Below are 50,593 nucleotides of genomic sequence, written 5' to 3'. Positions count from 1 at the left end.
GCCCGCAGTTCATCAGCAATCTGCTTGAGCTGCTCGACTGAGAGGTTCCGCATGTCAGACGGATAGGTCACCCGATCCAGAGCAGGAAAACGGCCCAGAGTGGGGATCTGTGTCTGGGCAGCTTTTGGCTCGGTATCTGAAGAGCCGTGCGCGGGGGTCTGGTCCAACATTCTTCTCAGTTCCTGCGTTCGATAACGTAATAGGCCAGATCTCGCAGGCGGTCTGCCTGCTCTCCAAACGGAGCAAGATCATCAATGGCATTTTTGGCCATGCGCTCCGCTTCAGCGCGCGCGCCGTCAATGCCCAGAAGGGCCACATAGGTGGATTTGCCGGAGGCTTCGTCCTTGCCGGCTGTCTTGCCCAGTTCTTCAGCCGTGGCTGTGGCGTCCAGCACGTCATCGGCAATCTGGAAAGCCGCGCCGATATTGGCGCCGTAGGAGCGCAGGCGCTGCTGAAGCTCGGGCTCTGCCTGCCCGAGAATGGCCCCGGCTTCCGCTGAATAGCGAATGAGGCAGCCGGTTTTCAGGGCATGCAGATGGCGGACTTCTTCCAGCGGCAGGGCGCGGCCTTCGCCTTCCATGTCAATCATCTGGCCGCCCACCATGCCCGCAGCGCCAGAGGCCTGTGCGAAAGCGGTAATTACGGCAATCCGCACGGCTGCACTTTCGTGCGTTGCGGCATCGGCCAGAATTTCAAAGCCTTTGGTCTGAAGGGCATCACCGGCCAGAATGGCGGTGGCTTCATCAAACTTGCGATGGGTGGAGGGCTGGCCGCGGCGGAGATCATCATCATCCATGGCGGGCAGATCATCATGCACCAGTGAATAGGCGTGCAGCATCTCGACCGAGGCCGCAACGCGGGCGGACTGGCTCTCCGGCACACCGAAGAGGCTGGCGGTTTCCATGACCAGATAGCCGCGCAGGCGCTTGCCGCCGCCCAGTGTGGCATAGCGCATGGCCTCAACCAGACGGGCATCTCCACCGCGTGTGGGCGGCAGAAGCGCATCAATGGTCGATTCAATCACTTTGGCACGGGAGGACATGGCGTGCTTGAGCAGCGGTCCATTGGCCGAGGTGTGCGTCTGGGAGGGGGCGATGGTTGTCGGGTCAGTCATCGACATCTCAATCCATGGGTTTCATGTCCAACGATCCGTCAGACCGTTGCACGATCGCCTGAACGCGGGCCTCGGCCTCGCTCAGCTTGGTTTCACAATGCTGGCGTAAGGCGGCCCCGCGCTCGTAGGATGCAATCGCCTCTTCCAGCTTCAGCTGGCCGCCTTCCAGGCCGCGCACAATTTTCTCCAGTTCGGAGAGCGCTTCCTCAAAGGACAGAGACTTGATGTTATCCGTCATAGCGCAGGCCTTCCTATCCGTCATGAGGCGCAGGCATTACTCCGATAAGCGTGCCTCTGCCAACCCTTGCGGGGCATAATGGTACATAAAACATGCCGCCCTCACGCCGACGGTATATCCGTACGGCGCCGGATGGTGAAGGAAAGAGAGCCGTTTTCATCGGCAAACGCGACCAGTGCGTGGCCGGTTTCCCGGCAAAAAACCTGAAAATCCATAATGGAAGCCCTGTCTGTTGCCAGAACACGGAGCTTTTCACCCGGCTGCATGCCGCGCAGAAGGCGGTTGGCTTTGAGAACGGGAAGGGGGCAGCCAAGCCCCCGCGCATCAAGAACAGCCTCATTCATGACACAGAGCCTTGTATAGAGAGAGAAATATGTGTGATTGCATGTTTCACGGTTTTAGCCCATGCCGCACGGCACATGATTTACTTTCCGGAAGAAGACGCAGGTCGCTGTATGTCAGATTATCGCCTTGGAATCGATGTTGGTGGTACCAAACTCGAAATAGCAGCCCTTGATTCAAAAGGAGAGATCCTCCTGCGGCACCGGGTTGCAAATCCCGGGAATTACGATGATCTACTTCTGGCACTGCGTGACCTGGTGCAGCAGGGGCGTGCGCACACGGCGCCGGACGCCACTGTGGGGCTGGGTATTCCCGGCGCGATTGATTCCCGCACGCTGCGGGTCAAGAATGCAAACGCCACATGGCTGAATGGCCAGACCTTCGGCAAGGATCTGGAGCAGGTTCTCGGATGTCCCGTAAAGGTGGAGAACGACGCCAACTGTTTTGCGCTCTCTGAAGCGGTGGATGGTGCGGCGGCCGGGCGCAACGTTGTGTTCGGTGTTATTCTCGGCTCGGGCGTGGGGGGCGGCTTTGTGATCAACGGGCAACCGCTGACCGGCCTGCACCACATTGCCGGGGAGTGGGGGCATATCCCGCTTCCGTGGGTACGTGAGGATGAATTCCCCATGCCTGCCTGCTTCTGCGGCAATTCCGGCTGCCTTGAGCGCTTCCTGTGCGGGCCTGCGCTGGCCGAAGCCTGGAAAGGCCCGGGCACGCGCAGTGCTGATGGGATTGAGGAAGCCGCTGCTGCGGGGGATGAAACCGCCCGCCGTGCGCTTGATACCTATGTTGACCGGCTGGGCCGCGCCTGCGCGCTGGTGATCAACATGGTGGACCCGGACGCCATCGTGCTGGGCGGGGGCGTGTCCAATCTGGAAACACTTTATGAGCGTGTTCCGGCGGTGATGAAGAAATACGCCATTACCCCGGACTGCCGCACGGAACTGCTGAAAAACCGGCACGGTGACAGTTCCGGCGTGCGGGGGGCTGCGTGGCTCTGGGGGAAATAATCCCCCAGCGCTCTAGCTGTTTTCCTGATGCTGCTTGAGGCGATCAGGCCGGAACCCTGTTGCGACGACATACAGTTCGCTTGAGTCTTTCCGGCTTGCCGGGGGTTTGGCGTGCCGCACCAGCGTGAAGGCATGCTTCATGGTTTCAAGCATGGCCTTTTCTGAGCCCCCCTGAAAAACCTTGGCAACAAAGCCGCCGCCTTCCGCGAGAATTTCAAACGCGAAATAGAGGGCTTCCTCAGCCAGGCCGATAATCCGTACATGGTCTGTGGCGGCATGGCCGGTTGTATTCGGGGCCATGTCCGAAAGAACCAGATCCGCCTTGCCATCCAGCAGGGAGACCAGCCTTTCCGGCATCTCCGGGTCTGTGAAGTCTCCTTCAATAATATCGGCACCGGCCACCGGGTCCACCGGAAGCAGATCCACCCCCACAACGCGATTCGCACCACGTTTGACAGCTACCTGCGTCCAGCCGCCCGGTGCGGCCCCCAGATCCACCACGCGCATGCCCGGCTTGATGAGGTGGAATTTGTCATCCAGCTCAATCAGTTTGAAGGCCGCGCGGGAGCGCCAGCCCTGCTTGTGGGCGGCCTGCACATAGGGGTCGTTCAACTGCCGTGCCAGCCAGCGCTGCTGTGCGGTTGTCCGCCCGCGCGCCGTGCGCAGGCTGACAGATTTGGTGCGCATGGTGCGCGGGGCGGATGAATCATCCAGTGCAAGGGTGGCACCGGGTGTCGCACTGCTGGTGCGCGCACGTCCGGGGACGCGCAGGGAAGGTGTTTTCCGGGGTGTCCCGGATTTTTTATCGCTCATGAGCCTGTTGCTTGAATAGGGTGCAGGAAAGGGATGGGGCCGTTGGACGTGGGCGTTCTGGGGAATTTCCGTGAGGAAAAGCCGGTCTTGTTGATCATCCGCAGAACCATGCCATCCCGCAGCCCGCGGTCTGCCACAATAATATCTTCCACCGGCCAGGTTTCGTGAATGGCTTCGAAAATGGCGCACCCGGGCAAAACAAAGGGGGCACGATCCGGGCCGATGCACGGATGCTGTTCTATGCCTGCCTGACCCATATCCTGCAATGTCCGCACGGCGCGACGGGCACTGATGGCCGGAAGCTGTGAGCCATCAACCGCCGCGCGAACATAACGCGGCAGGTTCAGCACAAGGCTGGCAAGCGTGGTAACGGTGCCGCTGGTGCCGATAAAGCGGGTTTGCTGGCGTCGGATTTCCGGCCCGATACGATGCACGCTTTCAAAATCCTGCAGGGCAGCTTTTGTATACGCGACCATCTGTTTGTAACGGGACGGAACATCCTCCCCTGTCGCGCCAAACTGCTCGGAGAGCGTGATAACGCCCACGGGCAGGCTGAGATAACCGATCAGCTCATGCGTCTGGCGTGGGGCGTCTACACGCACCCAGGCAATTTCGGTGGAGCCACCGCCAATATCAAACAGCAGCGCACGGTTGCGCACCGGCCCGAAGCGGGGGTTGTGCACGAGGTTGGCGCAGCTTTCCACCGCCAGAGAGGCTTCCTCTCGTGCGGAGATGATATTGATATTAAAGCCTGTTTCCGAGCGGACACGGTTGAGAAAATCCGAGCCGTTTTCAGCCCGGCGGCAGGCTTCCGTGGCAACGGCACGGATATTTTTCACAGGCCGCCGCCCGACACGCTCCGCGCAGGCGCGCAGGGCGTCAAGCGTGCGCTCCATGGCGGGTTCGCCCAGCCGGCCGGTATGGTGCAGGCCTTCGCCCAGCCTGACCATGCGGCTGTAACTGTCAATAACACGAAAGCCGCCAGCAGTTTGCGCTGCGACCATCAAACGGCAGTTGTTTGTTCCAAGGTCGAGCGCTGCGAACAGCTCATCTTCAGAGGTTCCGGGGAAAGGAGAAGGATAAGCTGGTCTGTCCGGGCGGCCGGCCCAGGGGGGGATACGATCCATCTGTCCGGTCCTTTGAATAAGAGGTTGAGTTCTGTTGCGCCCATTTTTGGGGAGGGAGGCCAAAGGAGCAAGACAATTATGTGACAAAGACACATTTCTTTTCGTTTAGGCACTTGCATGCCCTAAATCACGGTGCTAGGAAGGCGTCACCGCAGCGAAGGCCGCAGTTTGCAGCCATCTGATGCTCCTTGCTGGGAGATAGTTTAGCGGTAGAACTACCGGCTCTGACCCGGTCAGCCCTGGTTCGAATCCAGGTCTCCCAGCCAATATTTCCAAAACAAAAAGCTAACACGTCAAACGCTTATTATAAAGCGTTATTCCGTCTTGCGCGGATTTGCGTTCAACGCTTCCGTGCGGCGTGTTCCATAGGTCCGGCCCTGCCGTTCAATGCCCCCGGCGGGCGCATCAAAAAGCAGGGTGTGACCAGACTTCAGAAGGTTGCGGTCAGGCTGAGGTTAAAAGATCGCCCCAGACCCGGGAGGGGGCCGAGAACCCCTGTGGCGCGATAATCGCCCAGAGAGAGGCCTCCCAGTGGCAGGTAATAGGACTGGTTCAAAAGATTTTCGATGCTGGCGTCCAGCGTGAGAACCCGCCAGTGATAGCTTCCCCCCACGCCGAGCAGGGCGTAGCCGGGGGTGCGGGGCTCATTGCGGAGCCAGTCCACAGTGCTTTTGCTTTTCACCAAGGTGACGCTCACCCGGCCTGTCCAGTTTTCATAGGTTTCATGCAGGCTGATGGAGCCGTTGGCGGGCATCTGATGATACAGGCCGGAATGCGTGACCAGATCCTGCCCGCGCACCCAGTTCAGGTTGGCGCGGAGCTCCCCCTTGCCGTAAGCTGGCGTGTTCCAGAGCCTGACAAAGCCGGAACTGTTGATGCCGTAGCTCTGCGCGTTGTGGTTAACGAACTGAAGCTTTGACAGGCCATTGGACAGCGCGCCAATCCGCATCACATTTATATAGTGGTGCGTATAGGTATAATAAGGCTGGATCTTGAGTTCCCACGCCTGCGCCACCGGGTCATGCCAGGTGAGGGTGGCGCTGGCCGTATTGGCAATCTCAGGTGTCAGATTCAGGTTGCCCACATACCCGTTGCCATCCCCAAACCACCCGATCATGGTTGAGCTCATGGCCCCTTCTCCCCACGCGTAGCGCTCATACAGGCCGGGGGAGCGGGTTTTGCGGGCATAGCCGCCTTCCAGAGTCAGGCTGTCCAGCATGTCCCAGCGGGCCAGTGCCGTGACATCAAAATTGGTATCTGTCCGCCCGCGTGAGGCCGCATTGAAGCGCTTGGCCGCCATGGCGTCCGCCATATTCATCATGCCTGTCCAGGAATAGGGGGCGACGGGTCCGGTGTTCATCATCACCAGATCATTCCGCAGGCCGAGTTCCGTGGAAAAACGTGGCAACCATCGGGCCTTCCATTCAATATAATGCCCCAGACGGTCCCGGTGCCCCTGATTGATGTTGTGGAACGTGCCCGGTCCCATCATCATGCTGCCAACCAAAGGCGGCCACCAGTCATTCAGGCCGTTATGATCAAAGGAACTGCCCAGCCCCAGCGTGTGGTTGCGCCCGAGGGGGATGGTCGCCTTGATGGAATATCCTGCGGCGCGGGTGTCCGTATTCATCGGCATGTCTTTGGTCGGGCTGTGGCCGCCTTTGTCGGACAGCATGTTCATAACGTGGTTGACACGCTGCCAGAACCCGCGGGCTTCCAGAGTGCCCCAGTCAAAATCCCCCTTGTATTTGCCGTTTACAAAAGTGGAGCGGTTGTTGGTCATGTCCATGTACTGGTTGGGGAAACCTTCATACGGAATATCCTGCTGCCCTGCCGTGATGGCGAGCAGATGATTTTCCTTTTTGACCCCGAGAGTTACGGCATGATTGAAGCTGAGATAATCAGTGGAGAGAACGCGCCGCCCTTTGCCGCCTGTATGATAGTCACTGGCGTGGCTGTAGGAGCCGGTATAGCGCAGGCTCAGCCAGTCATTGGCGGTTGTGAGGGAGCCGGATGCGCCTGAGCCGCCGCCATTACTGCGGTAATCCCCGCGCACGTGGCCGGTGACAAGCAGTTTTGAGGTATCTGAAAAAATCGGGTCTTTCCGGTTGACCTCAAGCGTTCCGCCCGTGCTGTCTCCCCCCTGACTGACGGAGGTGATCCCGGCAATGGCTGTCGCGGAGGCAACGGCGTCCGGGTCGATGTAGGACATTGCCGGGTTCATGTGATTGGGGCACGCGGAGGGGATGCGCATGCCATCAACAAACGTTGCCACCCGTTCATCCGCCATGCCGTTCAGCACCGGAAGGGCTGAGACACCCCCGGCGGAATAGGCGCTGTAGCCAAGACTGTGCTGGAACAGGCTGGCGGTGTCCGGGCTGGCCGAGGAGCGATGGCGCGTTCCATTAACCGTGATATTTTCTAAGGATGTGCTGTCTGTTTCTTCAGCGGCCTGTCCGGGGGCGAGAACGGCGGACAGGTTTGCAGGGGCCGGCGTGGCGGGGAGAGCGTTCGGGGCGTCTGCCGCGGAGGCAGAACCCCAGTTCATGAGCAGCGCACAGCCGCCGGCGGCAAGCCCGGTGCGCAGGGCATGCCGGACAAAGGGACGGGACATGGTCTTGAAACCCTTCATTGAAACACAAACAACCGACGATGCGTGCGTTCAGGATATCTGAAGGCACAGGCAAGGCGTCAGCGCGAGGGAGCTTCAGATGAAGGCCGGAGGTCCTGTAGAGGGCGGGCGGAAGGCCGGTCTGCGCGGTGGGGGGGCGCAGGGAAGGCGGGCGCTGTAAGGCGAGCGGCCCCATGCCATCAGGATCAGTGCGGCCATGAACGCCGCGCTGAAAATCACCGCAGGAAGATGCAGAAGCGGGCAGAGCGGACATGAACCATCATGATGATGGTCGGGGTGCCCCGGTGCCGGGATATGGGGCATCATGTGCCCAACCATCGGCATATCCATGGACATGCCCTGCATGTTGTCCTGCATGCTGGCTGGCGGGAGTTCCGCCGGACCGATATGCAGGCCGGTCAGGCGTTCAAAAGTCACGCGGGGGGCTTCGTCCGGCAGAGCGTTACTCTGAAGCAGAAGCTGCCCGCCCAGCCCGATCAGAACACAGAACACCACCAGCCAGCGGCAAAACGCCGCCAGGAAGGGTGATGATGTGTGTAGGCTGCGCATGGAGTGAAAGCTCTCATCCGTTCCGGCGAATGGCCCCTAAAGAAAGCACCGGGAGGGCATTGTAAAGCCTTTAATCATCAGCCTGCACGATGCAGAACCCCTTGGGGGTATTGCTCGGGCGTGAGGAGGCAGAGGCTGTCCGGAAAGTCTGTCAGGCCGGGATGGACGTGCGGAAATTTCTTGTGTTCCTGATTTGTTCTCATTATAAAAGAGGGCAGGAGGATGCACTCATGGCGCCATCACATTCAGATACACTTGATCTGCTGCGGGAGCGTATCGCCCGGATGAACACGGCCCCCAGCGGGTCCATGACGCACCGGCTTTCAACTGGTGTGGCGGATATCGACGCACGCCTTGGGGGCGGGTTGGAGAAAGGCACGGTTCACGAATTTTTCGGCGCGGGGAGTGACCGGCAGGTGGCGGCCAAACCTTCGCGCTTTGTTGCGGCCATGCTGGCCCGCACGACGGGTGCGGTCATCTGGGTTGGTGAAGACTATCTTGATCTGTGCGTGGCAGGCGTTGAGCAGGCTGGCCTGAACCCTGGGCGTCTGATCTGCGTGACAGCCACGCAGGCATCCTTTGTGGATTTGTGTGAGGCCGTGTTGCGTGAGCCGGGTGTTGGCGCTGTGGTGGTCGATAGCCGCGCCGCGCCGGATCTTGCCGCAACGCGCCGCCTGCAGCGGGCCGCGCATGAGCGCGGGGCAACCGGCTTTCTGCTGTATCGGTCAACATTCCTGGCCAGCGGGCCTGCACCGTGCCTGAGTGCGACCCGCTGGAAGATCGGGCCGAGCACATCCTTCACCATCCGGGATAATCCTGTTGGCGGCGGATATGGCGCTGAAGAACAGTGGGCGATTGACCTGCTCAGTCATCATCATGGCGGATCAGCCGGGTGGGTGGTTGATCCTGCCCGCTTTGTAACGCATCCCTTCTCGGCCGCCCCGGGTGCGGTGTCACGCACAGGCCGTATGCAGGAGGAGAGCAGGCGTTCCTGGTGGCGGAGTGCGCTGCGCGCCTGAGTCCTGCCCTAAAGGGGCCTGTTCTTTCTTCTTCTCTTTTCTGTGGGTGTCCGTGGTAAAGGTCTGCAGAGCATCCGGAAGATCGGAAACAGGAGAAAGAAAGCATGCGTCTGGACGATGAGCGGGAAAGTTCAAATATTGATGATGAACGGGGGGCAGGCGGCAGTGGCGGAGGGCGTGCGCCCATCCGGATTGGGATTGGCGGTCTGCTTCTGGCCCTTGGGGCCCTGTATTTCGGGGTAGACCCCAAAATTGTTTTCAGCCTGCTTGAGGGCAGCGCCTCCGGTGGGAACCAGAGCGCTGTGGTGCAGCAGCAGTCTGCACAGGGGCCGGACCCGCAAAAGCAGTTTATTTCCCGCGTGCTCGCATCCACGGAAGATGTCTGGACGTCTTATTTCCAGCAACTGGGCCGGACCTACCATGAACCGCGACTGGTTCTGTTTACCGGAGCAGTGCAGTCCGCCTGCGGGTATGCGCAGGCTTCCATGGGGCCGTTTTACTGCCCGGCAGACCAGAAAGTGTATCTGGATCTCGCGTTTTTCCAGGAATTGAAGAACCGCCTCGGCGCGGGCGGTGATTTTGCTCAGGCGTATGTTGTGGCGCACGAAATCGGGCATCATGTCCAGAATGAACTGGGGATCATGGAAAAGGTGAATGGCCGGAATGGCGGTCTTACAGAGCGTGGCGCCACCAGCGCCTCTGTCCGGACCGAATTACAGGCAGACTGCTTCGCTGGCGTGTGGGCCAAGAGGGCGGACGATGCACGCAAAATCCTGCAGTCCGGTGATATTCAGGAAGGGTTGAACGCTGCGGCCGCTGTGGGGGATGACAGGCTGGAGCGGGCCGGGCAGGGCTATGTCGTGCCAGACAGCTTTACGCACGGAACATCCGCCCAGCGTGCCAACTGGTTCAATCGTGGGTTGCAGAGCGGTGACATCCGGCAGTGCGATACCTTCAGCGCGCCCTCTCTATGAGGGGCGTTGGCCTGACAAGCCGGAATGCGGAATTTCTGAAGTGATGCTTTTCAGGCACACGATGACGATTTTTTAACGATAAGATCGAAAACGACTTTCATGTCATTCAAGACACATTATAACAAAGAGGTAACGTTTTAAATAAACCTGATTATCGAGACGTCTAATGCAGTCATTTCGCACCGTTTCCTGTCGGCTGTTTTTTATGAGTTGTGTCTTTGCCTGCTATGAGCATCAGGCGCGCGCAGCAGAAATTCCGCTTGATATTATTACGGAATCTGACAACGGCTATTCTGCCAGCCGTCTCGGGATCAAGGCCGGGGTGAATAATGCCCAGCCCGAGGAATATCTGTTTGATACCGGTTCAGACTCTTTCAATATCGCGGTAGGCATGAATGGCGGGCCAAATGGTCCCGCATGGTTCCCCACACAGGCCGGAACAGCAGTCAGTGCACCGTACGGCTATATGTACGGTGATGGCACCTACGGATATCTCCAGTCCGATACAACAGTTTCAAGCGTGCAGTTCTATAACAGCACGACGGGAAAAAATGTTGCGAGCTATGATACATCCGGCGGAATGGGGGTTGCGCTCATTCAGGCCTCTATCGCCACGCTTGACAGCCTGAACGGTGAACCCGGGCAGATTATTCCGGCGAATACGCCCAATCTGGACCCCTCTCAGACCTATTATCAGAATCTGACATGGCAGCAGATGCTTGATCAGGGGCAAGCCCCGGAGGAAGGCCATTTTTATGGCACTATGGGGGCAGGTGACTTTATCTATCCGGGTGATAACGGTGGTGTGCCGGGGCAGCTGAGCCAGACCGGCTATATTGTTGAAGCCAATGGCACGCCAACCACACCAGGTGACTGTGGTCAGGCCTGCCTGATTATGGACCTGACGCCTGCACTGCGGGCCCAGTTTTTCACGCAGGTGCCCTGGCGTGGTGTGCTTGGAACTTTCCCTTTGTCCGGCGCAAATTCCGGACATCAGTTTGATGTGCTCTTCAACTACACGCTCAATCACAGCCTGAGCACCGGCCCGATGCCAACGCTGCTGGATTCCGGCACGCCGAACATTATCATTGGCAGCCCGACCCTGCAGCAGCAGGCAAGCGCTGCGGGCCTTACCGGGAGCGATGGGTATGATACGGATGTAAATCCCGGCCAGACCCTGACAATGACCGGGCAAGTCGCAGGGGGACAGTCTGTCAGTATTTCCACGGCTGACGGGCTTGGGGGAGATCAGACCAATCAGGTGAGTGTAGGGAGCAATCCGTACACGAATGATGGCTATGCGCTGTATGGCATTTCGTTCTTTCTGCACAATGCGGTCATGTATGACCTGCAGCGTGCCATCACCGGCTATACTCCGTTTTTTGTGACCGACACCAATTTCACCAATGGGCTGACGGTAACGCAGGATATGGGGCCGCTGGGGCTGGCAGGTGTTATTTCCGGCACAAACGGCCTTACAATTTCTTCTGGCTCCGTAGCGTATGTAACCGGCACGAACACCTATACCGGGGCGACCACTATCAGCCAGAACGGCTGGCTGGGCCTTGGTGGTCCGGGCAGTATTGCGCAGTCTTCCGTTGTGCGGGTGAATGGCACACTGGACATCACACGGTCTGACGGCGGGCAGAGCCTGCGCTCCCTGAGTGGTAACGGGCAGGTTGTGCTGGGGGATAACACACTGGTTCTCTCCGGCGCATCGGGCACGTTTGCGGGTTCTCTGCGGAATGATTATGCCGCAGGTACCACCCGCCCGGATGTTGTGCCCGCTCCGGTTCTGACCGGCGGCGCGAACCAGACCCATGGCGGGTTGATTATTGCCGCCGGGCAGGAAATTCTGACCGGAACCAGTGTCTACACAGGCAAGACCGGCATTGGTCAGGCAGGTGAGCTGATCCTGACAGGACGCCTTGAAAACACACAGGTTGAAAATGCAGGGCATTTTGAAAACAATGGTGTGACGACAGGTCTTGTTGAATCCACCGGCTTCATAACCGGCACTGGAGAGTATGCTGGCGGTCTTTCTGTTAACAGCGGATATGTCTCACCCGGTCTGGCCAACAGCGTAACTCCCAGTGTCATGCGTGTGGACCAGACTCTTACTCTAGGTGCGGCCTCTACCTATCTGGTGCATCTGAATAATCCGTATACGGGTAAGGCAACCGGCGCTACGGGGCCTGCTTATAGCCTATGGTCGTCGTCTCCGCTGGCCAGCGTGATAACGGTAAACGGGCGCGCCGTCCTGCAGGGAGGTACCGTGATGGCCCTTGCCTCCGCGACTATGCCTGCGCCCTCTCTGGGGCAAAGCTATACCATTCTGACAGCTACCGGCGGTGTTCAGGGGACTTTTGGCAAGGTTGTCAGTAACCTCAGTGGGGATGCGGCTCTTTACCCGTTCCTGACTACAGGCGTGTCCTACCAGCCGAATCTGGTCGCGCTGGAAATCTCTCGCAGCAAGACAACATTTGCCGACGCGGCGCAGACCCGGAATGAACAGGGTGTTGCCACGGCACTTGATGGCATTGCTCCGACGTCCGATGTCAGCCGTCCTGTGACTTCCCTTGATTTTGCTCATGCACGCGGTGCCTTTAATGCGCTGTCCGGTGAAATTCATGCCTCAGCCCGCACGGCGCTGATTCAGGACGCCTATGAAATCCGCGATGTGGCGATTGACCGCATGCGGGCTGCGGACTGCCAGCTTGGCGCGCAGAGTGGCACGGCAAAAACAGCCGTGCATGGGCATGTGCAGGAAGGCACGCAGTGCCATCAGAACGCCGGGCAAACCTTGTGGATGCAGGCCTACGGAAGCTGGAGCCGAAACGGCCACACGGAAAATGCGGCCGGCATGAGTAATTCTACCGGCGGGTTTGTGCTGGGGGCCGATACTTCGGCCATTCAGGGCTGGCATGTTGGCGGGCTGGTGGGATACGGCCATTCCAGCTTCTCTACCTCAGCCCGTGCGGCTTCCGGGCGGAGTGATAACGTGACACTGGGTGGATATGCCAGCACGCACTGGAAGCGTCTGGGGCTGCGGATGGGTGCCACCTATACGTGGAACATGCTTTCCACCCGCCGCACGGTGGCGTTCCCCGGTTTTTATGACCGGCAGAACAGCAGCTACAATGGCGGCACGGCGCAGGCTTTTGCGGACCTTGGATATCGGTTTGATCTGGGCCGTGTGATGGTGGAGCCGTTTGGTGATGTGGCTTACATCAACCAGCAGACCAAATCCTTCCGGGAACATGGTGGTGTATCCAGCTTGTATGGCCGTGGTCAGGATACGGGCGTGACATATGCCACCTTCGGCACGCGTCTGGCATCCAGCGTCAAAGTCGGCAAGGCAGTTCTTATCCCCGGTATGACCCTCGGCTATCGTCATGCCTTTGGGGCGCTCACGCCCACCACGCGTGAGGCGCTGATTTCCGGCAGCTCCGATTTTGAAGTGGGCGGTGTGCCACTGGTGCAGGATGCGGCTCTGGTGAAAGTGGGTGTGCAGACGCAGGTTACAAAACGTATTCGTATTGGCGTTTCCTATACCGGCCAGTACGGTGCGCGCTATTCTGAAAGCGGCCTGAAGGGCTCTGTGTCCTGGATTTTCTAAAATTCACTCTGTGTTTACAGAATGTGTGAAAAATGCCTCCGGAGAGTTCCGGGGGTATTTTTTTGAAGTTCATGCGCTGGTTTTCCGGTTCAATCGACTTTCACGCTAACTAAATCATGGTGTCTGAGAGATGAACGAAGTCTGTGAAATGGATGGCTCTGCGATCGTAACCTATTATGAAAGGACAAAATATCTGGGTCGATTGAAACATTGCTCGATACGGTTGCGGAATCTGTAAAGAACCTGATTGTGCGTGATGATCGTTTTGCGGTTCCGTTTTGACGGAGAGACAGCCTTCGCTTCCGTAATCGCATTTTTCGTATCATGTGGAGCGTGACGTTTCAAAATATACAGATTATAACATGAGGAAATCATCAATTTTGTTTTTCTAACAGAAACGGGAAGATGGGCGGCTATTTATGGTAAGTATTTTCAAAGGCTTATTTTTAATATTCATTCTTTTTTGTCCCACAGTTTCTTTCGCTAATACAGAGCAGCAGGTTGCGGCTATTGCGCACGCCGTTGCAGCGGCTGTAAACGCAAGTGGCCAACTTCCGTTGCATGTTCAACCCGGCCTCATGGTCACTGAGTATGAAAGTTCAGGGATATATCTTATTCTAAATGTCGAGATGACAAAGAACGGTTTAGCCGGGTTGGGCGGATCCCCGCAGATGAGTGAGGCGCTTCGGAAAATTGCGGTGCAAAGACTCTGTTCAAACCCCGACATGGTGTCACTTTTGAAAACGGGCCTTATCTTAAGAGGAAACTACCGGATGGAAGGATCAAAAGATGTCATCATGACGTATGATGTTTCTCAAAAATCCTACGAAACAGAAAATAATCCCAAAGACGCCGAGAAAATGATCCACGACTATCTTGTGGCAAATCTGAATATGGAAAAACAGCACATGCCCGCGCTTGGCGCGTTGGGAAAGATAGTCGGAGCAGATGTGGTTGGTAACGCCATCGTGTATAAGGTTGTTGTCAAAGACACGACAATGATTGAGAAATTTCGGGATCAGTCTCAAGTTGATAGATTTCAGGCGATATTGTGTAAATTGATGCACGATACACCAATTTTTTCTCTAGGAGGGGAAGTTTCCTGGAACTTTTACAGCGATCCCACCACAAAGCTGCGTGAGATTATACTCAACGGCACCACGTGCAGAGTAGCACCATAAATATAGAGTAGCACCATAAATATACAGAGGCACATGCTCTTTCTGGGCTATAAATGATGAGCCACGACTGCGATATGCGTTGCGAAAAAGAACGAGAGGTATGGGGGCAACAACGATACGTTGCAGCAAGCGTTATGCGGGAAAAACTGCAACGAAATATGGTATTTCTAAATTTTTTGGACAAGCTGAGCGTTCAGAAAATAATGCCCGAACGGACTCCTATGATATTGCCACTGTTGTTGCCAATATAGTTTCCGGATTTGTTGGTGACTTGCGCATGTGTGTAATTCAGTGTGATGCGGGCAAAGCTCAACAGGTACCAGTTTAAACCGATGGTGGCTGTCCACGCCCGTGCGCCTGAGAGAACATGAGACGAATCAGCCCAGTCCCATCTACCGGAGAGTTCCCATGCTCCCCATCCACCATCGATGACGGGATGCAACAGCCGTGGTGAGGACCACATGCCTGTGCGGGCAAAATAATTTGGTGTTTCCCCGCTCAGGAATATGCCCGCCTGAGCACTCAGAGCCTGTGTCGTGCCTGATTTTCCAAGATACGATGCGTATTGCGTGTCAGTGGGGAGTGTGTCGCGGAACTGCAGATGCCGTGCTCCATATTCAAACAGTGCCCAGCTTGATTTCCAGATTCCAAGAAGCTCGACGCCACCAGCCAGAGAGTTGGAAAGCGGAACTGTGGGTCCGAGCTGCATGGCGAAGGGATCATTCGTTCTGGCCAGCAGGCGTACGCTCTGAGAGAAACTGGTGGAGGGTTTAACATCTTCGTAAAAACCCCAGACGCCCAGATGGATAAGAGCCTTGTTACTGCGCCATGGAATGTAGTGCGCACGTGCCATATAAGTCATGTTGTCCCGCACATTCGCGGAGGCACTTGCTGAGTTGACATTATCACCCGCAATCTGAATCGCGACGTGCCAGTTCTTGCCGATGGCCTTGAACATTCCGCCCATTCCATACCAACCTCTGGCTGGTAGAATGGTGTTGGCAACGAGATCCCGGTCCAGAAAGACAGTTTGTGCAGAGCCTGTGCTGCCGTCAAATCCACGCTCGTTGAAAATATTTCCAAGTGCGAAATCTAAAGTTTTTTTCTGGACTTTTTGACTCCACATCATGAATGCACTCATGACTTCAGGCTTGTTATCCCCAAACTCGGCTTCAAAAACCCAGGAAAGCTGGCGGGCGTTCCCTTCTACTCCCAGACGGGCTGCGCGCATGACTGTGCGGGAAATATTGAGGTCACGATAACGGCTTCCAAAAGTGGCGCCATAATCAGCCAATACCCTGCCACGTACCTTGAAGGAGAAGGAGCCGTCAGGAGTGGTAAAAACAGGTAATCCTTTTCCCCATTTCAAAACCAGCCCTCCTATAGAGGTTGTCGTGGAATTAGAGGGAATCTGGGACGTAACACCCATCACAGGGGACGCGTTGACGGGAATATCAGAAACAGCGGCGTAGGTGCCAGGCGGAGCAGGAGTGAGCGGGTATTTTACAGTCTTCTGAGAAGCGGTTTCATCCCCAGCGAATTTTACAGGCTCGACAGGGCCGGATTGTAGTATGCGAGGCGGAGGATGTGGTGGAGTATTGCCCGTGACAGTCACATTTTTTTTACTATGGCTGGGGCCTGCGTGTTTTTCTACCTTGGACAGACGGGTTTGCAGCTCGTGAATTTGCTGTGACTGTAGTTTTACCAAGCGCATCAGTTCCTGCACATCAGGATTGTCTGATGCGGCCAGAGCATGGTGCGGCTGGACCAGAATTCCGACTATACCCAGCCCTGCAATCATCTTGGTGCATCGACAGGAATACTGTGAAATAGCCTTTGTGATGGATCGAGAGCTGTTCATAGCCAGAAACCTGGTGCTGTTCGGATCAGGCAGGTTGCGAGTCATACGGGCGGGCAAGGAGAGTGGCGACGAGCCCGCAGACTGCTGCAACAGCCAGCCAGGCTCCTGGCATGGCGCTGTTTCCTGTTTTCTGAATAAGCGTTGTGCAGATAAGCGGTGTGAAACCGCCAACGCATGTTGCCAGACTGTAGGCCAGAGAAAATCCGGTTGTGCGGATGCGGGGCGGGACAATTTCAGTCAGGTAGACAACTGCTGCACCATTATAAAGGCTATAGAGCGTGGCTAGCCATAATTCGACACCCAGCAATTTGAGAAAAGAAGGGGCTGCAATCAGCCAGGACATGGCAGGATAGGCCGTGAGAATTGCAAGTATGGTGGCTGTCAGCAAAAGCTTTTTGCGGCCCACTCGGTCAGACAGAGCGCCAAAAACAGGAAGCAGCAGCAAGTTTGTGATGCCCACGCACAAAGTCACTACAAGACTGTCATGTGCGGAAAGATGTAGAACCGCAGTGCCGAATGATGGTGTGTAAGCTGTAATGACGTAGAAGGATGTTGTTGTCATCAGCACCATCAGAACCCCCACAACAATGCTGCGCCATTCGCGATAGATGGTTTGCAGGGTTTCTGAAAAGCGGGGGTGGGAATGAACTGAAGTAAAGACTTCAGTTTCTTCTAGATTGCGCCGAAGAAAAAAGAGGATCGGGATGATAAGGCATCCCAACAGAAAAGGGATACGCCAACCCCATGACATGATTTCTGCTTGAGGCAGGAATGATGTCATGGCGACACCCAGGCCAGCTGCCCCCATCACGGCCACCTGCTGTGAGGCTGATTGAAAGGAGACAATAAAACCTTTATTATGAGGACTTGCTATTTCCGATAAATAGACAGAAGTGGAACCGAGTTCCACACCAGCTGAAAACCCTTGCAGCAGGCGTCCGAGAAGCACCACGCTTGGTGCGATAAGGCCAAGGGTCGTGTAGCCAGGGGTTATGGTCACGATCAGAGTGCCTGCCGCCATCAAGCTCAATGTGACAATCAGCCCTTTTCTCCGCCCGATACGATCGACGTAGGCTCCGAGCACCAGTGCGCCAAGAGGGCGCATGAGAAAACCTGCCCCGAAAGTTGCCAGAGCAAGCATGAGTTTTGACGTGGGATCTGATGACGGAAAAAAACTATGCCCTATAGCCAAAGCATAGAAACCAAAAACCATGAAGTCATACATTTCCAGCATGTTGCCGCAGGCAACCTGAATGACCGCTTTATAAAGCTTTTGTCGCGGTGGGTGGTCTGCTCCGGGTGTATCCTCTGATGGCAGAGCATCGCTTCGGTGTACGGGCGTGGAATTATAGTTGCTTTTCGTCATGCTTTTCTTCTTGTTGGTTTTATTGAGAATCTGCATGTGTGTTATATTTTATTTTCTTTCTGCATACGGGTATATGTTAACACAATGCAAATATTTTCTTCGTAACGGAAACACAACACTTGTGTCATTCCGCATTTATTTTGGGACTGTCATTCAAGCGGAGTGATAAGCGGAGAGAGCCGGGCGACCAGAGCGTTTCTGCTAAATTCCGCTTCACAGGAAAGGCTCTATCTTATTGTTTTAAAAAGTATCCGCGTCTCTTCGTAACGCTCCGTTTGAACGGGGTCTGCTCTAAGGAAAGTAGTCATCTCAGGGGGCCGTATCCTGTTCGGGTATGGTCATGAGGCCCAGCAGGTAACGGTTGCGTGACATGGGTATGGATCTCTGTGAACAGTCCGCCTCGCGGTCGTCTTTTTCACGTTTTTCCGGGATGTCTGTGTTCTGTGGCTGTGGTCGGACAATCGGACCGCCGATACGGCCTTCATGATTGGAAGGGGAAGGTATAATGGGTATTGAGGAAACTATATTGTCTTATTTGTCGAGCTTTACAGGGAATATGGAAAATTTGATATATATTAAAGGGATTATCCATAATCCAGAGATATGCCGTCAGAGAGGCTGCATGATAGCATGCGAGGTATATTTTTATGTTTCTATCAACCTGACCGCTAGTTTTTATATATAAAACGTTTAATTATTCATTCTTCACTACATAAAATATTTACCGCAAGGAAGGAGTTCTTGTTACAAGATCAGACGTGATTGGCAATCCATGCGATTGTCAGGGCTGCCGGAATAAAAAATGCCTGCGCGATGATTGTGCCCACTAATCGGCTTATGGATATCCAGACAATGGTGCGGCGGAACAGGCCGGGGTCAACACGCCCTTCGACAACATCATCTGTCATGACAGAGAGTTGAGGGTCTATCAAAGCGAAGAGCAGTATTGTCGCAACGCCGTTGATCACTGCGGAAAGCTGCGATGCCGTGACACGATAGGCAGGATTGAGATACCCCGCATAGAGTGATGCCAGCACGCCCACTGTAATCAGTGCCTGTGCCAGAACATTGGCGAGAAGGACACCCCATCCTACCCCTCGTTCTTTCGTCAGGGCGCGGATCTGACCGCGTGCCGGTAAAGTTACTGAATTTCTGAGAGCTATGAAGCCCGCGGGGCTGGCGGCTCTCAGAAACAAGCGTCCAGTTGATCGATGGCGTTGAAAATGACTGATGGCTCTTACGAACATGCGTTGTCCGGTTGGCACCATCATAATGCCGGCAAAAACTGCGAGTGTTGCACTCAAGAGAACGAGACGAAAATCGCCGAGCAGTGCATCACCACCGCCCGAGGCAAGGCGCATTTCTATTCTTTTCGCGAGGAATGGCCCGAGAAAGCTGTTTGACGTGCGGCTGACCAAAACCAGCATGTTGAACAGCGCAAAACTCATGGCAATTCGCCCGGTCCGCACCCCCGCGATGCGGGCCGCATAGGCCAGGGTGCCAATCAGGTTAATGCCTGCTGTCAGAAGACAGATGGTGATGAGTTGTCGGTCCATGCCGCCGTGGACACTATCACGGAATACGTCTTCTACCCAGCCATTATAGAGGCCCGGTTAACAGACTGTGTCAGTCATTTTTTTGGTTGTTCGTCGGCTGAGGTGGTGGGAGGAGGCGAGGGTAAAGCAATGGCGCATTACCCCGCAGGATAATGCGCCATTGTTGTGGGAGAGTGTTTAAAAAATCCCGCCTTGCTCACTGTATGGGGCAGCGGGCCTGAACGGATTCAGGACGCAAAGACCCTGGAAATGGCCGCCTGCGCTTCTCTCTGGATTGCGAGCAGGTGCTCTTCACTTTTGAAGCTCTCTGCATAGATTTTGTAAACATCTTCCGTACCGGAAGGGCGGGCGGCAAACCAGCCGTTTTCTGTCACCACTTTCAGCCCGCCGATGGGGGCATCATTGCCCGGCGCGCGAGTGAGCTTGCTGATAATCTTGTCTCCAGCCAGTGTTTCCAGCGGGAACTGTTCCGGGGAGAGCTTGCCCAGTCTGGCTTTCTGTTCGGCATTGGCCGGGGCATCAATCCGCGCATAGAACGGCGTGCCGAGGCGCGTGCTGAGTTCGTGATACAGCACGCTCGGGTTCTTGCTGGTTTTTGCGGTAATTTCCGCAGCCAACAGACCGAGGATGATGCCGTCCTTATCCGTGGTCCAGACCGTGCCATCACGGCGCAGGAAGGTGGCGCCTGCACTTTCTTCGCCACCAAAGCCCAGAGAGCCATCAATCAGGCCGGGCACAAACCATTTCAGCCCGACAGGCACTTCAACCAGCTTGCGGCCCAGCTCTTTTGCAACACGGTCAATCAGCCCGCTGCTGACCAGTGTCTTGCCCACGCCCAGATCAGCACTCCACTCCGGCCTGTTCTGGAACAGGTAGGAAATGGCCACTGCCAGATAATGGTTGGGGTTCAGCAGGCCATCCGGTTTGGCGACAATGCCGTGGCGGTCGGCGTCCGTATCATTGGCGAAGGCCACATCGAACTGGTCCTTCATGCCAATCAGGCTGGTCATGGCGTAAGGAGAGGAGCAGTCCATGCGGATCTGGCCATCCCAGTCAGCCGTCATGAAGGAAAAAGTCGGGTCCACGGTCTGGTTAACCACGGTTGCGTTCAGGCCATACCGCGCGATAATCGGCTGCCAGTAGCGGATGGCAGCCCCACCCAGCGGGTCGATCCCGATTTTTACACCGGCATCCCGGATGGCCTTCATGTCGATCACGGAGTCCAGATCTGCCACGTATGGCGTGATGTAATCATACCCTTTGATGCAGGCCGCTTTGCGGGCCTCTTCATAGGGCAGGCGTTTAACCTCTTTGAGATTATCGGCCAGAAAGCTGTTGGCCATATCCTGAATGGCTTTGGTCACCGCTGTATCCGCCGGGCCACCGTTGGGCGGATTGTATTTAAACCCGCCATCTGCCGGAGGGTTGTGCGAGGGCGTGATGACAACACCATCCGCCAGCCCCGTGCTGCGGCCTTTGTTATAGGCCAGAATAGCGTGGGAAATGACCGGGGTTGGGGTAAACCCGTCATGCTCGTCTATGCGGACGTCCAGACCGTGGGCTGCGAAGACTTCAATGGCCGAACGCTGGGCCGGGCCGGAGAGGGCATGGGTGTCCATCCCGATAAACAGCGGTCCATCAATGCCTTCGGCCTTGCGGTGGCGGCAGATGGCCTCACAGATGGCAAGGATATGCCCTTCATTGAAACTGGTGTGAAGGGAAGAGCCACGATGCCCGGATGTGCCAAAGGACACGCGCTGGGTGGGGATGGAAACATCAGGCTTACGGTCATAATAGGCAGCAACCAGAGCCGGGATGTCTGTAAGCCGGGACTGATCAAGTGTCTTGCCAGCAAACGGGCTGAGTGAGGACATCGCTTTTAAAATCCTTGTAGAACCAGAGGTGTATCGGCAGTCTGCAATACGCTTTTTGTCAGGAGAAAAGCGTGTGTCGGGTGGGATGTCCAGAGCAGAAAAGTTACTTTCGTATGTCTGAAAGGTAAAAATATCCCGACAAATCCGTTTTTTCTTAATCAAAGTGCCTGACATTCTTCCCCGGGCAGGGCGGGAAAGACCTGAAGGCCCATTGAACTATGAAAGTCTGGCCGGATTAAGGCTTTAAAGCTAAAAGACTCTTGTCCGCCTTCTGCAGGAAGCGGTGTGCCGGGGCCGGTGGCTTGTCATCTGGCTCTGGCTATCTGAGTAACTTGTGATGTTGGGCAGAGACTGCATGACCCTGAGTTCCCTACCTGAAGAGGGTGCCTCGTCCAGCCGGATTGAGGATCGCATTGTCTATGCGGCCCTCTCTGGCCAGATCGCTCCGGGGGAGCGTCTGGGTGAGAAGGAACTGGCCGAAATTTTCGGGGTGTCGCGCACGCTGGTGCGAGAGGCCATGATGCGCCTGCAGGCCAGAGGGATTGTGCAGGTTTCCTCCCGGCGGGGCTGGTTTGTGATTGAACCGACGGAGGAGGAGGCCCGGCATACGCTGGATGCCCGCCGCGCGCTGGAAGTGGGCATGCTGGTCACGCTGGGGAAGGGGGACGCCCGGACCATTCAGGCCCTGAGGGCGCATGTGCAGGCAGAGAAGGCGGCTATCAGGAAAGCGGATCGGGCGGAGCGCAGCTATCTGCTCGGGCATTTCCATGTCTGCTTGGCGGAAACACTGGGCAGCCCGGTGCTGGCGGCTCTGTTGCAGGATCTTACAACCCGCACGGTACTGATTGCCGCCTTATATCAGTCTTCTCACGATGCCTGTGAGTCCAGCGCGGAACATGAGGTGATTATTGATGCGCTGGAGGCAGGAGATGTGCCGGAGGCCGCCCGCCTGATGGATAAGCATCTGAGGCATGTGGAAAATGCCCTGAATGAGCGCCATGTGCTCAAGCGCCTGAAAAATCTGAAAGCCGCTCTGAACAGTTCCGACTGAAGGGAGGGGGCGTAGAAGGGGCTTGCAAGACCGTTTTCTTGTATGCAAGATTGTATGCGAACTGAAACGAGTGTGCGCGATCGCAGGCAGGAGCCTCTTTTTATGATGCCTTCAGACTGTTCCGGCACACATTCAGGCACAGCCGACGGAGCGGCCTCTGCGCCCGGCGGATATCGCGCGGTGGCGCGGTGTGATGCGCTGGGTGCCGCGCCGTATTCTGAAGAAAACGACAGACTGTTCCGGCCGTATCTGAGTGCTGCCCATCGGGCGACCCGCGCCCGCATTGCCGGGTGGATGCAGGAGGCCGGAATGAACACCCGCGTTGATGCCGCGGGAAATAGTGTGGGGCGGTATGAAGGGCTGAAGCCGGATGCCCCGGCGCTCCTGATCGGGTCTCATCTTGATACGGTGCGGGATGCCGGGCGGTATGATGGCACTCTGGGTGTGGTGCTGGGCATAGAGGTGGTTGCACATTACGCGGCACGGGGCGTGCGCTTTCCCTTTGCTCTGGAAGTGATCGGGTTTGGGGATGAAGAAGGGTCCCGCTTTCCCGTATCCATGCTGACATCCCGGGCTGTGGCCGGGCTTTTGCAGGAAGCGCCCGTTGGCATGCACGATGCCGCCGGGGTGAGTTTGCAGGCAGCCCTTGCCGAAGAAGGGCTGCTGCTGGAGCACATGCCCAAGGCGGCGCGGAGGCCTGAAGATTATGTGGCGTATCTCGAAGCGCATATAGAGCAAGGGCCTGTTCTGGAAGCGGAAAATCGTGCTGTGGGTGTGGTGACAGCCATTGCCGCGCAATATCGTTTCCGGGTGAGCATTCAGGGCGTGGCCGGACATGCGGGCACAATACCCATGGCCTTGCGGCAGGATGCTCTGGCCGCTGCTGCCGAAGCGGTTCTGGCGGTTGAGAGTGTTGGCCGCGCCGGGCCGCCTGATCTGGTCGCAACGGTCGGGCAACTGAACGTTTCTCCCGGCGTGCCAAATGTTGTGCCGGGGCATGTGGTTTTCAGTATTGATGTCCGGGCGGGCGAGGCCGCGGTGCGCAACGCCGCTGCGGAGGAGATCCGTACCGCGCTGGAAGCGCTGGCTGCCCGGCGGAATGTAACCCTTGAAATGACACTGCAGCAGGATCTGCCCGCCACCCCCTGTGATGCCAGCCTGACCCGCCTTCTGGGGGATGCTGTCTACACCATAACCGGAGAGGCTGCCCGGCGTATGGTGAGCGGGGCAGGGCATGACGCCATGGTGCTGGCCGCCCTTGCTCCGGTGTGCATGCTGTTTATCCGCTGTGCAGGCGGGATCAGCCATAATCCGGCTGAGGCGGTGGATGCGGCGGATGTTGAGCAGGCCTTTCAGGTCATGACCCGTTTTATCGAAGAGTTTGCCGGACACTATCTGGACAGCAAGGAAAGACCTGTTTGATGGGAAACGATTTTTTCGGCCAGATTGACCCGCCCCAGCGCCTCCTGATGGGGCCGGGGCCGGTGAATGTGCATCCGCGTGTTCTGCGCGCCATGGCGGCGGACATGCTGGGGCAGTTTGATCCGGAAATGACAGCCTATATGAATGAAACCATGGCGCTGTACCGTCAGGTTTTCATGACTGACAACCGCTGGACCTTTCTGGTGGACGGTACCGCCCGTGCGGGAATTGAGGCGGCTCTGGTGTCCCTCGTTGAGCCGGGTAGTAAAATCCTGATTGTGCGTGCCGGGCGTTTTGGCCTGCTGCTGTCCGAAATTGCGGAACGGATTGGCGCGGAAATCTGCACGCTTGATCTGCCGTGGGGTGAGGTTGCCTCGCTGGAGCAGATTGAAGAGGCGCTGCGTACCCATCGCCCGCAGGTTCTGGCCTGTATCCATGGCGATACCTCCACCACCATGGCCCAGCCGCTGGACGGTGTTGGCGCGCTGTGCCGGACCTATGATGTGCTGTCCTACGTGGATGCCACGGCAACGCTGGGCGGCATGCCGGTGAAGACCGACGCATGGGGCATTGATGTCATTTCCGCCGGTTTGCAGAAATGCATGGGCGGCCCGCCCGGTTCTGCGCCCATCACCATTTCTGACCGTGCCGCGGCGCATATCATGGCGCGGCGGCATGTGGAGGCCGGTATCCGCAGTGGAGATACGGATAATGGCCGGGGTGCGCGCATCGGCTCCAACTATTTCGATCTGGCCATGATCATGGAATACTGGTCCGAGCGGCGCTTGAACCACCATACCGAAGCCACGACCATGCTCTACGGCGCGCGGGAGGCGGCCCGTGTGATGCTGGAAGAAGGGCTGGAGGCCCGTTTTGCCCGCCATAAGGCCGGGAGCACGGCCATGGTGGCGGGCCTGCGGGCGTTGGACCTGACTGTTTTCGGGAATGATGCGCACCGGATGGCGAATGTCACCGGTGTCTGGATCCCCGAAGGGGTGGATGGCGAGCAGGTGCGCCAGCGCATGCGGGAAGATTTCGGGATTGAAATCGGCACCGCCTTCGGGCCGCTGGCCGGGAAGATCTGGCGCATCGGGGTGATGGGCTACAACGCGAGAAAACAGGCTGTCTTGCAGACACTCGGGGCGCTGGAAGCGTGTCTGGCGGCGGAGGGCTATGCGGCCAGACGCGGCGCGGGGGTGGATGCCGCACTGGCCACCTGCCAGCACGGACTGTGGCAGTGAAATCCGTGCACTGAAAACAGACAGAACAGGAGGGCGGAATGAGCGGAGAAGACAGGACGAGCGCCGGACTGGAAGGCGCGCTGGAGGCAACAGCCGCGAGCCTTGGCCTGACTATTCCTGACGCATGTCTGCCGGGGGTTGTGGCCAACACACAGCTTCTGCACGGCTATGTTGAGCTTATCTGCGGGATGCCGCTGCCGGATACGTGCCTTCCTGCCTATGAGTATCAACCCTGATGATGCCCATGATGGACCTTGCCCGAAAAATCCGCTCCGGTGAGCTTTCCGCTGTGCGGGTTATCAGCCAGACGCTTCAGAGCATCCGTGAGCGGGACGGGGCCTATAACGCCGTAACCCGCCTGCTGGATAAACGCGCTCTGCATGCCGCCGCCGCATTGGACGCGCAGATCAGCCGGGGTGATCCTGTGGGGCCGCTGGCTGGCGTGCCTTTTGGCGTGAAGGATCTGTTTGATCTGGAAGGGCTGGTGACCACCGCCGGGTCTGTTGTGCTGAACGCGCAGCCTCCTGCACAGCGGGATGCGGAGGTGGTGCGCCGCCTGTGCGCCGCCGGGGCCATTCCTGTCGCCACGCTCAATATGGATGAATTCGCCTACGGGTTTGCAACGGAAAACGCGCATTACGGCACAACGCGCAACCCGCATGACACGGCCTGTCTGGCCGGTGGTTCATCCGGTGGTTCGGCGGCTGCGGTTGCGGCGGGGCTGCTGCCGCTCACGCTGGGGTCTGACACCAACGGCTCCATTCGGGTTCCGGCCTCTCTGTGCGGGGTGTGGGGGCTGCGACCAACGCAGGGCGTTCTGCCGCTCCAGGGGGTTTATCCGTTTGCCGCCAGTCTCGATGTGATCGGGCCGTTTACCCGCACCAGCGCGGATCTCGCCTGTGCGTTCGAGGTATTGAGCGGTCAGGCCTGCCGGGTTGAGCAGGATATCTCCGCCCTCAGAATAGGGCTGCTGGACGGGTGGTTCACGCAGGATCTTGCCCCGGAGCTGGAAGCCGGGGTGAACCGGCTGCTGGCGGCGTGCCGGACTGTGCGGCGCGTCACGTTGCCCGAGGTGGCGCGGGTGCGGGCGGCGTCCTTCGTGATTACGGCTGCGGAAGGCGGTGCGCTGCATCTGGATCGGCTGAAACGGGAGCCGATGGCGTATGATCCCGCCACGCGGGACAGGCTGATGGCGGGTGCCCTGCTGCCCTCCATGCCCGTTGTGCATGCGCAGAGGCTCCGGAGCTGGTTTCGGGAGGTCATGCACGCGGCGTTTGAGGACGTGGATATCCTTGTGGCCCCCGCCACACCCGGTGCCGCTCCCCGGCTGGATCAGCCGACCATTACGGTCGGCGGAAAACAGGTCTCCGCCCGTGCCAATCTTGGCCTGTTTACACAGCCTTTGAGCCTTGCCGGCATGCCGGTGGTGGCGGCTCCGCTGGCCCCGGCTGCGGGGCAGGCTGTCGGGTTGCCTCTGGGTGTGCAGCTTGTGGCCGCACCGGGGAGAGAGGCGACCGTACTGGCGTTTGCGCAGGCCATGGAAAAAGCGGGTCTGCTTGGTTTTCCGTGTGCGGGGGCTGCGCCAGTGGCGTCAGCCGGGGTGGCGGGTTCTCACCCGGCGGGGTGAGCCGGGTCTGGCCGCGCATAGGCCAGACGGCCATCCACCCATGTGGCCTTGATGCAGCGGTCATCTCCCAACGTCATCAGAACAAACAGCAGGTCCGCCATGCTGGCGCAGTGTTGGGTGCGCAGGGCCAGAAGAGGTGTGGCCGCCGGGTCCAGCACGCAGAGGTCCGCTTCCATGCCGGGGGCGATGGTCCCGATTTTCGTCTCAAGATGCAGCGCCTGTGCAGCCCCAGCTGTGGCCAGCCAGAAGGCCTGAATGGCGTGCAGGCGCTGTTTGCCCGCCATCAGGGAGACCTTGTAGGCTTCCCCCATGGTGCCGAGCAGGGAAAAGCTGGTGCCTGCCCCGATATCCGTGCCCAGCCCGACATGCACCGGGCGATGCGGGTCCACTGCGTCGAACAGACGGAAAGCGCCGCTCCCCAGAAACAGGTTGGAGGTCGGGCAGTGGGCAAGGGCGCACCGGGTATCATGGCACCGCTGAAAATCCTGCTCCTCCATATGAATGGCATGGCCGAAAATGGCGCGCGGGCCGGCCAGACCGGCTTTGTCATAAACATCCAGATAGGACGCGCGGTCTGGAAAGAGGGAGTTTACGAAGGCTATTTCCGCTTCATTTTCAGCAAGGTGGGTCTGCATGAACAGGTCCTCCCGGCTGCGGAAAAGCGCACCGGCAGCCTCAAGCTGTTCCGGGGTGCTGGTAATGGCAAAGCGCGGTGTGACGGCATAAAGCTGCCGCCCGGTGCCGTGCCATGTCTCTATTAGCTTCAGGGACTCATCATAACCCTGCTGTGCCGTATCACGCAGGTTTTCAGGGGCGTTGCGGTCCATCAGAACCTTCCCGGCTATCATCCGGGTGCCGAGTTTTTCTGATTCCTGAAAGAACGCGGTGACGGACTCAGGGTGGACGGTGCAGTACACGGCGGCTGTGGTCGTGCCGTTGCGCAGCAGTTCCTGCAGGAAGGCCCGGGCTACGGCCTGCGCCACCTCCGGGCTGGAAAACTGCGCTTCCGTGGGAAAGACATACTGCTCAAGCCATTCCAGCAACTGCTCACCCCAGGAGGCAATAACGGGGAGTTGCGGATAATGCACATGGGTATCAATAAACCCGGCACTGATCAGGCCGTCCGGATAGTGGGTGACAGTAACGCCCTCCGGCACCAGCCCACGCAGAGCGTCATACGCACCGCAGTGGGTTATCAGCCCGTTTGCAATCAGGATCAGCCCGTCTTCCTCCACATGCAGGGCCTCTTGGGGCGGCATGGTGAACGGGTTGCCTGTAAAGGTGATGAAGCGACCTCTCAGAGCGGCGGCGCGGGATGTGGAGGGCATGAACAACCTCGCAGGCGTAAGGGGCTGAAGTCAGAACTGATGCGCAAAAAACTGGTCAATTTCAGAAATGATCAGTCGGGCCGCCATGGAAAGCTGGCGGGACCTGTCCACACACAGCGCCAGTGTGAGCGGGGAGAGTTTCTTGTTAAGGATGGGGGTGAAGGCAAGCTGTTTCTTTTGCACTTCATCATAAGCGTCCAGATAGCTGAGAATTCCAAGACCAACGCCTTCGCTGACAAGCGATTTGATCATCTGGATATTATCAGTGCGGGCAACGACCTGCATTTTTATGCCGGTTTCCGCCTCCAGCAGTTCAAGCGGCCGCCACAGAGCCAGCGGCGGGGCGGGGATCACAACCGGATATTCCTCAGCAAGGCTGAAGGGGGCTGTCTCCAGCGCGCCCACAGGGTGGTCCGGCGGCGTGATGAAGCCCAGCGGAATTTCCTTGTGCGCCCGCACGAACAGTTCCCGCATGTGGCCGGGGTTGAACATCAGGGCAAAATCGGCCTGACCATCAACAAGCAGCTCCCCCATATCCCTGCTGGCCCGGACATGCACATTCACCACAATACCGGGGTGTGTCTCCCGCAGGCGGCCCAGAACAGCGGGCAGGAAGCCTTTGGTGAGCGCATCGGGAACCAGAATATCCGCCGAACCCTGCCGCAGCCCCTTGAGGTTATCAATCTGGGTGGTGAGGGCGCGGAGGTCCCGTGTCCAGCGCAGGCCGGAGGAGAGGAGCAGTTCCCCCGCCGTTGTCAGCCGTAGTCCGGTGGGCAGCCGTTCAAACAGCAGTGTGCCGAGCAGCTTCTCGCCCTGCAGAATCTGCCGGTCGATGGCGGATGCCGCGATGTTCAGCTCATCCGATGCCTTCCGGATGGAGCCCTGCTGCGCCACGGCAATGAAATATCGGAGGAAGCGGGAAAAAACCGGCATAAGAGGTGATCTCATTTTGCGAACGGATTAGACTGAAATATGACATATACAAGAATGGTCCGGGTGTGAAATTGTTTCACTTGTCTGCCGGTGCAGCGGTTTTTGCAGTGAGCCAGAGCAAACCTTGTCAGTATGGGAAAGGGTAGTGTGAGATGCACGTAAAAAATTTCCGTCTGGTATACCAGATTGATAGCCCGTTTGCGCAAGCGCATTCTGCACAAAACATGATGCAGGCAGACCTTCCGTGATGATCATGCCGGGGCAGAGCGCTCCGCAAAAGCCGCTCCTGTTCAGAAGAAAGAGGGTTTGACGTGCATATAGGACAAGTTTCTGCCTCTTCAGGTCTGGAACAGCTTGCTGACCGTGTCCGGGATGATCTGGCCAAAATCCGCTACGCAACAGGGGATTGGTGTGAACCGCTTGAACAGGGCGGAGAGCCTGTTCTGGATGTGGCCATTATCGGTGGCGGGCAGGGCGGCCTTGCCACATGCTTTGCCCTGCGCAGGCGCGGTTTGGGCAATACGTGCATTTTTGAACAGGCCCCACGCGGAGGGGAAGGCCCGTGGGTGACCTTTGCCCGTATGGTCACGCTGCGCACCCCCAAACATGTGACCGGGCCTGATCTGGGTATTCCGAGCCTGACGCCGCAATCCTGGTTTGAAGCACGGTATGGTGTGGAGGCCTGGGCCGCGCTGGACAAGATTTCCCGTCAGGACTGGCAGGCTTATCTGGACTGGCTGCGGGAGAGTCTGGCCCTGCCGGTGCAGAATGACAGGAAGCTGGTGGATATTGACTGGCAGCACGGGCTGCTGCGCCTCACCTTCCAGCAGGCCAGCGGCGCGCAGACACAGGTCTGGGCGCGCAAAATGGTTCTGGCGACCGGGATTGAAGGCGGGGGTGCGTGGCATGTGCCGGACTTCATCACGCAGGCCCTTCCAGCTTCGCGCTATGCGCACACCAGCCAGCAGATTGATTTTGCAGCCCTGAAAGGCAAGCGGATTGGTGTTCTGGGCGCGGGGGCTTCAGCCTTTGATAATGCCGCAACCGCGCTGGAGCAGGGTGCCGGCCGCGTGGACCTGTGCCTGCGCAGGGCGACTATCCCCAGCATCAACCCATATCGCTGGATGGAGAATGCCGGTTTCCTTGGCTATTTTGCGGACCTGCCCGATGCCGTGCGCTGGCGCTTCATGCACCGGATTTATGATTTGAATCAGCCGCCGCCGCAGGACACGTTCTGGCGCTGCCGCAAGCATGAAAATTTTGCGTTTCATACCGGCACGCCCTGGCTGGCGGTGAAGGAAACGGCAGAGGGCGTTGTGGTGACAACCCCGCATGGTGACATGACATTTGATTTCCTGATTATCGGCACAGGATTTGTCATTGATCTGACACGCCGCCCGGAAATGCAGCGCTTTGCCGAAAATGTCCTGCTGTGGCGGGATCGTTTCACAGCGCCGGAGGGGGAGGAAAGCACTGTTCTGGCCAGCCATCCCTATCTGGGCGGCAGCTTTCAGTTCCTGCCCCGTAATGAGGCAGATCCTGCGGCCCCCATGCTCGCGGCCATCCACAATTTCACATTTGCCGCCATGCCGAGCATGGGGCTTTCCGGCGCGTCCATCAGCGGGATGCGGTTCGGGGTGGAGCGGCTGGCGCAGGCCATCGGCCGGGAACTGTTCGTGCAGGATGGGGAAAAGCACCTGCAAAGCCTGCTGCGTTACAATACGGAGGAACTCGTCAGCCTTGCGCCGCCTGTGTAATGCCAACACAAGACGCCGGAATGGGAGAGAGCATGACTGACTACCCGCGTGACATGACCGGATATGGCCCGACACCGCCGGACCCGCAGTGGCCGGGCGGGGCGCGTATCGCCGTTCAGTTTGTCATCAATTACGAGGAAGGTGCTGAAAACTCCGTTCTGCACGGGGATGCGGGCTCCGAGGCATTTTTGTCGGAAATGGTCGGTACACGCTCCCTTCCCGGTGTGCGCTGTATGCAGATGGAAAGCCTGTATGAATATGGCAGCCGGGCGGGGTTCTGGCGGTTGCAGCGGCTGTTTGAGGCCGCGGGCCTGCGCCCCACGGTTTTTGGCGTGGCTCTGGCCATGGCGCGCAACCCCGAAGCTGTTGCCGCCATGAAAGCGGGCGGGTGGGAGATCGCCACGCACGGCCTGCGCTGGATTGATTATCAGGATATCCCTGAGGCGGTGGAGCGCGAGCACATTCGGGAGGCTATCGCCCTGCATACGGACATCACCGGAGCGCGCCCGCTTGGCTGGTATCAGGGGCGCACAAGCCCGAACACGGCCCGTCTGGTCGTGGAGGAAGGGGGCTTTGTGTATGACGCGGATTCCTACGCTGATGATCTGCCGTATTATGACCGTCGCTACGGTCGCCCGCAGTTGATCGTGCCGTACACGCTGGATGTGAATGACATGAAATTTGCCGCGTTGAACGGGTTTACGGAAGGAGAGCAGTTCTTCCGCTACCTGCGGGATACGTTCGATATGCTGTATCGGGAGGGTGGGCGGATGATGTCCGTGGGGCTGCATTGCAGGCTTGCCGGCAAGCCTGCGCGCGCTCTGGCTGTGGCGCGTTTTCTGGAGCATGTGCAGGCGCATGAGAAGGTCTGGGTGGCAACCCGTCTGGATATTGCGCGCCACTGGCTTGCGGTGCATCCGGCATGACGCTTGATGAGGTGAATGCCCTGCCTTTCCCGGCCTTTGTGGCGGCATTTGGCGGGGTTTATGAGCATTCTCCCTGGGTGGCGGAAGGGGCGGCGGTTCAGCGGCCCTTTGCCAGCCGGGAGGATATGCTGAAAGCCTTTTCGGGTGTGGTGCGGCAAGCCGGAGCAGCGCGGCAGATCGCCCTTGTGCAGGCCCACCCTGAACTCGGCCATCGGGTGGGGGTGGACCCGGCTTTGAGTGAAGCTTCGGCGCAGGAGCAGGGCAGTGCCGGGCTCGATCGGTTGAGCCCTGCGGACTATGCGCAGTTTCAAAGCCTGAACGCCGCATATCGTGCGAAGTTCGGGATGCCGTTTGTCATCTGTGTGCGCAAGGCCGGGAAAGCAGTTATTCTGGAGGCCATGGCCCGGCGGCTGGCGAGCACGGCAGAGGAAGAACTGGCCGAAGCTCTGGCCCAGATTGATGCTATCGCCTCCCTCCGCCTGCAGGATAAGGTGCCGGAATGAGCTCTCTTTCAACCCATGTGCTGGATACGGTTTCCGGCCGCCCCGCGGCGGGTGTGCGCATCCGCCTGTTTCTGGGGCATGCCCTGCTGTTTGAAGGGGTGACGGATGCGGATGGCCGTTGCCCCGCGCTGCGTGAGCTGGCTCTTGAACAAGGGCAGTACCGGCTGGAGTTTGAAAGCGCGGCCTATTTCCGGGCACAGGGTCTCGCGCTGGCGGAGCCGCCGTTTCTGGATGTGATTCCCATCGTGTTCGGTCTGGGCGCGGAAGGGCATACCCATGTTCCGCTGCTTGCCGCGCCGTATGGTTATTCGACTTATCGAGGGAGTTGACCGCGTGAACCTCGAAAAACGGCAAACAGCCGAGCCGGTACATCCTGTTGACCAGATGCTTCCTCTGGGGGTGCTGGCGGTCTATGGCTTCCAGCATGTTCTGACCTTTTATGCGGCGGCAGTGATTGTTCCGATCCTGCTCGCCAGTGCACTCGGCCTTTCGCATGACATGCTGGAGCACCTGATTGAGGCGGATCTGTTCACCTGCGGCATCGCCTCGCTGATCCAGTCTGTGGGGTTTGGAAAGATTGGCGTGCGTCTGCCGCTTCTACAGGGGGTGACCTTTGTGGCTGTCATGCCGATGATCGCCATCGGCGTGTCTGCCGGGGGTGGTGTGGAAGGGCTGCGCCAGATTTTCGGGTCCGTGATTGTCGGGGGGCTGTTTTCCTATCTTGTTGCGCCGTATTTCTCGCGCCTGATCCGCTTTTTTCCGCCGGTGGTGACAGGCTCCGTCATTCTGGTCATCGGGCTGGCGCTGCTGCCTGTGGCCGCGAACGATATTGTTGCCGGGCATGGCACGGCAACCATGCAGAACCCGGTGGAACTGCGGAACGTGGCCTATGGGCTCGGCACGCTGTTCTGCATTCTGCTGATCCAGAAATTCTTTCGCGGGTTTCTGGGGACTATTGCGGTGCTGATCGGCCTTGTGTGTGCAACGCTGGTGGCGTGGCTGCTGGGGGATGCGCATTTTGGGGATGTCGGGGCGGCACCGGTGCTGACCATCGCACAGCCTTTCTATTTCGGCATGCCGACCTTTCATGTCGTGCCTGTTCTCTCCCTTATTATTGTCATGATCATCTCCATGCTCGAAACCACCGGGGATGTGTTCGCGACAGGCGCGATCGTTAAAAAACCCATCACGGGAGAGGATATTTCCGCAGCCATCCGTGCAGACGGCCTGGCGACGTTTATCGGCGGGATATTCAACTCCTTTCCCTACACCTGCTTTGCGGAAAATGTCGGGCTTGTGCGGCTGACACAGGTGAAAAGCCGGTGGGTTGTGGCCTCAGCAGCGGTGATCATGATGGTGCTGGGGTGTGTTCCCAAACTGGCGGCCATCATGGCCAGTGTGCCACTGCCGGTTCTGGGCGGTGCGGCGCTGGCCATGTTCGCGGCCGTGGCTGTTGTGGGGATACAGACGCTGGCGCAGGTTGATTTTGAAAACCAGAATAACATGATCATTGTTGGGACCAGCATCGGGCTTGGCATGCTGGCAACGGCACAGCCGCATATTGCCGATACCCTTCCGGCGTGGGCGCGGGTTGTTTTTGGCAGCGGTATCACGCTCGGGTCCATGGCCGCCATGGGGCTGCATCTGGTGTTCAACCATTTCATGCCCGCCAGCCCCTCCGGCGTGGTGATGGATATGCCCGCTGCCGGGGGCCTGTCTGGCGTGAGTGCCGAAGGATCAGGCTTGGAGCAGGAGGATGGGCAGACAAGCAGGCAACGGAGCGCGTAAAAAGGTCTGCGCGTGCGGCGGCATACACTCCCGCACGGTTCAGGGAGTCCGGCCGGTTTTCCTGATAGGCCGGGTTAAGATGTTCCAGCAGGAGTTTGTGCCTTATGCGGCATTCCATCCGGTTTTATCTCGGCTCAGTCCGTCACGAAATTTCCGGGGTCAGCCCGACCACCACGGTGCTGGACTGGCTGCGTGATGCGTGCCGCCGCACCGGCACCAAGGAAGGCTGTAATGAGGGAGATTGCGGGGCCTGCGCAGTTCTGGTGGTCAGGCTGGAGGGGGAACAGCTTGTCTGGCGGGCAGTGAATGCCTGTATCCAGTTCCTGTGGATGCTGGACGGCGCACAGATTTTTACCGTGGAGGATCTGCGCAGCCCGGATGGCGCATTGCACCCGGTGCAGCAGGCCATGGTGGACCAGCATGGGTCACAGTGCGGGTTCTGCACGCCGGGGTTTGTCATGTCGATGGTGGCCTATTGCAAAACGCCGGGTGCCTCGATGGCGGAGGGCGCGATCAATGATGCGCTGGCAGGGAACCTCTGCCGCTGCACGGGCTATGCGCCCATTGTGCGGGCCATGAAGCAGGTTCTGGCTACGCCGGAGACTGCGCAGGGTATTCAGGCGGAGCAGGCATTGGCGGAGAGCATCAAAACCCGCCTGAAAACCCTGCAAGGAGACCAGACGGCTGAAATCGCGGGTGCTGAGGGGCGGATTACCTTGCCCGCCAGTGCGGACGCGCTGGCCGCAGCGTATCTGGCGGCACCGGATGCAACTCTGGTGGCAGGTGCGACCGATGTCGGGCTGTGGGTCACGAAAGGCCTGCGCGCCCTGCCTCATCTTATCGGTATCGGGCAGGTGCCGGATCTGCGCAGGATCGAGCACACACCCGAAGGGCTGTGGCTGGGGGCGGGCGTGACTTGGGCGGAAGCCCGGCCCGCTCTGGCCGCCCTGCTGCCGGATGCCGGAGAAGTTATCCGGCGTATCGGTTCCACACAGGTGCGGAATGCGGGCACTGTGTGCGGGAATATCGGGAATGGCTCACCCATTGGGGATGGGCCTCCGGTGCTGATTGCCGCAGGGGCCGTGCTGAGACTGCGGAGGGGGGATACGCGCCGCAGCCTGCCGCTGGAAGAGTATTTTCTGGCGTATGGCAAACAGGACCGGCAGCCGGGCGAGTTTATCGAGGCTGTGGTGATCCCCGTACCGCATCCGGCCACTGTTTTCCGTGCCTATAAGGTTTCCAAGCGGTTTGATCAGGATATTTCAGCCGTTCTGGGGGCTTTTGCGTTTATACCGGATGGAGAGGGGCGCATTACCCGCGCGCGGATTGCGTTTGGCGGCATGGCGGCAACGCCCAAGCGCGCCCGTGCGGCAGAAGCCGCGTTGGAAGGGCAGTTCTGGACGGAGGCAACGCTGCACGCGGCGCAGACCGCACTTCAGGCAGAGTTTGCACCGATCTCGGATATGCGTTCCAGTGCGTGGTATCGTCAGACCGTGGCGGGCAATCTGCTGACACGTCTGTTTGCGGAAACAGGGCCGCACTCTGCCGGAACAGAAACCCGGCTGGCCGGATGGAAGGGAGAGGCCTATGTCTGACCCCGCCAGAAACCCCGAGACTCAGGGCGCGGCAGGCGGTGCATCCCCCAGTATGCGGCATGAAAGCGCGCCGCTGCATGTGTCCGGCAGTGCTGTCTATATTGATGACCTCCCGGAACCACGGGGCCTGCTGCATGTGGTGCCGGGTTTGAGCACAAAAGCCCATGCGCGCCTTGTTTCTGTAGATCTTGATGCCGTACGTGCGGTTCCTGGTGTGGTGTGTGTGCTGACAGCGGCGGATATCCCCGGTGAAAATCAGGTCAGCCCTGTGGGCCGGCAGGATGAACCGTTGCTGGCGGAAGGGGAGGTGTCCTTTTACGGTCAGCCAATTTTTGCCGTAGTGGCGGAAACGCGCGGCATTGCGCGCCGTGCCGCCCGGCTGGCCAGAATTATTTATGAAGAACGGCCCGCCGTGCTCACCATTGCTCAGGCGCGTGAGGCCGGGAGCGCTCTGGTCTGGCGGCCTCTGGTGATGAGCCGGGGGGATGTTGAAGCCGGTCTGGCCGCGGCCCCCCGCCGTTTGTCCGGGCAGGTGACAGTGGGCGGGCAGGAGCATTTCTATCTGGAAGGGCAGGCCGCGCTGGCCCAGCCGGGAGAAGCGGGGGAAATGCAGCTCTGGTCTTCCACCCAGCACCCCACGGAAACACAGCATATGGTGGCTCATTGCCTCGCTGTGCCCAGCAGTCTGGTTACGGTTGAAGTGCGCCGCATGGGGGGCGCATTCGGGGGGAAGGAAACACAGGCTAACACGCCTGCCTGCCTTGCGGCCCTTGCCGCGCACAGGATAGGACGCGCCGCCAAGATCCGGCTGGACCGGGATGATGACATGCTGATGACTGGCAAGCGGCATGACTTCGTGGTGGAGTATGATGTCGGGTTTGATGATGAGGGCCGCATTCTGGCGGTCGATATGGTTCTGGCGGCGCGCTGCGGCTGGTCGGCTGACCTTTCCGGCCCTGTGGTTGATCGCGCCCTGTTCCATGCGGACAATGCCTATTTCTACCCAGATGTCCGCCTCAGGGGAGAGCCACTGAAAACCAACACCCAGTCCAACACCGCGTATCGGGGCTTCGGGGGGCCGCAGGGCATTGTGGCGGCCGAACGGGTGATTGAGGAAATTGCCTTCGCAACCGGGCTGGACCCTCTCGATGTGCGCCTGCGCAATGTGTATGGCACCGGCACGCGCAACGTCACACCGTATCACATGACGGTAGAAGATTCGATTTCTGCGGATATCATGACTCAGCTTGCCCTGACCTGTGAATATCGCAAACGGCGTCAGGCTCTGCGTGAGGCAAACCGCAGCAGCCCGTATATCAGGCGCGGGATTGCGCTCACGCCGGTAAAATTCGGAATTTCCTTTACGGCCACACACTATAATCAGGCAGGCGCTCTGGTGCATGTCTATACGGATGGCTCCGTGCAGGTGAATCATGGTGGCACGGAAATGGGGCAGGGGCTGCATACCAAAATGGTGCAGATTGTCCTGCGCGAGTTCGGTCTGCGTGAAGAAAAAGTCCGTATAACCGCCACCACCACGGGCAAGGTGCCCAATACGTCCGCCACGGCGGCATCCAGCGGAGCAGACCTGAACGGCATGGCGGTTCTCGATGCGGTGCATAAAATCAAGGCGCGTCTTGTAAAATTTGCCGCAGAGCAGTGGAATGTTTCTGAGAGAAGCGTGCAGTTTCTGCCAGAAGGTGTGCAGGTAGGGGGGCAGTGCATTGCCTTTCAGGATCTCACGAAGGCCGCGTATTATGCGCGTGTTTCCCTCTCGGCTAACGGGTTTTACAAAACGCCGAAAATTTCATGGAATGCGGAAACCGGACGAGGGCGGCCTTTTTACTATTTTGCGTATGGTGCGGCATGTGCGGAAGTGGCGGTTGATCTGCTGACAGGTGAGAACCGTATTGAACGGGTGGATATCCTGCATGATGCAGGCCTTTCCCTGAACCCGGCTATTGATATCGGGCAGATTGAGGGTGGTTTTGTGCAGGGGGCGGGGTGGCTGACCATGGAAGAACTGGTGTGGGATGAGGCCGGGCATCTACGCACCCACGCGCCCAGCACGTACAAAATTCCCGCCTGCTCGGACCGCCCCCGCATTTTTAATGTGGCGTTACTGGAAGGTGCCCCCAACCGGGAAGCCACTATTTTCCGCTCCAAGGCCGTGGGGGAGCCACCCTTTGTGCATGGCGTTGCGGTGCTGCATGCCATTTCTGATGCACTCGCCAGCCTGACAGCGTATCAAACCTGCCCTCGGCTTGATGCTCCTGCCACGCCTGAGCAGATTTTGCGCACGGCGCAGCGCCTGCGGCAGCAGGCCGCGCACTGAGGCGCGTGCTGCCATGAAAGACCTGCTGAACGCGCTATCCCGCTGGCAGGCTGAGGCCGCGCCCATGGCCTGTGTGCAGGTAATGGAGGTGCAGGGCTCAACCCCGCGTGAGGCCGGGGCTTTCATGTTGGTGGGAGAAGGCTGGCACACGGGCACGATTGGCGGCGGATGCCTGGAGTGGGACAGTGTGCAGCATGCCAGAACCCTGCTCCGCACGGGGGGAGCAGAGTGCGTTTACCGGTTTGTTCTGGGGCCGGAAACCGGGCAATGCTGCGGCGGGCGGGTTGAGGTCCGTGTGGCGCGGATGAATGCTGCTCTGGCGCTGGCCCTGCAACAGCAGCTTGCCCGCCAGCAGCAGTCCTGGCCAGTGCTTGTCCTGTTCGGGGCCGGGCATGTCGGGCGTGCGCTGGCCCGTGCGCTGGCACCACTGCCCCTGCGGTTGATCTGGGTAGACCCGCGTGCCGAAGAGTTCGGGCCGGTGCCGGAGGGGGTGGAGGCACGCATCACGTCCGGCTGGGAACAGGTTCTGGCAGAGGCTCCACCCGGTTCCGGCATTCTGGTGCTGACCCCCAGCCACACGCTGGATGCGCTGATTGTGGCGGCGGCGCTGGAGCGGGGGGATTTCTCTTATGTCGGGCTGATAGGCTCGCGCACCAAGCGCCGCCGGTTTGAAGCCGGATTTCGGGAGATCGGCTTACCTGAAGAGCGAATTGCGTCCGTTATCTGCCCGATAGGAGCGCGTGGGGTGCGGGACAAACGGCCTGAAATTATCGCAGCACTCGTGGCGGCGGAGCTGATAGAACGGTTTCTCACCCCCTCATAACGGCCCCATCCATAGGGGGGCGGGTGGCCCGAGGCGCAGGGGGATGTGGTTAGACAAACACTGTGCGGAGCCTCCGCAGGTCCGGCCAAAGGCACATGGGGTGGATAGGTGTATAGGTAGGGTCGGGGTTTTTATCCGGCGGGATGGCTGGTCTCCGGCGCTTCTGCCATGAGGGAGACATGGGCCGCGATAATTTTCCAGCCCTGATCAGTCAGCATCCATGTCTGCATCTGTCGTCCGATGCGCGGTGAGCCTTCGCGCTGAAATTCCAGACTGACCACGGCTGCGGTGTCCCCCAGAACCGTAACCACCCGCTTCAGAATGCGCCGCGGTGGGGAGCCACCCGTGCGGGCACGCCGGAATTCCGCAATCTCTTCGGCTCCATAAAGATTTTCTCCCACGCCATACCGCACGGTTTCCGGCCCTTCGTAAAAGAAGGCATCCAGTGTTGTAAGAGCGTTCTCGCCCAAAGCGGTTTCATAGGCATCGGAAAGAGCGGTAATCGTGGCCACGAGAGCGGGCGGGTTGAGCATGATGCGGGCTTTCAGAAAAGCGGGAGAGCAGGAAAACGGTGGCGGACCTCACAACAGGAGAGGTCTGCCACCGTTTTGAAAGCCGGAACAGCGTGCAGTGATGGTACAGGTCAGAACGAGGTGGAGATGGTGCCAGTCATGGTAAAGCGCGGTTCCAGCATGAAGGCATTTCCATACCCGGTGTAGGCGGCGTTGCTGCCGCTATAAACCGTGCTGGTATCCCGCGCGCTGTAGACAGCGCCCATCGCGCCAGTGCGAACAATGGAACCTGTCAGGTTGGTAAAGTTCAGCTTGAATGTGGGGGATTTCAGGAACCCGACAGGCTTGAAGTGATAGCCAAGAGAAAGAGAGTCTGTCACATAACCCGGAATGCGCTGGTCGTTTGCGATCGAGACGGACTGAGGCCCGGTATAGTGCACGGCACCGTTCGCAAAAAATCCTTTGTAGGTATAGGTCAGACCAAAGTTTGCAATGATGCGTGGCGCCATGACGGCCTGCGCGCCTTTGGAATGCAGCATGATGTTCGGATACGGATCAAAAACATTGCTGTCCTGAGTGGCGTGCAGATATTCGAGGGAGGCGTAAGGGCTGAAGCCGTGAATGTCCCGCCCGGCAATCATGACGTCAAACCCGCGCATGGTCTGATTGCCAACGGAAAACGGCTTGAAGCTGTTCATGCCCAGATACTGGTCCACAATGCGGTTTGTCACGTTGTAGTTGAAGAAGGACATATCCAGCAGCAGATATTTGTTGTGGTAGCGGTATCCCAGTTCTTCCTTGATGGAATACTGGTTTTTCAGCATGGGCGCGCTGGCGGAAAGCCAGCCCATATCCGTGGCGCTGGGCTGGCGGTAATCCCCTTCCGCATTCACGTAGATCTGGTTGTTCGGGTCGATCTGATAACTGATGGAAAGCTGGGGGAGGGGAGCTGTGGTGTTGGCTCCTGAACTGTTGCCCGGGATCCAGTTCTTGTTGGCGCCACTCCACCCCCTGTTCCATGCATTGGACATCACGAACTTGAAGCCGGCATTAATCAGCAGCTTGTTATTCAGATAGCGGGACTGGTTCTGAATAAACAGGGAATGCAGTTCATACCCCGCATTCTGCCCGTACATGGGGCCACCCACGGCATACTGGGCCCAGTTCGGGCTGGCTGCGGCGCCATTGGCCATTGTTGTGCTGGTGGGGTAGCCCTGAATGGTCTGGTTGTTTTCATACCAGTAGCCGAGTGTCAGGTGATTGTGCCGGTCAATCTCATAATTCAGCTTGGCTACCGCCCCGACCTGCCGGGCTTCATTTTCCAGAAAGAAGCTGGTCATGTTGGTGCCGGCGGGCACGGCGGCCCCTGTCGCGTTATAGGTATACTGGCCTTGCGTGGCCACGCCGCCCGGAGCGGCATCCCAACCCTGACCCATGCTGAAATAGGGTTGCAGGTCAAAGCTGAACTTTTTGGGCAGGACAATATGGATGGGGGCTGTCAGGAAAATCTGGTTCCAGTGATCGTTATTGTTCTTCCAGTAATTGACGTTATTGGACTGGGCGGAGCGTCCGTACCCGTTTCCTGTGTGTTTATACTCAAAGAATTCCTGCGCAGTCGGGTAATTGTCAATCGTGAAATCCTCGGAGTTCCAGGACAGGAAGAGGCGGGCGTTAGAGCCATTTTCCCAGTCTTTCTGAAGCCCGAAATCAATATGTTTGCGCTGGTTGATGCCAGACCCCATCCAGCTTCGCGCATGGGCGTTTGAGAAGGAGAAATAGCTTCGCACGCCGCTTTTGCCGATATCACCGGATTCCAGCCGGATAAACTCGCGGGAGAGATTGTTGGTGCCGTAAGAGAAGTCCAGCATCCCCCCGGCCTGATGCGAGGCTATATGGGTGCGCGAATTCATCACGCCGCCCGCAGCGGACATCACAGGCAGGTCACGCGCCGCACTGCCGGGTGTTACGCTGACGTCTTCCAGATTTTCGGAATCAATGTCTTCAGACATGTATTTTGCCGCGGCCGCCGGCGCGCCATCCACCATCAGCGCCATATCCAGATCCGTCAGACCACGAGACTGGATCTGCCCCCCCTCCATGCCCGAGCTGTCCGGCGTCATGATATTCAGGCTGGGCAGGTTTTTCACCAGATCAAGCGCGGTTGAGGTCGGGCTGCGCATGGCGATGTAGGCTTTTGTAACGGTCTGAACCGCATGGGGAGCTGTTTCCTCCCGCATCATACCGCCGCCGCCATTCAGAGCCTGACGGCGGGATGCAACAGAGATTTCCTCTTGCCCCTTTGACAGCACCGGGCCTGAGGGACGTTTGGGAAGAGCGCTGGCCCGCAGCGGGTGAGTGGCAGCGGCTGCTTTGCTGCCATGGGGCAGGCGGCTGGTGTGCGGTCTGGCTGGCGCTGCGTGTGCATAGGCCAGCATGGCCCACAGGCTTGCGGCCCCGCTCAGGCTCGCCAGAAAAAGGAAGCGGGAGGAAACAGACTTCAGGCGAGCAGCGGGCAGGCGAGGGTACAAGCACTCTGGGAGCATGCGGGGTGTCCTGTCTGGAGATGCGGCAAGAGGCGAGCGCACGGGTTGGGATTTTTCTAAATGTTAAAAAATGTCTTATTTTTTCGAAAAGTCCGATCACTACTGTGGTCGGTTTTCAGGTGAGGGGAGAGATGCAGAATGCCGTGGCAATGCTCCTTCCGATGATGAAGAGGAATGATCCGTAATCGTTATATAAAAGACGTGGAGCGTTCGCACAAAATGAAAAAAAGCACTTTATCGTTGCTAATATGAGGGCGGTTTTGTGAGTGAACGGAACTGCAATCTTGTACGTGGGCACCAGAAATAGCGGAGAAAAGGCCAGGCAAGAGGGAAAGGGGCGAAAATATCAATCATAGATTGTATTCACCATATTTCCTTGAATATAGAGAACTGTCAGAAAATTCGCGTTTTGTGAAAAATCGCGGCCATCACGCGGAAGTGTGTATGATCTGTATCAATTTCAGTCTTGGTGAAGGCAATCTAAATAGCTTTTATGCAGATTATTAGATGCGTAACTGAAGGCGTGGTGCGATGACTCTGGGAAGACGGCAATTTCTGAAAGCTGGCGGCACATGTGTTGCCGGGGCCAGCGCGCTTGCTCTGGGCTTTGCGCCACCGAGGGCCTACGCAGGAGACTCCCGGCAGTATAAACTTCTGCGGGCTAAAGAGACCCGTAACAACTGCACCTACTGTTCCGTGGGTTGCGGCATTCTGATGTACAGCCTGGGTGATGGCGCCAGGAATGCAAAGCCGGACATCTTTCATATCGAAGGGGACCCGGACCATCCCGTCAGCCGGGGGTCACTCTGCCCCAAGGGCGCTGGTCTGGTTGATTTCATCCATAGCGCCGGCCGCCTTCAGTATCCGGAATATCGTGCCCCAGGCTCCAAAGAGTGGAAGCGGATCAGTTGGGGCGAGGCAACTGATCGCATTGCCCGCCTGCTCAAAGATGATCGTGACAAAAATTTCATCGAACGAAATGAAAAAGGAGAGCTGGTCAACCGCTGGTTGAGCTCCGGGATGCTGGCCTCTTCCGCGGCCAGTAACGAGACAGGCCTGCTCGATTTCAAGTTCGCCCGGGCACTGGGCATGCTTGGTCTCGATTGTCAGGCCCGCCTCTGCCATGGGCCGACGGTGGCCGCACTGGCTCCCACGTTTGGCCGTGGCGCCATGACCAACAACTGGGTAGATATCAAGAACGCCAACGTCGTGCTGATTATGGGGGGGAACCCGGCAGAAGCGCACCCGGTTGGCTTTAAATGGGTCATGGAAGCCAAGATCCGCAATGGCGCGAAAGTGCTGGTGGTGGACCCGCGCTTTAATCGCAGTGCCGCGGTGGCTGATTTCTATACCCCCATCCGCGCCGGGTCCGATGCCGCGTTCCTGCTGGGGGTGGCACATTACCTGCTTTCGCATGACAAGATTCAGCATGAGTACGTCAAGGCCTATACCAATGCAGCCCTGATTGTCCGTGAAGACTTCACGTTTGATGAAGGCCTTTTCAGCGGCTACAATGCTGAGACCCGCACCTATGACAAATCGTCCTGGACTTACGAGCGTGATGAAAACGGCTTCGCGCGGCAGGACCCCACACTTCAGAACCCGCGTTGTGTTCTCAACCTGCTGCGCAAGCATGTAGAGCGCTATACGCCGGAGATGGTGACGCAACTGTGCGGCACCCCGGTGAAGGATTTCCTGCATGTGTGTGAAACGCTGGCCACCACCAGCGTGCCGGATCTGACTTCCACCTTCCTGTTCGCTCTGGGCTGGACGCACCATACCAGCGGTGCTCAGGTTATCCGCGCCGCTGCCATGGTGCAGTTGCTGCTGGGTAATATCGGGATGGCCGGTGGCGGCATGAACGCGCTGCGCGGGCACTCCAACATTCAGGGCTTTACGGACCTAGGCCTGCTTTCCCTGCGCCTGCCGGGCTACCTGAACCTGCCGCCTGATAAACAGCAGACCCTCGCCTCCTATCTGAAAGCCACAACACCGGTGGCCGATGTGCAGGGGCAGGTGAACTATTATCACAATACCCCCAAATTTTTTGTCAGCCTGATGAAAACCCTGTGGGGGGATAACGCCACCGCAGAAAATGACTGGGGCTATGACTGGCTGCCAAAATGGGACCGCAGCTACGATATGCTGGCCTATTTTGACATGATGTATCAGGGCAAGGTGAACGGCTATATCGCACAGGGCTTTAATCCCCTTGCGGCCATGCCGGACAAGAACAAGACCGTAGCGGCCTTGTCCAAGCTGAAGTTCCTTATCACGATTGACCCGCTCAGAACGGAAACCTCCTCGTTCTGGCAGAACGAAGGCCAGTTTAACGATGTAAAGCCGGAAGACATCCAGACGGAGGTCTTCCGGCTGCCGGCCTCCTGCTTTGCGGAAGAGAACGGCTCGATTGTCAATTCCGGTCGCTGGCTGCAGTGGCATTTCGCTGGGGCTGCCCCGCCGGGAGAAGCCTGGCAGGACAGCCGTATCATGGGGACCATTTTTACCAAGATCCGTGCTTTGTACAAAAAGGAAGGCGGCGTCTGCCCCGAGCCTGTTCTGAACATGCAGTGGAACTACAGGGACGCGGAAGACCCGACTCCTGAAGAAGTGGCCCGTGAGTGCAACGGCTATGCGCTGGCCGATATCACGGATGATCAGGGGCATGTGGTGGTGCCCAAGGGTCATCTGCTGCCTGATTTCTCCGTGCTGCGGGATGATGGCACAACTGCCAGCTTCTGCTGGGTGTTTGCCGGGTCCTGGACAGAAACGGGGAACCAGATGGCGCGCCGTGACAACACGGATACCGGCCTGGGCTGCACCCCCGGCTGGGGTTGGGCATGGCCTGCCAACCGCCGCATTCTCTATAACCGCGCGTCCATGGATTTGAACGGTCGCCCGTGGGATCCCAAGCGCCGCATTCTGGAGTGGGACGGCAAGCGCTGGGGCGGGGCCGATGTGCCGGATTATCCGCTCACATCTCCGCCGGGTAGCGGGGTCAATCCGTTTATCATGATGCCGGATGGTCTGGGCCGTCTGTTTGCCTGCGGCGGGATGGTTGATGGACCGTTCCCAGAGCAGTATGAGCCAACGGAAACGCCGCTGGCTAATAATCCGCTTCACCCGCAGGTGACATACAACCCGACAGCACGCGTGCTGAAGGATGACCGTGAGCGGATGGGTGAGCGCAAAGAGTTCCCTTATGTTGCCACAACCTATTCCATCACGGAGCTTTTCCGGCACTGGACGAAGCATTCCCGCCTGAATGCCATCGCGCAGCCTGAGCAGTTTGTAGAAATTGGTGAAAAGCTGGCCGGGCGTCTGAATATTGCAGCAGGGGACAAGGTGAAGGTTTCCTCCCGCCGTGGGTATATTGAAGCGAAAGCGGTTGTCACCAAGCGTATCCGCACCCTGACCGTGATGGGGCAGGAACTGGACCAGATCGGCATTCCCTGCCACTGGGGTTTTGAAGGAGCAACGCGCAAAGGCTTCCTTGCCAATACGCTGAGTCCGGCCGTGGGGGATGCGAATTCCCAGACGCCGGAATTCAAAGCTTTCCTTGTCAACGTTGAAAAAGCCTGAGGTGGAATGATGGGAATGCAATCACAGGACATCATCAGGCGGTCCGCAACCAATGGTCTCACACCGGCTCCGCAGGCGCGTGACCATCAGCATGAAGTCGCCAAGCTGATCGACGTCTCCATTTGCACAGGGTGCAAAGGGTGCCAGGTCGCATGTTCGGAATGGAATGACCTGCGGGATGAGGTGGGTCATAACGTCGGGGTGTATGATAATCCGGCGGATCTGACAGCGGAAACCTGGACAGTGATCCGCTTTGACGAAGAGGAAGATGAAAGCGGCACGCTGGAATGGCTGCTGCGCAAAGAAGGCTGCATGCATTGCGCGGAGCCGGGCTGCCTGAAGGCCTGCCCCAGCCCCGGTGCCATTGTGCAGTTTGCAAACGGGATTGTTGATTTCCAGTCCGAGCAGTGCATTGGCTGCGGGTACTGTATTGCCGGGTGCCCGTTTGATGTGCCGCGCATCAATAAAAAAGACAACAAGGCCTATAAATGCACCCTGTGCGCGGATCGTGTGAGCGTTGGGCAGGAACCAGCCTGCGTGAAAACCTGCCCGACCGGTGCGATTTCTTTCGGCTCCAAGGCCGAAATGAAAGATCTGGCCGCAAGCCGTATTGAAGAGCTGAAAAGCCGTGGGCATGCCGGGGCCGGGCTGTATGACCCGCAGGGTGTTGGCGGCACGCATGTGATGTATGTGCTGACCCATGCGGACAAGCCGGAGATGTACCATCGCCTGCCGAAAGACCCGCACATCAGCCCGTTTGTGCGTGGCTGGAAGGAATGGCTGAAGCCTGTTGGCGCGCTGGGCTTTATCGCCACGCTGGCCGGGGCCTTTGCCCATTATGTCGGGGTTGGGCCGAACACGGTTGATAGTCCAGACCCGGAGGCCGCGCCTGCAAAACCGCCTGAGGGCAAAGAGACTGTGGCCGCAGCCGATGCGGCTGAGGGCGAACACCCGGTAGGGAGGGAATAACCATGGATACCAAAAATCTTATCCTGCGGACAAAGTTTGTGGACCGCATGTGTCACTGGACCATGGTGGCCTGCTTCTTTCTTGTGGCGATGTCCGGTCTTTCCTGGTTTTTCCCCAGCCTGAACTGGCTGAGCGGCGTGCTGGGCACACCGCAGCTTGCGCGCATGCTGCATCCGTTCCTGGGGACGGTGGTGTTTGTGCTTCTGGTCTGCATGTTCTTCCGGTTTGTGCACTACAATATGCCTGCCAGAACGGATGTGACCTGGTTCCGCAATATTGCGGATGTCCTGATGAACCGGCACACAAAGCCGCTGGGTATCGGCAAATATAACGCCGGGCAGAAAATTCTGTTCTGGTGCATCATGGCGCTGATCAGTGCGCTGTTTGCGACAGGTGTGGTCGCCTGGCGGCCTTATTTTGCCGGGTATTTTCCCATTCCGGCCATTCGTCTGGCGCTGCTGGCGCACTCTCTGGCCGGGCTCGGGCTGATCCTGCTGGTGATTGGCCACATCTATATGGGGATCTGGGTGCGCGGCTCCATAACGGGTATGCTGACAGGCTATGTCTCCCGTGCATGGGCCAAACAGCATCATGACCGGTGGTATGCGGAAGAGATTGCGCCTGCCGCCAAGGATACCTCGGCAAAGCGCCAGTCATGATGAAAGACCAGTCTGATATTCCGTCGCTCGACAAGCGTATTCCGGGTGTTCCGGCAATCGAGCCTCTTATTTTCCCGAAGCTGGCAGCGCTTTATGCGCGCCGGTCCGCACGGCTGGAAGCTCTTGCCTCCCGCTTGGTGACAGACGCAGCGGAAGACGAAAGTTCTTCTGCCCCTGCGGGGGAAGAACAGGCCGGGTATTTCAGCTTCCTTGCCGGGCTTGTTGCCGCGCAGCGCCGCCTGCTGGAAGAAAGCCCGCTCAGCCTTGCGCAGGCAGAGCCGGTCAGAGTTCTGCTGCAAGGAACAAAGGCTTCCCCGGAGGTTCCGTCGCGGCAGATGCTGGCCGAGGCAGTGTACTGGCAGGACGCCTTTGCCCGTCTGGTGGCGGAGGCCGGGGTGCATCTTCCGCCGGAAACCCGTGCAGGGCTGGATGCTCTGGTGTCAGACACATCCGGTGCTCTGGCGGAGCAGGCCTTCCTGCTGCTCTCGGGGCAGTATGATCGGGTTGATGCGGGGGCCGCCGTGTTCCTGTGGTCTGCGCTCTCTGTTTACTGGGCTCAGGCCATTGCTTTGCTGGCGCGGGAAACTGGTGAACTCCTGCATAACCGGCGTTCAGAAGGTGGCGCGTGTCCGTGCTGTGGTGCGCCGCCTTCAGGCGCGTTGGTGCTCACGGGAGATCGTGAAGGGTTGCGCTATCTCCAGTGCAGCCTGTGTGAAACGCGCTGGCATAAAGTACGGGCCACATGCAGCGTGTGTGATGCCACAGACCATATTGATTATTGGTCGTTTGAAAGCACGGATGCGCCGATACAGGGAGAAACCTGCGGAGACTGCCACAGCTATGTCAAACTCTTCCGGCTGGACCGTGACCCTGAACTGGAAGTGAGTGCGGATGATCTGGCATCCGTCGCGCTGGATTCGGCTCTGGAAGATCAAGGGTTTATCAGAGCGACCCTGAATCCGTTTTCCTTTCCAGCCTGAAATGAGTCTTGATCTCAAAATTCTCAGGGAAAGTGTTTTTCAGGGCAGGGTGTTTTTCCAGTAATGCGGAACAGTTTTACAGGCATGGTGGCGTGTGACACCGCATTGCAGCTGATTGCCGGCTGTGCGGCGCAATTCCCCGTGCGGGTAATGCGTGTTCCGCTGGCGGACGCGCTCGGGCGTTGTGCCGCGGAGGATGTGCATGCTGTAAGCGCCAGACCGGAAGCCGATATCTCCGCAATGGACGGGTACGCATTTGCACACGCCGCGATGGCTGCCGCATCAGGCGGTTTGCCCGTGGCAGGGCAGACCGTGGCGGGAGATCTGCCCGAACCGCTTGCATCGGGCTTCGCGCAGTCTGTTCTGACAGGCGCACGCATTCCTCTTGGCGCGGATTGTGTCATGGCGAAGGAGCGGATGCGCCTTGCGGAAAATGGCCGCGTCATGCCGGACAGGGCTCTGGCGGAGAAGGGAGCCAATATCCGGCGGGCCGGGGAGGAGTTCCCCAGAGGCGAGACGCTTCTCGCACGCGGCACGCGGCTGGACTGGCGGCATAGCGCGTTGCTGGCGTGTCAGGGCTTTACAGATGTTGCCGTAGTGGCCCCGGTGCGGGTTGCTGTGGTGTCCAGCGGGGCCGAACTGGCGGTGGACGCCCCGGATGCACGGGCGGATTCCAATTCTCCCATGCTGGCGGCCCTGCTGCGTGAGGCCGGGGCTGAGGTTGTGCTGCACACAGTACCGTCAGATAGCCCGGAGGCCCTGAGTGCCGCTTTGGCGGAGGCATGGGCCGAAGCGGATGTGCTGGTCACAACAGGTGGCATTTCAGTCGGTCAGACAGATAATGTGCTGGACGCGCTGCGCGGCCTTGGAGCGGAGACACTCTTTCGCGGTGTCACAATCCGTCCGGGCAAGCCGTTGACGGTTTTAACGCATCGTCAGCGCGTCGCTTTTTGTTTGCCGGGCAATCCGGGAGCCTCAGCCATTTGTGCCGTGGTGTTTCTGTTGCCTTATATCCGGGCAGCGATGGGGGACACATCTGCTCCCGCGTGTATTCCGGGTGCGGTGGATTTCGCGTTTACAGCGGTTGCGGGAACAACGCATTTTATCCCCGTTTCTTGTCACGCTGTGGCGGAAGGCTGGCGTTTTTCAGCAGTGCCTACCGTGGGGGCGTCCGATATTATCGCCTTTTCCCGCGCGTCAGCCCTGTTGCGGATTGACCCGGAGACACCCGCTGAAGTCGGGCAGGTTCGTTGGGCTTTGCCCCTTCAGCCAAGCGGAATCTGAACAGCCCGCTCCAGAACGAACGCCGCGAGGGCTTCAGTGTCATTCAGCTCCAGCGCAGGCAGGGGCGCGGGAACAGCACCGGGCGTATCGGTGGCTACAGCAATAATGTTGTCGTGTGTCACAAACAGAGACTCTTTGCCGATGTGTGGGCGGTAGACCTCAAGGCAGCCCGGAACCGTGGCGTGAAACCCCTCAACCAGAATCAGATCAACGGGCGTCATACGCGCCAGCAGGTCTGTCAGGGTGAACGGCTCTGCGGGGGCTGAGTGCTGTAAAATCCAGCGGTCCGGTGTGGCGAGCATGACTTCTGAAGCACCAGCTTCCCGATGGATAAAGGAATCCTTGCCCGGTTTGTCGATATCAATGCCGTGATGCGTGTGCTTGATTGTGGAAACCCGCAGCCCCCGCGCCTGCAAGGAAGGAAGAAGACGCGCCAGAAGATGCGTCTTGCCGGAACCACTGCGGCCAGTAATGCCAAAAATTGCCTGATGCCTGACAGTGTGTGTCATGGGCGGGGTCCTCTGCCGTGTGCATCCCGCTTTATCACAGCTGTTTGGGTGGGGAAGGGGGCGTATGTGACCGGCAGAGTGATCTTCTCGCTCTATCTTGTTTCAGGGGAGGCGCTGTGAGGCTGGAAGAGGGTGATATGCGCAGCTCAAAGCCTTGCGCAACCACCCTGCAGGAGTTTCACGGCCAGAGGCATCAGGATGTCGCGGGTAAGGGGCGCAAGACAATCCGTTGGGGCCTCAAGGGGAGAAACCCAGAGGAGTTCCTCTATTTCTGCTTGGGCGGAAACGGGCGTTGAGACCAACACGCGAAAGACATCGGCCTGAATCAGGTGGCCGGGCTCATGAGCAGCTTCGGCGGAAAAGGACCCCAGATATTCAGCCTCTTCCATAGAGAGAGCGAGCCCCAGTTCTTCATACAACTCCCGGATCAACGCGTGCACAGCCGTTTCCTGGGCGTCGATCTTGCCCCCGGCCTGCATGAAGATGTGTGATCCTTCTTTGCGGACCAGAAGCGTCTCCCCTTCAGGATTGAAGATCAGAGCGGTTGCAATGCGGATAACCGGCGGGAGAGGGGAACGGGTCATGGTGCGCTCCATCATGAAGGGAAAGGGCGTGTGCGTTTATCCGCCATGGCATGCGTCTCTGCCAGTGGCGGGAAGGGACGGTAGCCCGGATCAGGCTCGCCGTAGCGCAGAATGGCGGTTTCAGGGGAGGGGAAGACATTTTTTAGCGGGAAAATGCAAAATAAACGAATGTTAATGCATTGAAATTGCGGCGATATGCCCCCTGAAAGCGTATTCCCCCGCAGTTTTCCGGGCCTCTCAGGGAGTTTTAGCGGCCTGTTGACAGTGTATGCCTGATCGCTTAGAAACCGCTTCACCGACGCGGTGGTGTTTAACGGTTGACGGAGCTGAGAGGCTCTGCTAAGTTACTTGGCCCGGTTGGGGGATG

At 58.4% G+C, this 50,593-nt stretch carries 40 protein-coding genes and 1 tRNA gene; 24 read left to right on the top strand and 17 right to left on the bottom strand.

Annotation, left to right across the window (positions count from 1 at the left end):
* Nucleotides 1–175: 175 nt before the first annotated feature.
* The 3 genes from GOB82_RS10675 to GOB82_RS10665 all read right to left on the bottom strand — a co-directional run bounded on the left by GOB82_RS10675 (nt 176) and on the right by GOB82_RS10665 (nt 1,696).
* Nucleotides 176–1,120, bottom strand: coding sequence for a polyprenyl synthetase family protein (locus GOB82_RS10675; RefSeq protein WP_166122883.1), 945 nt, complete (start codon nt 1,118–1,120; stop codon nt 176–178).
* 1 nt (nt 1,121) lies between these two features.
* Nucleotides 1,122–1,376 (bottom strand): exodeoxyribonuclease VII small subunit, encoded by a 255-nt coding sequence (locus GOB82_RS10670; protein ID WP_377791905.1) that lies wholly within the window; start codon nt 1,374–1,376, stop codon nt 1,122–1,124.
* A gap of 77 nt (nt 1,377–1,453) precedes the next feature.
* A complete protein-coding gene (locus GOB82_RS10665; RefSeq protein ID WP_166122879.1) occupies nt 1,454–1,696 on the bottom strand; it encodes a sulfurtransferase TusA family protein in 243 nt (80 codons plus the stop codon).
* A gap of 111 nt (nt 1,697–1,807) precedes the next feature.
* Between GOB82_RS10665 and GOB82_RS10660 the strand changes: the two genes are divergently transcribed.
* Complete coding sequence (locus tag GOB82_RS10660; RefSeq protein WP_166122877.1) at nt 1,808–2,704, top strand: ROK family protein; 897 nt, start codon at nt 1,808–1,810, stop codon at nt 2,702–2,704.
* Nucleotides 2,705–2,716: 12 nt separating this feature from the next.
* Here GOB82_RS10660 and GOB82_RS10655 read toward each other — a convergent pair whose 3' ends face one another.
* Together GOB82_RS10655 and GOB82_RS10650 are read right to left on the bottom strand one after the other, a co-directional pair.
* Nucleotides 2,717–3,517 carry an RlmE family RNA methyltransferase gene (locus GOB82_RS10655; RefSeq protein WP_166122875.1) on the bottom strand — a complete coding sequence of 267 codons (801 nt, stop codon included), beginning with the start codon at nt 3,515–3,517 and terminating at the stop codon, nt 2,717–2,719.
* Nucleotides 3,514–4,644 (bottom strand): Ppx/GppA phosphatase family protein, encoded by a 1,131-nt coding sequence (locus tag GOB82_RS10650; protein WP_166122873.1) that lies wholly within the window; start codon nt 4,642–4,644, stop codon nt 3,514–3,516. The genes GOB82_RS10655 and GOB82_RS10650 overlap by 4 nt, the downstream gene beginning before the upstream one ends.
* Nucleotides 4,645–4,836: 192 nt before the next feature.
* Here GOB82_RS10650 and GOB82_RS10645 point away from each other — a divergent pair.
* Nucleotides 4,837–4,910, top strand: a tRNA-Gln gene (locus GOB82_RS10645).
* 164 nt (nt 4,911–5,074) lie between these two features.
* Here the strand turns inward: GOB82_RS10645 and GOB82_RS10640 are convergent.
* Both GOB82_RS10640 and GOB82_RS10635 read right to left on the bottom strand, forming a co-directional pair.
* Nucleotides 5,075–7,258 carry a TonB-dependent receptor plug domain-containing protein gene (locus GOB82_RS10640; RefSeq protein ID WP_242007353.1) on the bottom strand — a complete coding sequence of 728 codons (2,184 nt, stop codon included), beginning with the start codon at nt 7,256–7,258 and terminating at the stop codon, nt 5,075–5,077.
* 93 nt (nt 7,259–7,351) lie between these two features.
* Complete coding sequence (locus GOB82_RS10635; RefSeq protein WP_194300457.1) at nt 7,352–7,825, bottom strand: DUF2946 domain-containing protein; 474 nt, start codon at nt 7,823–7,825, stop codon at nt 7,352–7,354.
* A 230-nt stretch (nt 7,826–8,055) separates the two neighbouring features.
* Here GOB82_RS10635 and GOB82_RS10630 point away from each other — a divergent pair, with 230 nt between their 5' ends.
* From GOB82_RS10630 to GOB82_RS10615, 4 genes are all read left to right on the top strand, one after another.
* Entirely contained in the window at nt 8,056–8,844 is a 789-nt protein-coding gene (locus GOB82_RS10630) for an ImuA family protein (RefSeq protein WP_166122871.1), read from the top strand.
* A 104-nt stretch (nt 8,845–8,948) separates the two neighbouring features.
* The gene (gene ypfJ / locus GOB82_RS10625) at nt 8,949–9,818 is read left to right on the top strand and encodes a KPN_02809 family neutral zinc metallopeptidase (RefSeq protein ID WP_166122869.1); all 870 of its coding nucleotides are present in this window, start codon (nt 8,949–8,951) and stop codon (nt 9,816–9,818) included.
* Between the two features lie 205 nt (nt 9,819–10,023).
* On the top strand, nt 10,024–13,437 hold the full coding sequence (locus GOB82_RS13460) for an autotransporter outer membrane beta-barrel domain-containing protein (protein ID WP_242007352.1): 3,414 nt from the start codon (nt 10,024–10,026) through the stop codon (nt 13,435–13,437).
* 419 nt (nt 13,438–13,856) lie between these two features.
* Nucleotides 13,857–14,618 carry a hypothetical protein gene (locus tag GOB82_RS10615; RefSeq protein ID WP_166122865.1) on the top strand — a complete coding sequence of 254 codons (762 nt, stop codon included), beginning with the start codon at nt 13,857–13,859 and terminating at the stop codon, nt 14,616–14,618.
* 193 nt (nt 14,619–14,811) lie between these two features.
* Here the strand turns inward: GOB82_RS10615 and GOB82_RS10610 are convergent, their stop codons facing one another.
* The 4 genes from GOB82_RS10610 to pgm all read right to left on the bottom strand — a co-directional run bounded on the left by GOB82_RS10610 (nt 14,812) and on the right by pgm (nt 21,275).
* Nucleotides 14,812–16,479: an OprO/OprP family phosphate-selective porin gene (locus GOB82_RS10610; RefSeq protein WP_166122863.1), complete on the bottom strand. Its 1,668-nt coding sequence runs from the start codon at nt 16,477–16,479 to the stop codon at nt 14,812–14,814.
* 25 nt (nt 16,480–16,504) lie between these two features.
* On the bottom strand, nt 16,505–17,881 hold the full coding sequence (tcuC, locus tag GOB82_RS10605; protein ID WP_242007351.1) for an MFS transporter: 1,377 nt from the start codon (nt 17,879–17,881) through the stop codon (nt 16,505–16,507).
* A 716-nt stretch (nt 17,882–18,597) separates the two neighbouring features.
* The gene (locus tag GOB82_RS10600) at nt 18,598–19,401 is read right to left on the bottom strand and encodes a lipid II flippase Amj family protein (RefSeq protein WP_166122862.1); all 804 of its coding nucleotides are present in this window, start codon (nt 19,399–19,401) and stop codon (nt 18,598–18,600) included.
* Nucleotides 19,402–19,628: 227 nt separating this feature from the next.
* Nucleotides 19,629–21,275 (bottom strand): phosphoglucomutase (alpha-D-glucose-1,6-bisphosphate-dependent), encoded by a 1,647-nt coding sequence (pgm, locus tag GOB82_RS10595; protein ID WP_166122860.1) that lies wholly within the window; start codon nt 21,273–21,275, stop codon nt 19,629–19,631.
* Between the two features lie 355 nt (nt 21,276–21,630).
* On the opposite strand from pgm, the gene GOB82_RS10590 reads away from it, so the two are divergent.
* From GOB82_RS10590 to GOB82_RS10570, 5 genes are all read left to right on the top strand, one after another.
* Nucleotides 21,631–22,326 (top strand): GntR family transcriptional regulator, encoded by a 696-nt coding sequence (locus GOB82_RS10590; RefSeq protein WP_166122858.1) that lies wholly within the window; start codon nt 21,631–21,633, stop codon nt 22,324–22,326.
* 102 nt (nt 22,327–22,428) lie between these two features.
* Nucleotides 22,429–23,748 (top strand): allantoate amidohydrolase, encoded by a 1,320-nt coding sequence (locus tag GOB82_RS10585; RefSeq protein ID WP_242007350.1) that lies wholly within the window; start codon nt 22,429–22,431, stop codon nt 23,746–23,748.
* Nucleotides 23,748–24,989: a pyridoxal-phosphate-dependent aminotransferase family protein gene (locus GOB82_RS10580; protein WP_166122856.1), complete on the top strand. Its 1,242-nt coding sequence runs from the start codon at nt 23,748–23,750 to the stop codon at nt 24,987–24,989. Before GOB82_RS10585 ends, GOB82_RS10580 begins: the two co-directional genes overlap by 1 nt.
* A gap of 38 nt (nt 24,990–25,027) precedes the next feature.
* Nucleotides 25,028–25,225 (top strand): DUF4089 domain-containing protein, encoded by a 198-nt coding sequence (locus tag GOB82_RS10575; protein ID WP_166122854.1) that lies wholly within the window; start codon nt 25,028–25,030, stop codon nt 25,223–25,225.
* A 2-nt stretch (nt 25,226–25,227) separates the two neighbouring features.
* A complete protein-coding gene (locus GOB82_RS10570; protein WP_166122895.1) occupies nt 25,228–26,616 on the top strand; it encodes an AtzE family amidohydrolase in 1,389 nt (462 codons plus the stop codon).
* Here the strand turns inward: GOB82_RS10570 and guaD are convergent.
* On the bottom strand, nt 26,601–27,944 hold the full coding sequence (gene guaD, locus GOB82_RS10565) for a guanine deaminase (RefSeq protein ID WP_166122852.1): 1,344 nt from the start codon (nt 27,942–27,944) through the stop codon (nt 26,601–26,603). The two genes, GOB82_RS10570 and guaD, sit on opposite strands and share 16 nt — an antisense overlap.
* Before the next feature lie 30 nt (nt 27,945–27,974).
* A complete protein-coding gene (locus GOB82_RS10560) occupies nt 27,975–28,877 on the bottom strand; it encodes a LysR family transcriptional regulator (RefSeq protein ID WP_166122850.1) in 903 nt (300 codons plus the stop codon).
* 344 nt (nt 28,878–29,221) lie between these two features.
* Here GOB82_RS10560 and GOB82_RS10555 point away from each other — a divergent pair, with 344 nt between their 5' ends.
* From GOB82_RS10555 to xdhC, 8 genes are all read left to right on the top strand, one after another.
* A complete protein-coding gene (locus tag GOB82_RS10555; protein WP_166122893.1) occupies nt 29,222–30,634 on the top strand; it encodes an NAD(P)-binding domain-containing protein in 1,413 nt (470 codons plus the stop codon).
* A gap of 32 nt (nt 30,635–30,666) precedes the next feature.
* Nucleotides 30,667–31,560 (top strand): allantoinase PuuE, encoded by an 894-nt coding sequence (puuE, locus tag GOB82_RS10550; protein ID WP_166122848.1) that lies wholly within the window; start codon nt 30,667–30,669, stop codon nt 31,558–31,560.
* Complete coding sequence (gene uraD, locus GOB82_RS10545) at nt 31,557–32,063, top strand: 2-oxo-4-hydroxy-4-carboxy-5-ureidoimidazoline decarboxylase (RefSeq protein WP_166122846.1); 507 nt, start codon at nt 31,557–31,559, stop codon at nt 32,061–32,063. The genes puuE and uraD overlap by 4 nt, the downstream gene beginning before the upstream one ends.
* On the top strand, nt 32,060–32,392 hold the full coding sequence (uraH, locus tag GOB82_RS10540) for a hydroxyisourate hydrolase (RefSeq protein WP_166122844.1): 333 nt from the start codon (nt 32,060–32,062) through the stop codon (nt 32,390–32,392). The genes uraD and uraH overlap by 4 nt, the downstream gene beginning before the upstream one ends.
* Before the next feature lie 55 nt (nt 32,393–32,447).
* On the top strand, nt 32,448–33,851 hold the full coding sequence (locus tag GOB82_RS10535; RefSeq protein ID WP_242007355.1) for a nucleobase:cation symporter-2 family protein: 1,404 nt from the start codon (nt 32,448–32,450) through the stop codon (nt 33,849–33,851).
* A gap of 104 nt (nt 33,852–33,955) precedes the next feature.
* On the top strand, nt 33,956–35,446 hold the full coding sequence (gene xdhA, locus GOB82_RS10530) for a xanthine dehydrogenase small subunit (RefSeq protein ID WP_166122842.1): 1,491 nt from the start codon (nt 33,956–33,958) through the stop codon (nt 35,444–35,446).
* Nucleotides 35,439–37,781, top strand: coding sequence for a xanthine dehydrogenase molybdopterin binding subunit (xdhB, locus tag GOB82_RS10525; RefSeq protein ID WP_166122840.1), 2,343 nt, complete (start codon nt 35,439–35,441; stop codon nt 37,779–37,781). Before xdhA ends, xdhB begins: the two co-directional genes overlap by 8 nt.
* Before the next feature lie 13 nt (nt 37,782–37,794).
* Complete coding sequence (gene xdhC / locus GOB82_RS10520) at nt 37,795–38,604, top strand: xanthine dehydrogenase accessory protein XdhC (protein WP_166122838.1); 810 nt, start codon at nt 37,795–37,797, stop codon at nt 38,602–38,604.
* A gap of 131 nt (nt 38,605–38,735) precedes the next feature.
* Here the strand turns inward: xdhC and hpxZ are convergent, their stop codons facing one another.
* On the bottom strand, nt 38,736–39,137 hold the full coding sequence (hpxZ, locus tag GOB82_RS10515; RefSeq protein ID WP_166122836.1) for an oxalurate catabolism protein HpxZ: 402 nt from the start codon (nt 39,135–39,137) through the stop codon (nt 38,736–38,738).
* A 110-nt stretch (nt 39,138–39,247) separates the two neighbouring features.
* On the bottom strand, nt 39,248–41,659 hold the full coding sequence (locus GOB82_RS10510; protein ID WP_166122834.1) for a TonB-dependent receptor: 2,412 nt from the start codon (nt 41,657–41,659) through the stop codon (nt 39,248–39,250).
* A gap of 531 nt (nt 41,660–42,190) precedes the next feature.
* On the opposite strand from GOB82_RS10510, the gene fdnG reads away from it, so the two are divergent.
* From fdnG to GOB82_RS10485, 5 genes are all read left to right on the top strand, one after another.
* On the top strand, nt 42,191–45,241 hold the full coding sequence (gene fdnG, locus GOB82_RS10505) for a formate dehydrogenase-N subunit alpha (RefSeq protein ID WP_166122832.1): 3,051 nt from the start codon (nt 42,191–42,193) through the stop codon (nt 45,239–45,241).
* A gap of 9 nt (nt 45,242–45,250) precedes the next feature.
* Nucleotides 45,251–46,210, top strand: a complete 960-nt coding sequence (fdxH, locus tag GOB82_RS10500) for a formate dehydrogenase subunit beta (protein WP_242007354.1) — start codon at nt 45,251–45,253, stop codon at nt 46,208–46,210.
* Between the two features lie 2 nt (nt 46,211–46,212).
* On the top strand, nt 46,213–46,869 hold the full coding sequence (locus GOB82_RS10495) for a formate dehydrogenase subunit gamma (protein ID WP_166122830.1): 657 nt from the start codon (nt 46,213–46,215) through the stop codon (nt 46,867–46,869).
* The gene (gene fdhE / locus GOB82_RS10490) at nt 46,866–47,849 is read left to right on the top strand and encodes a formate dehydrogenase accessory protein FdhE (RefSeq protein WP_242007349.1); all 984 of its coding nucleotides are present in this window, start codon (nt 46,866–46,868) and stop codon (nt 47,847–47,849) included. Before GOB82_RS10495 ends, fdhE begins: the two co-directional genes overlap by 4 nt.
* 63 nt (nt 47,850–47,912) lie before the next feature.
* Nucleotides 47,913–49,133, top strand: a complete 1,221-nt coding sequence (locus GOB82_RS10485; RefSeq protein WP_242007348.1) for a molybdopterin molybdotransferase MoeA — start codon at nt 47,913–47,915, stop codon at nt 49,131–49,133.
* Here the strand turns inward: GOB82_RS10485 and mobB are convergent.
* Together mobB and GOB82_RS10475 are read right to left on the bottom strand one after the other, a co-directional pair.
* On the bottom strand, nt 49,115–49,642 hold the full coding sequence (gene mobB / locus GOB82_RS10480; protein ID WP_166122828.1) for a molybdopterin-guanine dinucleotide biosynthesis protein B: 528 nt from the start codon (nt 49,640–49,642) through the stop codon (nt 49,115–49,117). The two genes, GOB82_RS10485 and mobB, sit on opposite strands and share 19 nt — an antisense overlap.
* A 146-nt stretch (nt 49,643–49,788) precedes the next feature.
* Entirely contained in the window at nt 49,789–50,226 is a 438-nt protein-coding gene (locus GOB82_RS10475; protein ID WP_166122826.1) for an NUDIX hydrolase, read from the bottom strand.
* Between the last annotated feature and the right edge of the window lie 367 nt (nt 50,227–50,593).

The organism is Acetobacter farinalis, from assembly GCF_011516935.1.
Lineage (GTDB): Bacteria > Pseudomonadota > Alphaproteobacteria > Acetobacterales > Acetobacteraceae > Acetobacter > Acetobacter farinalis.
The sequence above is the reverse complement of the archived record's forward strand: the minus strand, read 5'-3'. Positions and strand labels throughout refer to the sequence as shown.

What these genes read in the sequence shown, in the direction of transcription:
- GOB82_RS13460 (WP_242007352.1), top strand. Translation starts at nt 10,024, where the DNA reads ATGAGTTGTGTCTTTGCCTGCTATGAGCATCAGGCGCGCGCAGCAGAA.
- GOB82_RS10570 (WP_166122895.1), top strand. Translation starts at nt 25,228, where the DNA reads ATGCCCATGATGGACCTTGCCCGAAAAATCCGCTCCGGTGAGCTTTCC.
- GOB82_RS10650 (WP_166122873.1), bottom strand. Translation starts at nt 4,644, where the DNA reads ATGGATCGTATCCCCCCCTGGGCCGGCCGCCCGGACAGACCAGCTTAT.
- GOB82_RS10660 (WP_166122877.1), top strand. Translation starts at nt 1,808, where the DNA reads ATGTCAGATTATCGCCTTGGAATCGATGTTGGTGGTACCAAACTCGAA.
- GOB82_RS10640 (WP_242007353.1), bottom strand. Translation starts at nt 7,258, where the DNA reads ATGTCCCGTCCCTTTGTCCGGCATGCCCTGCGCACCGGGCTTGCCGCC.
- GOB82_RS10475 (WP_166122826.1), bottom strand. Translation starts at nt 50,226, where the DNA reads ATGACCCGTTCCCCTCTCCCGCCGGTTATCCGCATTGCAACCGCTCTG.
- GOB82_RS10485 (WP_242007348.1), top strand. Translation starts at nt 47,913, where the DNA reads ATGCGGAACAGTTTTACAGGCATGGTGGCGTGTGACACCGCATTGCAG.
- ypfJ (WP_166122869.1), top strand. Translation starts at nt 8,949, where the DNA reads ATGCGTCTGGACGATGAGCGGGAAAGTTCAAATATTGATGATGAACGG.
- GOB82_RS10610 (WP_166122863.1), bottom strand. Translation starts at nt 16,479, where the DNA reads ATGAACAGCTCTCGATCCATCACAAAGGCTATTTCACAGTATTCCTGT.
- tcuC (WP_242007351.1), bottom strand. Translation starts at nt 17,881, where the DNA reads ATGCAGATTCTCAATAAAACCAACAAGAAGAAAAGCATGACGAAAAGC.
- xdhA (WP_166122842.1), top strand. Translation starts at nt 33,956, where the DNA reads ATGCGGCATTCCATCCGGTTTTATCTCGGCTCAGTCCGTCACGAAATT.
- GOB82_RS10665 (WP_166122879.1), bottom strand. Translation starts at nt 1,696, where the DNA reads ATGAATGAGGCTGTTCTTGATGCGCGGGGGCTTGGCTGCCCCCTTCCC.
- GOB82_RS10675 (WP_166122883.1), bottom strand. Translation starts at nt 1,120, where the DNA reads ATGTCGATGACTGACCCGACAACCATCGCCCCCTCCCAGACGCACACC.
- fdhE (WP_242007349.1), top strand. Translation starts at nt 46,866, where the DNA reads ATGATGAAAGACCAGTCTGATATTCCGTCGCTCGACAAGCGTATTCCG.
- hpxZ (WP_166122836.1), bottom strand. Translation starts at nt 39,137, where the DNA reads ATGCTCAACCCGCCCGCTCTCGTGGCCACGATTACCGCTCTTTCCGAT.
- uraD (WP_166122846.1), top strand. Translation starts at nt 31,557, where the DNA reads ATGACGCTTGATGAGGTGAATGCCCTGCCTTTCCCGGCCTTTGTGGCG.
- fdxH (WP_242007354.1), top strand. Translation starts at nt 45,251, where the DNA reads ATGGGAATGCAATCACAGGACATCATCAGGCGGTCCGCAACCAATGGT.
- GOB82_RS10615 (WP_166122865.1), top strand. Translation starts at nt 13,857, where the DNA reads ATGGTAAGTATTTTCAAAGGCTTATTTTTAATATTCATTCTTTTTTGT.
- GOB82_RS10655 (WP_166122875.1), bottom strand. Translation starts at nt 3,517, where the DNA reads ATGAGCGATAAAAAATCCGGGACACCCCGGAAAACACCTTCCCTGCGC.
- GOB82_RS10585 (WP_242007350.1), top strand. Translation starts at nt 22,429, where the DNA reads ATGATGCCTTCAGACTGTTCCGGCACACATTCAGGCACAGCCGACGGA.
- GOB82_RS10590 (WP_166122858.1), top strand. Translation starts at nt 21,631, where the DNA reads ATGACCCTGAGTTCCCTACCTGAAGAGGGTGCCTCGTCCAGCCGGATT.
- GOB82_RS10495 (WP_166122830.1), top strand. Translation starts at nt 46,213, where the DNA reads ATGGATACCAAAAATCTTATCCTGCGGACAAAGTTTGTGGACCGCATG.
- pgm (WP_166122860.1), bottom strand. Translation starts at nt 21,275, where the DNA reads ATGTCCTCACTCAGCCCGTTTGCTGGCAAGACACTTGATCAGTCCCGG.
- xdhC (WP_166122838.1), top strand. Translation starts at nt 37,795, where the DNA reads ATGAAAGACCTGCTGAACGCGCTATCCCGCTGGCAGGCTGAGGCCGCG.
- GOB82_RS10635 (WP_194300457.1), bottom strand. Translation starts at nt 7,825, where the DNA reads ATGCGCAGCCTACACACATCATCACCCTTCCTGGCGGCGTTTTGCCGC.
- GOB82_RS10560 (WP_166122850.1), bottom strand. Translation starts at nt 28,877, where the DNA reads ATGCCGGTTTTTTCCCGCTTCCTCCGATATTTCATTGCCGTGGCGCAG.
- GOB82_RS10575 (WP_166122854.1), top strand. Translation starts at nt 25,028, where the DNA reads ATGAGCGGAGAAGACAGGACGAGCGCCGGACTGGAAGGCGCGCTGGAG.
- GOB82_RS10630 (WP_166122871.1), top strand. Translation starts at nt 8,056, where the DNA reads ATGGCGCCATCACATTCAGATACACTTGATCTGCTGCGGGAGCGTATC.
- xdhB (WP_166122840.1), top strand. Translation starts at nt 35,439, where the DNA reads ATGTCTGACCCCGCCAGAAACCCCGAGACTCAGGGCGCGGCAGGCGGT.
- fdnG (WP_166122832.1), top strand. Translation starts at nt 42,191, where the DNA reads ATGACTCTGGGAAGACGGCAATTTCTGAAAGCTGGCGGCACATGTGTT.
- puuE (WP_166122848.1), top strand. Translation starts at nt 30,667, where the DNA reads ATGACTGACTACCCGCGTGACATGACCGGATATGGCCCGACACCGCCG.
- guaD (WP_166122852.1), bottom strand. Translation starts at nt 27,944, where the DNA reads ATGCCCTCCACATCCCGCGCCGCCGCTCTGAGAGGTCGCTTCATCACC.
- GOB82_RS10535 (WP_242007355.1), top strand. Translation starts at nt 32,448, where the DNA reads ATGCTTCCTCTGGGGGTGCTGGCGGTCTATGGCTTCCAGCATGTTCTG.
- GOB82_RS10510 (WP_166122834.1), bottom strand. Translation starts at nt 41,659, where the DNA reads ATGCTCCCAGAGTGCTTGTACCCTCGCCTGCCCGCTGCTCGCCTGAAG.
- uraH (WP_166122844.1), top strand. Translation starts at nt 32,060, where the DNA reads ATGAGCTCTCTTTCAACCCATGTGCTGGATACGGTTTCCGGCCGCCCC.
- mobB (WP_166122828.1), bottom strand. Translation starts at nt 49,642, where the DNA reads ATGACACACACTGTCAGGCATCAGGCAATTTTTGGCATTACTGGCCGC.
- GOB82_RS10600 (WP_166122862.1), bottom strand. Translation starts at nt 19,401, where the DNA reads ATGGACCGACAACTCATCACCATCTGTCTTCTGACAGCAGGCATTAAC.
- GOB82_RS10580 (WP_166122856.1), top strand. Translation starts at nt 23,748, where the DNA reads ATGGGAAACGATTTTTTCGGCCAGATTGACCCGCCCCAGCGCCTCCTG.
- GOB82_RS10670 (WP_377791905.1), bottom strand. Translation starts at nt 1,376, where the DNA reads ATGACGGATAGGAAGGCCTGCGCTATGACGGATAACATCAAGTCTCTG.